Genomic DNA, 57,671 nt, shown 5'->3' with positions numbered 1-57,671 from the left:
ACACCTCCCTGCCGCACTGGCTGGGCAGCACCGACGGCGGCGCGGTCGAACTGCTCGTGCTGTTCGGGCTGCAAGGAGTGCGGGCGCATGTGCACAGCGGTTGAGCGGCCGGCTGAAGAGCGGCCCACGGGGCCGGGAGGAGACGCGGTACGCGATGGGACGCGCTGACCGGGAGACGGTCGCCCGCGGCAAGCGGCTGTACGAGGCGGCACGGTCCGTGACCGGTGACCACGAGCGGGCCGTCCAGGCCGTCCGTGCGGCCTTGAAGCCGCTGCACGACACGGTGGTGGCACAGGCCCTCGACGCCATCCCCGTGGCCCGGCTGCAGGACGTCACCGACGGGCGGCTGCGGCTGGGGGCCGTCGAGAAGAGCGGCCTCGACACGGTCCGTGCCGTACTCGACGCCGGTCCCTGTCGGCTGCGGCAGATACCGGGGGTGGGACAGCGGACCGTCGACCAGATCGTCGCTGCCGCACGGCAGTTGGAGGAAGCGGCCGGGGAGACGGCCGCCGTGCACCTTGATGTGGACCGGCCCGACCCGCGCACGAGTGCCCTGGTCGTGGCCCTCCACGTGCTGGTGGAGGCGGGTCCCGAGGCGCGGCGCGCGGTCGACGCAGCCACCATTCTCGTCCGTCGGCTCGAACCCCTGCTGGTGGACGCCCGCCCCGCCGCCGGGCGGATCGGACTGCTGCTGGCCGGGCGGGCCAGGAAGACCCGTGCCGTGGAAGCCGTCGCGGCGATCCGGTCCCTCACCGAAGAGGCGGAGCGGGCAGGCACGCCAGGACTGCTCGCCCAGACTTCGGTGGATCTGCTGCGCGGACCGGCGGGCGACCTGGCGGCCTGGACCGACTTCGCACTGCGCTCCGCCGAGTACTACGGGCTGCTCGGGGAGATCGGCGGACACGCTCCCGACACCGCGGCCGCCGAGGGATTTCTGCCCGACGACATCGCCGAGCGGGTGCGGGGCCTGCGTCTTGACGACACCCACCGCCGGGTGTCCCTGCGCGGGTACCAGGCGTTCGGGGCGCGGTTCGCCCTCGCGCGGCGCCGGGTGATCCTCGGTGACGAGATGGGCCTCGGCAAAACCATCCAGGCCATCGCCGCCCTGGCCCACCTGGCAGCCGACGGGCGCACCCACTTCCTGGTGGTGTGCCCGGCGAGCGTCCTGGTCAACTGGGTGCGCGAGATCGAGGCCCGCAGCACCCTGCGGGTTTCCCCGCTGCACGGCCCGGGCCGGCGGGACGCCTTCGCCGACTGGCGGGAGCGGGGCGGGGTCGCGGTGACCACCTTCGACTCCCTGCGCGGATTCCCGGCACCGGACGCGGACGTGCACCCGGCCGCACCAGGTGCCGGACTGGCGATGCTGGTGGTCGACGAGGCGCACTCGGTGAAGAATCCGCAGGCCCTGCGGTCGCAGACGGTCGCCCGGTGGGCCGCCCGCTGTGAGCACGTCCTGCTCATGACGGGTACGCCGATGGAGAACCGGGTCGCCGAGTTCCGCAACCTGGTCCGGATGCTCGACCCCGGTGTGGCGGACCGGCTCGACGACGGTGCCGGGCTGGCCGGCTCGGTGGCGTTCCGCAAGGCGGTCGCTCCCGTCTACCTGCGCCGCAACCAGTCGGACGTCCTGACCGAACTGCCCAGCCTCCAGCACACGGACGAGTGGGAGGAACTGAGCTCCGGCGACGAGGAGGCCTACCGTGAGGCCGTGGCCGAGGGCAACTTCATGGCGATGCGCAGGGCCGCCTACGCGCGCCCTGCGACGTCCGCCAAGCTCGGCCGCCTGAGGGAGATCGTGCGGGAGGCCGGGGAGAACGGGCTCAAATGCGTCGTCTTCTCCAACTTCCGGGACGTTCTGGGTGTGGTCGACACCGCCCTCCGCGCCGCCGGTACCGGTCCGTACGGCCCGGTTTTCGGGCCGCTCACCGGTGCTGTGCCGCCTGCCCGGCGGCAACTGCTCGTCGACGAGTTCACGGCCGTGCCCGGCCCGGCGGTGCTGCTGGCGCAGATCCAGGCGGCGGGGGTCGGCCTCAACCTGCAGGCAGCCTCCGTGGTGGCCCTCTGCGAGCCCCAGATCAAGCCGACCATCGAGCACCAGGCCGTCGCGCGGGCCCACCGCATGGGTCAGGTCAGGCCGGTCCGCGTGCACCGGCTGCTGGCCACGGGAGGAGTGGACGAGCGGATGGTGCGGATGCTGGAGAAGAAGAGCCGGCTCTTCGACGCCTACGCCCGGCGCAGCGCGGTGGCCGAGGCGACGCCGGAGGCCGTGGACGTGTCGGACACCGACCTGGCCCGCCGGATCGTCGAGGAGGAACAGGCGCGGCTGGGACTGGGCGAGGGAGGCCCCGCGCAGACGTCCTGAGCAGGGCGCCGTCAGGCGACGACTGAGCCGCGGCCGGGCGGACGGCTCCTACCCCCCGCGCCCCGAGAGCGAGGGTGCCCTCCTGCGGACCCGAGCGCGCGCTCAGCCCGTCCCGCGCACGACCTCCCCCGTGCCGGACGACTGCGGTGCGACGGTTTCCCGCAGCGTTGTTCGGTCCATGACGAGTGTCTGGGATCTTGGTTCCGCTGCTCGATCGCTCCATGTGCCGTGCCAGGAGGCCGCCTTGCTCATGTTCCTGAAGTCCCTCAACATGCTGCTGATGTTCGTGCTGGAACTCGCGGTGTACGTCGCGGTCGTGCTCTGGGGGGTCGCCGTCGGCGACCGGTGGCCGGTCGAGGTGGCGCTGGGGGTGGGCGCGCCGGTGGTGATGATGACGGCGTGGGCACTGTTCGGGGCACCCCGCGCGGCACACCCGGCGCGCGGGGGTCGGCGGGTCGTCCTGGAGGTGCTGTGGTTCGGCGCCGGCGCCGCCGCCCTGGCCGCTTCCGGCAGACCGCGCCGGGCGGTCGCCTTCGGCTGTGTCTACCTGGTCAACGCGGTGCTCAGACGGCTGTGGAAGCAGTGACGACGCCCGGCGCGCCCCCGACCCGCGCACCGGCCCCCGCGCCCACCGCGCTTACGATGCGCGAGGCCCGCAACGTCACCTGCACCACCCTTGCGAACCGCCCCGAGCCACCTCGCACCACTCCGAGCCACCTCGCACCACTCCGAACCCCCTCGCCCCCACCTGAACAACAGGAGCACGGAACCCGTGTCGATACCGCCACCGCCGGGACCCCAAGGGCAGTACCCCCAGGGTCCGTACGCTCCGCAGTGGGGCCACCCCGTCGGGCCGTACCCCCGGCAGGCCCCCGTGAGCGGGCTCGCCATCGCCGCGTTCGTGCTCGGTGTCCTGTGCTTCGTACCGGCGGTCGGGCTCGTGCTGGGGCTGATCGCGCTGGTCCGGATCCGGAAGCGGGGCCAGCGGGGCAAGGGGTTCGCGGTGGCCGGTTGCGTGCTGTCCTCCCTGGGGCTGGCCCTGTGGGCGCTGACGCTCTCCACGGGCGCCGTCGCCGACTTCTGGGACGGCTTCCGGGACGCCGCGCGGGGCGAGGGCACCGCCTACGCGCTCGAGAAGGGCGAGTGCTTCACCACGCCCGGCGGCTCCCTGCGGGGGGTGACGTACGACGTCGACCAGGTGCCGTGCGCGCGCGAGCACGACGGCGAGGTGTTCGCCGTGTTCGACATGCCGGGCGACGGCTCGTACCCGGGGGACGGCGCGGTGACTTCGGTGGCCGACGCGCGCTGCTACGGGCTCGTGGGCGAGTACGCCATGGACGCCTGGGCCCTGCCCGACGATGTCGACGTGTACTACCTGACGCCGACCTCGCACACCTGGTCGTCGGGCGACCGGGAGATCACCTGCCTGTTCGGCAACACGGACGAGCGGGGGAACCTGACGGGTTCGCTGCGCAACGACGGGACGACGCTCGACGCGCACCAGCTCGCGTACCTGGAGGCGGCGCGGGTCCTGGACGATGCCTTGCGGTCGACGCCGGAGAGCGAGTACTTCGAGGACGACCCGATCGTGCACCAGGCCTGGGCGGGCCGGGTGGAGAAGGCGCTCACCGAGCAGATCGGGATGCTGGGCGCGCACTCCTGGCCGTCCACGAGCGAGCAGCCGGTCACCGAGCTGGAAGCGGCACGGAAGGAGTTCGCCGCAGCGGAGAAGACCCCCGACGCGGACCCGTTCTACGAGCACCTCGACAAGGGCTACGCGCTCATCGAGGCCGACACCACGGTCATGGCCCGCGAGTCCCTCGGCCTGGACACCACGCCGCCGGTGTACGAGGACTCCGGCGACGGTGGAGGAGAGAGCCCCGGCAAGGAGGTGTGACGGCGGCCATAGCGGGGAGAAAGTGCCTGCGTAAAGCCCTCGGGCGGCACAAGTCATCACTTCGAGTGATTCTCTGGCCTTTGCTTGCCCGGTCCAACCTGCGGTTGCCACGCTGTTGCTGTCTGTACAACCTGATGGGAGCGGCCAGTGACATTCGGTGAGCAGCCGGCGTATCTACGTGTCGCGGGTGATCTCCGCAAGAAGATCGCCGACGGCCTGCTGCCGCCCCATACGCGCCTCCCGTCCCAGGCACGGATCCGCGAGGAGTACGGCGTCTCGGACACCGTCGCCCTGGAGGCGCGCAAGGTGCTGATGGCCGAGGGTCTGGTCGAGGGCCGCTCCGGTTCCGGCACCTATGTGCGCGAGCGGCCCGTCCCCAGGCGCGTCGCCCGCTCCGGGTACCGGCCGGCCGGTGGCGCCACGCCCTTCAGGCAGGAGCAGGCCGACGGCGACGCGCGCGGCACCTGGGAATCGCGCAGCGAGCAGGCCGAGGCGAGCGGTGCCGTGGCCGAGCGGCTCGGGATCAAGCCCGGCGACCGGGTGATGTGCACCCGGTACGTCTTCCGGGAGGCCGGTGAGGCCGTCATGCTCTCCACCTCCTGGGAGCCGCTGGACCTGACCGGGCGCACGCCGGTGATGCTGCCCGAGGAGGGGCCCCTCGGCGGCATGGGCGTCGTCGAGCGGATGGCCGCCATCGACGTCGTCGTCGACAACGTCACCGAGGAGGTCGGCGCCCGCCCCGGCCTCGCCGAGGAGTTGCTCGCCCTGGGCGGCGTACCGGGGCACGTGGTGCTGGTCATCCAGCGCACGTTCTACGCCTCGGGGCGCGCGGTGGAGACGGCCGACGTGGTCGTCCCGGCCGACCGGTACCGGGTGGCGTACCACCTGCCCGTCAGGTAGCCCGGCGAGTACCGCCCCCGCGCGGGGACGGGGCCCGGCAAGTACCGCCCCCACGCGGGGAGTTCACGCACCCCTCCGCGGTGTGAGATGGCGCACGCCCGTCGTGCGCCTCCCGCGCGCCTTTCCTCCGCACGCACACCCGCTCGCACAGCTGCCCGGCCCGCGGCACCCTCCGCACGGCGCCGGAATCCGGCCGTTCCCGCAGGTCGCCTCCCTCGGCCCCGCCATGCCTGTGACCGGAGGCATCGGTGTGCGGGGACGGCGCGTTCTGCATCGTGCGCCCCCTGCGTTCTGGCTGGTTGCGTACCTCTTTGTGCAAAGCCGTATTCGCTCCGTGAAGGTTGGGCGTAGGCTCGGGCATATGCGGACTGCGGTTTCCTTGGCGGGCGGGGCGCGGCGCGTGCCGTGGGCGGCGGGAACGGGAAGTGGAGGGGCGCGATGAACGACAGCACGGTCACTCTTCCCTGGCTGGTCTTCCGGCAGGACGACAACGGCAATCGCTACCGCGTGGGCAGGTACGCGACCCGGGCCGAGGCCCAGCGGATCGCGGACACCCTCGACGGTCGCGGACACCAGCAGCTCTACTGGGTCGAGAGGCTCGGCACGGCCGGCACGGGCACGGCGGACTGATCCGCCCCGAGGCCGGCCGATCCCGCGCTCCCTCGGCGGCGGGCCGGGGCCGGCCGGGCAGGCCGTAGGCTCCGGCGCATGACGCAACGGATCGTGGTCGGAGCCGCCCTGGTGGACGGCGGGCGGCTGCTCGCCGCACGCCGCAGCGCGCCCGCCGAACTGGCCGGGCGGTGGGAGCTGCCCGGCGGCAAGGTCGAGGCGGGCGAGACGCCCGAGGCGGCGCTCGTGCGCGAACTGCGCGAGGAACTCGGGGTGGCGGCCGAGGCCGGTGAGCGTGTCCCGGGGCAGTGGCCCCTGAGGGCGCCGTTCGTCCTCCAGGTGTGGACCGCCCGCCTGCTCCCCGGCTCCGCCGCCCCCGAACCCCTCGAGGACCACGACGACCTGCGCTGGCTGACCCCCGCCCAGGTCTGGGACGTGCCCTGGCTCGAGCAGGACGTACCGGCCGTCGAGGAGGTGCTCGTACACCTGGGACTCGAGGCGAGGGGTGCGACGCGCGGTACCGAGGCCGGATAAAGGGTATGTGCCCATTAACCCCGCGAAAAGGGACACCGGTGGGGGTTGTCGGCCGGGGAAGTGATCGGCGTGAGCGACAACGAGGGCGACTGTGCCGAGTGGGTCTTCCCCGCGGCGCCGGACGCCGTGCGGACCGCCCGCTCCCTGGTCCGCCGCACCCTGCGCGAGTGGCGGCTCGACAGCGTCGGGGACATCGCCGCCCTGCTGGTCAGCGAGCTGGTCACCAATGCCCTGAGGCATGCCACCGGGCCCATCGGCGTCCGCCTGGTGTGCGGACCCGCCGCCGGGGTCCTGCTGGTGGAGGTGTCCGACCCGCTGCCCGACCCGCCCCGCGAGCGCGTCGCCCGCCCCGACGACGAGGACGGCCGGGGCCTGCAGCTGGTGGCGTCCGCCACACGCCGCTGGGGCACCCGCCCCGGCGAGGCGGGCAAGACGGTGTGGTTCGAACTCGCCCTGCCGCACTGACGCGACGGCCTCGTGACACAACGTTGCCACCACGCCGGCGGGTGTCCGGTATGTACCGACATCGCCCCTCGCTTCGACCGTCAACCGGTTCAGGCCAGTGGCAGTTGTGGAACTGCGTGATTCGATGCCGTGTCCGCTGGTTAGAAGACTGGAAGTGTTGTCACGGTCCGGACCGAAAACCATCGGGACCGTGCTGTGATCGTGAACACCGTGTCGTGCGGCGCCGTAGTGCTGGATACTGCGGGCAGCCGCCTCCGGTGACCGGTGCCGGATGCGGTGAGCTGGAGGGGACGGTTCGCGTGAGCGAGATACCAGCGAGGGCCGAGGAGCCGACGGAGTCCACGGAGTCCGAGGACCCGTCGGCAGACGCGCCGCTCGGTGACGCGGTGTGGCAGAGCAGCCCGCCCGGCTCCATCTACGACTACATCAAGGTCGCCTCCTTCTCCATCGGCCCCGACGGGCTCGTCGACCAGTGGAGCCTGCGGGCGGAGCAACTGCTCGGCATCCGGGCGGAAGACGCCGTGGGCACCGACCCCGTCGAGGCCTTCATCGATCCCGACCTGCGCGAGCGCGGCCAGCGCAAGATGACCGAGATCCTCGACGGCCGGGAGTGGACCGGCGTGGTCCCCTTCCGGACGCCGGGCGACTTCCGGACGCCGGGCGACTTCCGGACGCCGGACGACGGCACCGAGCCCGGGACGCGTGCGAACGGACGGCGCGGACAGCGCGGGCTGGCCGAGGTGTACGTCATGCCGACGCGCACCGAGGACGGGGAGAAGGCCGCCGTCTGCATCGTCGTCGACGTCCGCGTCCTGCGCAGCATCGAGACCGATCTGGCCGCCTCGCAGGCCATATTCGGCCAGTCTCCGTTCGGGTTCCTGCTGATCGACCCCGACCTGACGGTGCGCCGCGCCAACCAGCGGTTCGCCTCCATCTTCGGCGGCACCCCCGACGACCACCGCGGCAAGGGCGTCCACGACTACCTGCCGCGCGCCGAGGCCGACCGGGTCTCCGCCACCCTGCGCCGGGTGCTGGAGACCGGCGACTCGATCACGGACATGCACGTCACAGGCTTCGTGCCGGGCTCGGAGGAACGCCGCCACTGGTCCGTCAACCTCTACCGCGTGCACAGCGGTTCCGGCCGACCCATCGGCGTCGCCTGGCTCGGCACCGACATCACCGCCCGCCGCCAGGCCGCCCGCGAGGCCGCCAACGCCCGGCGCAACCTCGCCCTCCTCAACGAGGCCGGCGCCCGCATCGGCAACTCCCTCGACCTGGAGACCACCGCCCGCGAACTCCTCGACGTCGTCGTCCCCGGCTTCTGCGACCTGGCCACCGTCGACCTCTACCAGGGCCTGCTGGCCGGCGACGAGACCCCGCCCGGCCTCGCCGACGGCAGCGCGGAACTGCGCCGCGTCGCCTTCTCCAGCGCCGTCTCCGAGGTCCCCTTCCACGGCACCGGCGAGCGGGTCAAGCTCGGCGCCGTCCACCACTACCCGTTCAACTCGCCCTGCGCGGACGCCCTGCGCACCGCCCGGCCGCGCGCCGTCCCCGCCGAGGACGGCGGACTCGTGCAGTCGACGCTCGCCGTGCCGATGGTCGCCCACGACATGGTCGTCGGACTCGTCCAGTTCGCCCGCACCAAGGGCAGTGAGCCGTTCGGCGACCGCGACCGCGACCTCGCCGTGGAACTGGCCGCGCGCGCCGCCGTCTGCATCGACAACGCCCGCCTCTACCGCCGCGAACACGAACGCGCGCTGATCCTGCAACGCTCCCTGCTCCCGCCGGGCGACCCGGAGGCCTCCGGCCTCGACATCGCCTGCCGCTACCTGCCCGGCGAAGCGGCCACCGGCCGGGCCAGCGAGGTCGGCGGCGACTGGTTCGACGTCATCGAACTCCCCGGGCACCGCACCGCGCTGGTCGTCGGCGACGTCATGGGCCGCGGCCTGCGCGCCGCCGTCGCGATGGGCGAACTGCGCACCGCCGTACGCACCCTGGCCCAGCTCGACCTCGAACCGGCCGAGGTGCTCGCCCAGCTGGACGAGATCGCCCGCGGCCTCGGCGCCCCCTCGGGCCTCCAGCAGGCCACCCGGGCCGCCCGCCGCCCCCGCGAGGCCGACCTGTCCGAGGTCTACCTGGCGACCTGCGTGTACGCCGTCTACGACTCGGTGACCAGGCGCTGCACCTTCGCCAACGCGGGCCACCTGCCGCCCGTCCTGGTCGAGGTCGGCGAGTCCGCGCTGATGCTGGACGTACCGCCGGGGCTGCCGCTCGGCGTCGGCGGGGAGCCCTTCGAGGAGGTGGAGGTCGAACTGCCCGAGGGCGCCCTGCTCGCCCTCTACACCGACGGACTGGTCGAGAGCCGCGACCACCCCCTCGACGAGGGCCTCCAGGCTTTCGTGGGCGCCCTCACGGACCCCACCCAGCCCCTGGAGGACGTCTGCGACCAGGTCCTCAACACCCTCGACAGCCACCACGGCGAGGACGACATCGCCTTGCTGATGGCCCGCGTCCAGGGCCTGCCCAGCGACTCGGTCGGCGACTGGACCCTGCCGCGCGAGCCGCGCAGCGTCGGCCGGGCCCGCGAGTACGCCCGGGCCCAGCTGCTCGCCTGGGACATGGAGCCGCTGGTCGACACCACGGAACTGCTCGTCAGCGAACTCGTCACCAACGCGCTCAGGTACGGCGAGGGCGAGATCAGGCTCCGCCTCCTCCTCGACCGCACCCTGGTCTGCGAGGTCTGGGACTCCGGCCTGGTCCAGCCCCGCCGGCGCCGCGCCCGCGACACCGACGAGGGCGGGCGCGGCCTGCAACTGGTCGGCCTGCTCAGCGCGGCCTGGGGCTCACGCCGTACGCCGCGCGGCAAGACGGTCTGGTTCGAACTACCCCTGCCGGGCGCCGACACCCAGCTCACCGACCCTGCGGAGGCCCTGCTGAGCCTGTTCTGACCCGGCCCGGAGTCGTGCGGGTCCGGGCCCGCCGGGTGCGGCGCACATGGCCGTACCCGGCCAGCAGCAGGGCCGCCCCGGCCGCGACCAGGGGCGGCACCAGATCGGCGGAGATCATCGCCACGCACCCCTGACCGCAACCGGAACACCGGTTCGAGTCGTCCCCGGTGGCAACACGCTCGGAGCGTATGCACGAAATCCGGCCACCGCGACCGGGACCGGGCCACAGGGAGGGGACACCGTGGAGAGCACGGAGCCGAGAAGCACCGCGTCGAAAGCTGATCCGACGGCAGGTCCGGCAGCCGCCGACGGCGATCAGGCCCCGCAGGGTCCGCCCGCACCCGACGACGAAAGCCGCTCGGGTGGCGCGGTCGGGAACACAGAAAAGAAGAAGCGGCTCCGCCGCACCCGCCGCATCACCCTCGCCGTGCTCCTCGTCCTGTTCCTCCCCCTCCTCACCGCCGAGACCGCCCTGCGGATCAACTACATGGGCGACCCCGCCGACGGCACCACCACCAGGAACCGCGACGCGATCTGGCTCGGCCACGCCTGGGTCGACGGCCGCAAGAAGGACGCCGACCTCACCGCGCTGGCCCGCAGCCTGAAGACCACCGGCATCCGCGACCTGTACGTCCACACCGGCCCGATGGAACACGACGGCACGCTGCCGAAGTCGCTGTATCCGAGGGCCCGGTGGCTGGTGGACGCCGTGCACCGGGAGATGCCCGGCGTGCGCGTCCAGGCCTTCCTCGGCGACGTCCTCGCCACCGAGAGCCCGGACGGCATGCGCCTGGAGAAGGCCGCCACCCGTGCCGCCGTCGTCGACTCGGCCCGCCAGGTCCTGGACGTGGGCTACGACGGGGTCCACCTGGACCTGGAGCCGCTGCACTCCGGCGACCGGAACTACCTCTCCCTCCTGGACGACGTGCGCGCCGTCACCCGCGCCCGCGACGCGCAGCTCTCCGTCGCCGCCCACCAGATCGATCCGCTGCCGGGCTTCCACTCCTTCTGGGGCACGGTCGCCGGACACCCCAAGTGGTGGTCCCAGGAGTTCTTCGGCCAGGTCGCCCGCCGCGTCGACCAAATCGCGGTCATGTCGTACGACACCATGCAGCCCCTGGAGAGCCTGTACGGCGGTTACGTCGCCCAGCAGACCTCACTGGCCCTGGAGGTCACTCCGCCGACCACCCACCTCCTGATGGGCCTGCCCTTCTACCACGAGAACCGTTTCGGCCACTGGAACCACGCGGAGACCGTCGCCGCCGCCGTCCGCGGAGTCCGCCTCGGCCTGTCCCGCACGGACGCCGGCCGGGAGCGGTTCGGCGTCGCCGCGTACATCGACTTCGCGGCGACGGCGGAGGACTGGGCGTCGTACCGCGAGGGCTGGGTCCGCTAGGACGTCCTGCGCCGGATCTTCGACCCCAGCCACACCAACGGGTCGTACTTGCGGTCCACGGCCCGTTCCTTCAGGGGGATCAGCGCGTTGTCCGTGATCTTGATGCCCTCGGGGCACACCTCCGTGCAGCACTTGGTGATGTTGCAGTAGCCGAGGCCGTGCTCGTCCTGGGCCGTGCGTGACCGGTCCAGGCCGGTGTCACCGGCGGCGTCCAGCGGGTGCATGTCCAGCTCGGCGACGCGCATGAGGAAGCGCGGGCCCGCAAAGGCGGGCTTGTTCTCCTCGTGGTCGCGGACCACGTGGCAGGTGTCCTGGCACAGGAAGCACTCGATGCACTTGCGGAACTCCTGCGAGCGGTCCACGTCCTCCTGCATCATCCGGTACTCGCCCGGGCCGAGGCCGGCGGGCGGGACGAAGGCCGGGACCTCGCGGGCCTTGGTGTAGTTGAAGCCGACGTCCGTCACCAGGTCGCGGATCACCGGGAAGGCCCGCAGGGGCGTGACGGTGATCGTCTCCTCGGGGGTGAAGACGGACATGCGGGTCATGCACAGCAGTCGCGGCCGCCCGTTGATCTCCGCCGAGCACGAACCGCACTTGCCCGCCTTGCAGTTCCAGCGCACCGCGAGGTCGGGGGCCTGGGTGGCCTGGAGGCGGTGGATGATGTCGAGGACCACCTCGCCCTCGTTCACCTCGACCGTGAAGTCCTGGAGGCCGCCGCCCTCCACGTCACCGCGCCACACCTTGAAGCGGGCCTCGTAGCCGCTCATTCGGACAGGCCCTCCAGTTCCTCGTCGGCGAGGTACTTCACCAGCTCCTCCTTGTCGAAGAGGGCGAGCAGGTCGGGCCGGATCGGCTCGGTGCTCCGCCGCTCCAGGGCGATCCGGCCGCGCTCCGGGTCCGTCGCCGCGAGTTCGCCCGCCGGGTCGGCCAGCGAGCACAGCAGGTTGGCCGGGCGCCAGCGCCGGTCCATCGACGGGTGGTCCTCGCGGGTGTGCCCGCCGCGCGACTCGGTGCGCTCCAGCGCCGCCCGCGCCACGCACTCGCTGACCAGCAGCATGTTGCGCAGGTCCAGGGCGAGGTGCCAGCCCGGGTTGAACTGGCGGTGCCCCTCCACGCCGGCCCGGCGGGCGCGCACCCGCAGCTCCGCCAGCTTCTCCAGGGCCTGCTTCATCTCCGCCTCGCGGCGGATGATGCCCACCAGGTCGTTCATCGTCTGCTGCAGTTCCTGGTGGAGGGTGTACGGGTTCTCCGGCGGACCGGCGTCGGGCTCCTGTGCCTCGGCCGAGAACGGCCGCAGCGCCTCCGCGGCGGCGGCGTCCACCTGGGCGTCGTCGACCCGGGCGCGCGTGCCCTCGTCCGCCTGCCCCGCCGCGTACTCGGCCGCGTACCGTCCCGCCCGGCGCCCGAACACCAGCAGGTCGGACAGCGAGTTGCCGCCCAGCCGGTTGGAGCCGTGCATGCCGCCGGCCACCTCACCGGCCGCGTACAGCCCCGGCACCCCGCGCGCGGCGGCGGTGTCGGAGTCGACGGCGATGCCGCCCATGACGTAGTGGCAGGTGGGCCCGACCTCCATCGCCTCCGCCGTGATGTCCACGTCCGCCAGCTCCTTGAACTGGTGGTACATGGAGGGCAGCCGGCGGCGGATCACGTCGGCGGACATCCGGGTCGACACGTCGAGGAAGACCCCGCCGTGCGGTGAGCCCCGGCCCTCCTTCACCTCCGCGTTGATGGCACGGGCGACCTCGTCGCGGGGGAGCAGCTCGGGCGGACGCCGGTTGTGGTCCGGGTCGTCGTACCAGCGGTCGCCCTCCTCCTCCGACTCGGCGTACTTGTCCTTGAAGACGTCGGGGATGTAGTCGAACATGAACCGCTCGCCCTCGGAGTTCCGCAGCACCCCGCCGTCGCCGCGCACCGACTCGGTGACGAGGATGCCCTTCACCGAGGGCGGCCAGACCATGCCCGTCGGGTGGAACTGCACGAACTCCATGTTCAGCAGCGGCGCCCCGGCCAGCAGCGCCAGGGCGTGGCCGTCGCCGGTGTACTCCCACGAGTTGGACGTCACCTTGAAGGACTTGCCGATGCCGCCGGTGGCGATCACCACCGAGGGCGCCTGAAGGACGAAGAAGCGGCCGCTCTCGCGCTCGTAGCCGAAGACGCCGGAGACCTTGCGGCCCTCCTTGAGCACCCGGGTGACCGTGCACTCCTGGAAGACCTTCAGCCGGGACTCGTGGTCCCCGGTCTCGCGGAAGTCCTCCTGCTGGAGCGAGACGATCTTCTGCTGGAGGGTGCGGATCAGCTCCAGGCCCGTGCGGTCGCCCACGTGCGCGAGGCGCGGGTACTCGTGGCCGCCGAAGTTGCGCTGCGAGATGCGGCCGTCCTTCGTACGGTCGAACAGCGCGCCCCAGGTCTCCAGTTCCCACACCCGCTGCGGGGCCTCCTGGGCGTGCAGCTCGGCCATCCGCCACTGGTTGAGGAACTTGCCGCCGCGCATGGTGTCGCGGAAGTGGACCTGCCAGTTGTCGCCGGAGTTGACGTTGCCCATGGAGGCGGCGATGCCGCCCTCCGCCATCACCGTGTGCGCCTTGCCGAACAGGGACTTGCAGATCACGGCCGTACGGGCGCCGCGTTCGCGGGCCTCGACGGCGGCGCGCAGTCCGGCGCCGCCCGCGCCCACCACGACGACGTCCCATTCCTGCCGGTCGACCACGGACATCAGAAGGCCTCATTCATCGGGACTCGTCGGAACTCGTCGGGACTCAGTCGGAAGTCATCAGAACAAGCGCGGATCGTCGAAGACACCGGACGCGACCAGGTACACGTAGAAGTCGGCCAGCGCCACGCTCACCAGCGACGCCCACGCGAGCTGCATGTGCCGGGCGTTGAGCCTGCCGACCAGCTGCCACATCCGGTAGCGCACGGGGTGCCGCGAGAAGTGCTTGAGCTTGCCGCCGACGATGTGCCGGCACGAGTGGCAGGACAGGGTGTACGCCCAGATCAGCACGATGTTGGCGAGGAACACCAGGGTGCCGAGCCCCATGTGGCCCCACGCGTAGTGCTCGTCGCGGAAGGCGAGCACGGTGTCGTAGGTGAGGATGCCCGCGACCAGGAGCGCCGCGTAGAAGAAGTACCGGTGGACGTTCTGCAGGATCAGCGGGAAGCGGGTCTCGCCGGTGTACTTCTTGTGCGGCTCGGCCACCGCGCAGGCCGGCGGGGACGCCCAGAAGCCCCGGTAGTAGGCCTTGCGGTAGTAGTAGCAGGTCAGGCGGAAGCCGAGCGGGAAGATCAGGATGATGATCGCGGGGGAGATGCCCCACCAGGTGCCGAAGAGTTCCCAGTTGGGCCCGGAGCGCATCGGCTCGCAGTTCTCCGCCAGGCAGGGGGAGTAGAAGGGCGAGACGTACGGGGCCGCGTAGTAGTCGGCGTTCGCGAAGGCCCGCCAGGTCGAGTAGACGACGAAGGCCAGCAGGCCCGCCGCGGTGGCGGCCGGTGCCAGCCACCAGCGGTCGGTGCGCAGGTGCGGGGCGCGGATGGCGGCGCGCGTCGGGGTGTGGACGCCGCCGCCCGGGGGACGGTCTTCGGTGGCTGGAGGTTCGGTACCAGTTGCCACTGGGCGACTCCGGTCGGTCGGGTCGGTTTCAGGGGGCGCGGCGGTCGCGGGCGCCGAGGCCCTCGTCGTCCGAGTCCGTCCACAGCGAGCCGTCGTACGGCGTGTCGGGGATCGGGACGAGGTCCGGACGTTTGGGCGCGTCCGGTGCGGCAGCCGCCGCCCGCAGCAGCGCGAGGCTCTCGCGCAGATGGTCGGCGTCGGTGCGGACCCGGCGGACCTCCAGGTCACCGCTGCCCAGCTGCTGTTCCAGCCGGGTCACGGTCCGGGACAGCTCGTCGAGGCTGCGCTGCACGGATGACAGATCGTCGTGCACGGACAAGACGTGACCTCACTTCCGTCGGACACGGCAGGGGGCGGCCGAGCTTGGGAGCGACGCTCATGCGCCTGAGAGTGTCGCGCGTCACACCGGTCGCTGGGAAGGGATGTGCAGCGATTGGCCGGGGCGTGTCGGTGCATCGGGGGTGGCGTTGAGCCGCACGGGTGAGCTTACGCACCGTCGTCGCCGTGTCTCCCAGCGTCGCCGAACCGTTTCCCCTTCAGTGGCCGCATCCCCGTCCGGATACAAATGATCAACTTGAATACCGCAAATAACGCGTATCGCTCGTATGCCGCTCCAAGCGAGCACCATGCCCGCGGCCTTCCGGAGGTAGCACAGATGTCCCACGTCGGCGTCGGACCGCGCGCGGTCATGCGCTCGGTCGCCTTCCTCACCGCGGGTGTCCTCGCGGTCCCCGCGCTGGCCGGCTGCACCTCCGAGAACCCGTCGAGCAAGCCGCTCGCCGAACAGGACGTCGCCGCCGCGGCCCGCGCCCGGGTCTCCGACGGCGGCACCCTGCGCTGGGCCGTGGACTCCGTACCGGACACGCTGAACACCTTCCAGTCGGACGCCGACGCCACCACGACCCGCGTCGCGCAGGCCGTGCTGCCCTCGATGTACCGGACGGACGAGACCGGCAGCCCGGTGCGCAACCCCGACTACCTGGAGTCGGCCGAGGTCGTCGACACCGAGCCCAAGCAGGTCGTCGTCTACAAGCTGAACCAGCAGGCCGTCTGGAGCGACGGCCGGGAGATCGGTGCCGCGGACTTCGCCGCCCAGTGGCGCGCCCTGTCCGGGAAGGACAGCGCCTACTGGACCGCCCGCAACGCCGGCTACGACCGCATCGAGAAGATCGAACGCGGAGCCAACGACCTCGAGGTCAAGGTCACCTTCAGCCGGCCCTACGCCGACTGGAAGGCCCTGTTCTCGCCCCTGTACCCGAAGGACGTCATGGGCACGCCGGACGCCTTCAACGACGGCGCGCGGCGGACGCTCAAGGTCACCGCGGGACCCTTCGCGGTCAAGAAGGTCGACACCAAGGGCGACCAGGTCGTCCTCACCGGCAATCCGCGCTGGTGGGGCGAGCCGGCGAAGCTGGACGAGATCGTGCTGCGCGCCGTACCCCGCGACGAGCGCGTCTCCGAGCTGGTCGCCGGCAAGCTCGACCTCGCGGAGATCGACCCGGAGACCGCCGACGAGGTCACCCTGGCCGCTGCCCCGCGGGACCCGGCCACCGGCACCCCGCTCATGGGCCCGGAGGGCTCCCCGGCCGCGGGCCCGCAGGGCAGGTCCGCCGCCGAGGCGCTGCGCTCCTGGGCCGTCGCCAACGGCTCCGACGAGGAGGCCGCCGAGAAGGAGGTCCTCGCCCGCGAGGAGCGCCGCGAGGCGGAGGCGAAGGCCGGACGCCGGCAGAAGGCGCTCAGCGGCTTCGAGGTCCGCAAGTCGCTGGAACCCGCCTACACCCAGCTCGCCCTCAACGGCTCCGACGGCCCCCTCGCCGACGAGCGCGTCCGCAGGGCCGTGGCCCGCGCCCTGGACCGAGGGAAGCTAGCCGAGGCGGTGCTGAAGCCGCTCGGCCTGCCCGCCGAGCCCGTGGGCAGCCACCTCGCCCTGTCCGGCCAGCCCGCCTACGCCGACGGCAGCGGCGCACTGGGCGAGCAGAACGCCAAGGAGGCCCGGGCCCTGCTCGCGGACGCCGGATGGGTGCCCGGCGGCCCGGTGAAGAAGGCCGACGAGGGGGAGAAGGCGGCCGGCGCCGAGAAGGACAAGAAGGAGAAGGACAAGAACGGCAAGGACGACGAGGACGGGAAGAAGTCCGACGACGGCACGTACATCGTCGGTGAGGACAACAAGAACGACGACGGTGACGACGCCAAGGACGGCGCCGACCAGGAGAGTGGCGAGAAGCACAGCAGCGGCAAGAACACCGCGCAGGGCGGCGCGCCCGGCGCCTACGCCCCCAAGGGCACCGCGGCCCCGGCCGGCTCGGCGGCGGCCCCGCTCGCCAAGGACGGCAAGGCGCTCACCCTGCGCTTCGTGCTCCCCTCGGGCCCCGGCTCCGGGACCCTGCGCACCGTGGCCGACCGCATCGCGGGCATGCTGAAGGAGATCGGCATCGGCACCGAGATCACCAAGGTGCCGGACGAGAGCTACTTCAAGGACCACATCGCCGCCGGCGAGTACGACCTGGCGCTCTACTCCTGGCCCGCCTCCGCCTTCCCGGCCACCGACGCCCGCCCCATCTACGCCAAGCCCGTCCCGGCCGCCGACGGCTCCCTGAACGTCGCGCAGAACTACACCCGGGTCGGCACCGACCAGGTCGACCAGCTCTTCGACCGGGCCATGGCCACCCTGGACCAGAAGGAGGCCCGGGACCTGCTGCGCAAGGCCGACTCGCGGATCTGGGCGGCGGCCGGCTCCGTCCCGCTCTACCAGCGCCCCCAGCTGACGGCGGCCCGCAAGAACCTGGCCAACGCGGGAGCCTTCGGCTTCGAGACGCCGGTCTACGAGGACATGGGCTTCCTCAAGAAGGGCGCCCAGGGCTCCCGGCCGTCCCGCTCGTCCACGTCCTCGCCCTCGTCCTGAACCCTCCCGGCAAGCCGCAGTCTCCGGAGCCCCGTACCATTGGGTGAGGCCGTGGCATGTACCGCCCGGCAGGCCCGCGTGACACGGACGTCCGCGAGGGCCGTCCTCACACCCTCCGGGAGTACGCCTCATATGACCGCGTCCACAACGCGTCACGACATCCGCAACGTCGCCATCGTTGCCCACGTCGACCACGGCAAGACCACGATCGTCGACGGAATGCTCAAGCAGGCCGGTGCCTTCGCGGCGCACCAGCTCGACTCCGTCGACGACCGCATGATGGACTCGAACGACCTGGAGCGTGAGAAGGGCATCACGATCCTCGCCAAGAACACGGCGGTGAAGTACCACCCGAAGGATGGCGGCGACGTCATCACCATCAACATCATCGACACCCCCGGTCACGCCGACTTCGGCGGCGAGGTCGAGCGCGGTCTGTCGATGGTCGACGGCGTCGTGCTGCTCGTGGACGCCTCCGAGGGCCCGCTGCCGCAGACCCGCTTCGTGCTGCGCAAGGCACTGAGCCAGCGGCTGCCGATCATCCTGTGCATCAACAAGACGGACCGCCCGGACGCCCGCATCGACGAGGTGGTCAACGAGACCTACGACCTCTTCCTCGACCTGGACGCCGACGAGGAGCAGATCGAGTTCCCGATCGTCTACGCGTGTGGCCGGGACGGCGTCGCCTCCCTCACCAAGCCCGAGGACGGCACGGTCCCCACCGACTCCACCAGCCTGGAGCCGTTCTTCTCGACGATCCTGGACTACATCCCGGCCCCGACCTACGACGAGGCCGCCCCGCTCCAGGCGCACGTGACCAACCTGGACGCCGACAACTTCCTCGGCCGTATCGCGCTGCTGCGCGTGCACCAGGGCGAGCTGAAGAAGGGCCAGACGGTCGCCTGGATGAAGCGCGACGGGTCCGTGCAGAACGTGCGGATCTCCGAGCTGATGATGACCGAGGCGCTCACCCGCAAGCCCGCGGAGAAGGCCGGCCCCGGTGACATCTGCGCGGTCGCCGGCATCCCGGACATCATGATCGGTGAGACCCTGGCCGACTCGGAGAACCCGGTCCCGCTGCCGCTGATCACGGTGGACGAGCCCGCGATCTCCATGACGATCGGCACCAACACCTCCCCGCTGGTCGGCCGCGGCGCCACCGGCAAGGGCGCCGACAACAAGGCGGTCGTCAAGGACCGCAAGGTCACCGCCCGCCAGGTCAAGGACCGGCTGGACCGCGAGCTGATCGGCAACGTCTCGCTGCGCGTCCTGGACACCGAGCGTCCCGACGCCTGGGAGGTGCAGGGCCGCGGTGAGCTGGCGCTGGCCATCCTGGTCGAGCAGATGCGCCGCGAGGGCTTCGAGCTGACGATCGGCAAGCCGCAGGTCGTCACCAAGGACGTCGAGGGCAAGACGTACGAGCCCGTCGAGCGCATGACCATCGACGTGCCCGAGGAGCACATGGGCGCGGTCACGCAGCTCATGGGCGTGCGCAAGGGCCGGATGGACAACATGTCCAACCACGGCTCCGGCTGGGTCCGCATGGAGTTCGTGGTCCCCTCCCGCGGCCTGATCGGCTTCCGCACGGAGTTCCTCACCCAGACCCGCGGCACCGGCATCGCCCACTCCATCCACGAGGGCCACGAGCCCTGGTTCGGCACCCTGACGACCCGTAACAACGGCTCGCTGGTCGCCGACCGCTCCGGCGCCGTCACCGCGTTCGCGATGACGAACCTCCAGGAGCGCGGCGTGCTCTTCACGGACCCCGGCACCGAGGTGTACGAGGGCATGATCGTCGGCGAGAACTCCCGCGCCGACGACATGGACGTGAACATCACCAAGGAGAAGAAGCTCACCAACATGCGGTCGTCCTCGGCCGACTCGTTCGAGGCGATCGTCCCGCCGCGCAAGCTCTCGCTCGAGCAGTCGCTGGAGTTCTGCCGGGACGACGAGTGCGTCGAGGTGACCCCGGAGGCCGTTCGCATCCGCAAGGTGAACCTGGACGCCCGCGAGCGCGCCCGCGCCGCGAGCCGCGCCAAGCACGGCTGACCCACCTGCCGCCCTGGCGGCACACAGCGGAGCCCGGGTGCCCCCATCGTGGGGGCACCCGGGCTTTTTTCAACCGGTTTTTCGAGCGCCGGCCGCCCCCTCGTGACCGTCCGGGCACCCCCGTGTGTCCGAAACGCGGAGATCGACGCCCGATAGCCATGTAACACGTCCGTTTCGCGGTCTTCTCGTCCCGAACGGTTTGTCCAGATTTTGGAAGATCTACCCCGCAGCTGTGACTGAATTGAGATTTAAAGACGGTGGTCGGTTCTTCTGCTCATGGCAGATAGTTAGCCGCGTAACGCTCGGGTCAATGGGTCAAGCGCTGTGGGGACAGTGCCCGACTCACGAGCACCAGGGGGTGACTGAGCTTCCGTCAGGGGTGTCGGAAGCCAGACGAATACCCCCCTCCTGTCGGTGAACACGTGGAGTCATGAGGAGGAGTCCCATGCGCGGTGTCACGAACACCAGGTGGGTCACACGGTCCGTCGCCCGCAACTGTGCCCCGGCGGACGGCGATCGACTCTGAGGAGCGGGCCGGCCGCTGAAGTCCGGGCATCCGGCTACGCGCGTCCGGCTGCGGGTTTCCGGTGTCCTCCGGAACGTCCCGACGCTTCTTCATGATCCGTTCCGCGATGGCGCACACCCTGCGCCCGCCGCCGGTTCGGCACACCCACACCTGTGAAATGGGCGAATTGTGACAAGTCCAATCGACATTGAGGACGGCGGAACGGCAGCCGTCGCCGACGATGCTCCGGAGCCCGTCAAGACGGGGGAGGAGAAGACTCACGAAGGCCGGTCACCCGGGCAGTTGATGTGGCTCCGCTTCAAACGCGACCGGACCGGGGTCGTCTCCGCCTGCATCGTGATCGTCTTCTTCGTCGTCTCCGCACTGGCCCCGCTCATCGCGAAGGCGTACGGGAAGAATCCCTACACGCTGTACGCCCAGGAGCCCGACCACCCCTTCCTCCTGGACGACTTCGCGATGCCCACCGGTTCCTTCGGCGGCATGTCGGGCGACTTCTGGTTCGGCGTCGAACCCAAGCTGGGCCGCGACGTGTTCACGATGCTGCTCTACGGCATGCGCACCTCCCTGTACATGGCCGTGGTCGTCACCTCGCTCTGCGTCCTCACAGGCGTGCTCATCGGCATGGTCAGCGGCTTCTTCGGCGGCCGCGTCGACTACTGGCTGGGACGGATCACCGACTTCTTCCTGGCCTTCCCGCAACAGCTGTTCTTCATCGCCTTCATGCCCGTCGTGACCGCGATGTTCGTCTCCCCGCAGGACGAGACCCCCACCTATCTCAGAGCCGTGGCCATCACCCTGGTGATGTGGTTCCTCGGCTGGATGGGACTGGCCCGTCTGGTGCGCGGCTCGGTACTGACGCTGCGGGAGCGCGAGTTCGTGGAGGCGGCCAAGGTGTCCGGGGCCTCTCCCTGGCGCATCGTGCGCAAGGAGATCCTGCCCAACATCGTCACACCGATCCTGGTGCAGGCCACCTACATCCTCCCGAGCACGATCCTGTCCATCGCCTTCCTGTCGTACATCGGCGTGGGCTTCGTCGAACCGACCCCGGACTGGGGCCGCATGTTCGCCATCGGTGCCGACGTGTACGAGCAGGACCCGATGTTCATGTTCTTCCCAGGAGTGGCGCTGGTCGTCTTCGTCCTCTCCTTCAACCTTCTCGGCGACTCCGTCCGGGACGCATTCGACCCCAAGACCGGACGGTAACCGTCCATTGGTGGGTGGGGGAGCTGCCACCCCCGTGCCGGGCTTCCGGACCGTCAGGCAGCACTCGTGGACAACTATCGACAGGCAGGTGGATCGGCATCATGAAGCCCATCAGAACCCGCACCACGCGCACCACGCGCGCCATAGCCGTGGCCATCGTGGCCGGCGCGCTGGTGCTGACCGGCTGCTCCGGCGACAGTGACGGCGGCGGCAAGGGCAAGAGCGACGCCAAGAACCAGAAGGACGCCGCCGAGCAGCAGGACCCGGTGGCCTACGGCGACGCCGCGGCGTCCAACGGTCCGGCCCAGGAGGTCCCCGGAGCGAAACCCGGCGGGTTCATCAACGTCTACATGCAGTCGGACCTGACCCACATGGACCCGGGCCAGATCTACGTCAGCGACGCCGGCCAGTTCGCCAACCTGATCCACCGCGGCCTGACGAACTTCCAGGAGGACGACGAGGGCAACCTGACCGTCGTCGGCGACATCGCCACCGACTCCGGCCAGTCCTCCGACGGCGGCAAGACCTGGACGTACAAGCTCAAGGACAACATCAAGGACGACCAGGGCAACGCCATCACCTCGGCGGACGTCCGGCACACCATCGAGCGCCAGTACTCGAAGGTGATCTTCGACGGTCCGACCTACATCCAGTCCTGGCTCTCGGGCAACGACTACCGCAAGGCACTGCCGGACGGCCCGTACAAGGGCAAGCACCTGCCGGACTCGGTGCTGGAGACGCCGGACGACAAGACGGTCGTCTTCCACTTCTCCCAGCCGCGCCCGGACCTCCCGCAGGCCCTCGCCATGGCCGGCTACGCCATCGTGCCCGAGAAGCGGGACACGAAGGAGAAGTACGACGACGCCCCCGCGTCCCTCGGCCCCTACAAGATCGCCGAGTACAAGCCCGGCAAGTCGATGAAGCTGGTCAAGAACGACCAGTGGGACGCGAAGACGGACTCGGTGCGCCACCAGTACGTCGACGGCTACAACTTCACCAGCACCATCGACCAGGCCAGCCAGACCAAGCGGCTGATCGCCGACCAGGGCGAGGCCAAGAACGCCATCCAGTTCACGGACCCGGTCGACCCGGCCCAGATGTCGACGGTCATCAGCGACCCGGCGACGAAGAAACGTACCATCGCGGGTTACCAGGTCTACGTCTGGCAGATGAGCTTCAACCTGGACCGCATGAAGGACAAGAAGGTCCGCGACGCGATCACCTACGCGATCCCGAACCAGTCCATGGTCCAGGCGGACGGCGGCCGTTACGGCGGCGAGGTCGCCGGCGGCCTGCTCGCCCCGACCCTGCCGAACTTCGACCCGAAGTACGACCCGTTCGGCAAGCTGAAGAAGCCCAACGGCGACCCGGAGAAGGCCAAGCAGCTGCTGAAGGAGGCGGGTGTCAAGGAGGGCACGAAGCTCACCTACGCCTACTCCAACACCCCGCGCGGTCAGGCCCAGATGGTCATCATCAAGGACGCCCTGGCGAAGATCGGCTTCGACGTCCAGGCCAAGGAGATCGACCGGGCCAGCTTCTACGAGCAGGTCGGCAAGCTGGACAACCCGTACGACCTCTACATGACCGGCTGGGGCCAGGACTGGCCCAACGCCTCCACGGTCATCACCCCGGTCTACGACGGTGAACTGGTCGCCGACGGCGCGTCCAACTACTCGCACATCGACGACGCGCAGGTCAACGCGCTGATCAAGAAGGCGATGACGCAGCAGCCCGAGGAGGCGGCCAAGACCTGGGAGAAGGCCCACCACCGCATCGTGGAGGACATCAACCCGGCGGCCCCGGTCTACTACTCCAAGCAGATCCAGCTCTACGGATCGAACATCGGCGGTGCCCGGTACAGCAACGAGTCGAGCTACATCGACATCAACGACCTGTACCTGAAGCAGCCGTAGCCCGCCGGCCCGGCTGACCGCGGGGTGCGCGCCGAGCGAGCGCGACGGCGCGCACCCCCGCGGAGGTCTTCCTCACCTGCCGCCGCGTTCCCGAAGAGAGCATCCACCTGCCATGCTTCAGTTCCTCGTTCGCAGGTTGATCGGCGCATGCGTGATCATCTTCCTGATCGGCGCCTTCACCTTCTTCCTGTTCTATACGATCCCCCAGGACTTCGCCGAGCTGTCCTGCGGCAGAAACTGCACCCCACAGAACATCGCGGTGATCCGCGAGAACCTCGGCCTCGACAAGCCCATCACCGCCCAGTTCTGGGAATTCATGTCGGGCATCGTGAGCGGTCGGGACTTCAGTCAGGGGCACTGCTCCGCGCCGTGCCTGGGGATGTCCTTCGACACCGGCGAGTTCGTCTGGGACTCGATCCTGGACCGCTTCCCGCTCACGCTCTCCCTGACGGTGGGCGGCCTGGTCATCTTCCTGTTCCTGGGCCTCGGCTCGGGCCTGCTGGCCGCCTGGAAGCGCGGCACCATCGTGGACAAGGCCGTCAGCGGTGCCTCGATCGTCCTCAGCTCGTTCCAGATCTACTTCCTCGGCCCGATCGTCCTCGGCATCTTCGTGTACCAGTCGGGGATCCTGGACAACCCGAAGTACGAGCCGTTCACGGAGAACCCGATCGCCTGGATGGTCGGCATGATCATCCCCTGGTGCGTGATGGCCACCATCTTCACCGCCCAGTACACCCGTATGGCGCGGTCGACCATGATCGAACAGCTCCAGGAGGAGCACGTCCGCACCGCACGGGCCAAGGGCATGAAGCAGCGCTACGTCTTCTTCCGCTACGCCTGGCGCGGATCGCTGATCCCGATCGTCACCATTCTCGGCATGGACCTCAGCGCCCTGCTGTCCGGGGCGGTGGTGACGGAGTTCACCTTCGACCTCGCCGGCATCGGCCGTCTCGCGGTCGACTCGTCGCTGACCAAGGACCTGCCGGTGACGATGGGCGTCATGCTGTTCGGGGCCTTCTTCATCCTGCTCCTGAACATCCTGGTGGACCTCGCCTACGCATACATCGACCCGCGCGTGCGGCTCAGCTAGGAGAACTCCGTGAGTACTTCGACCAAGACCGAAGGCGCGACGGCCCCGACCGGGCCGGAGTCCTTCTTCTCGGTCCGCGACCTCCGGGTGCGGTTCTCCACCGAGGACGGCATCGTCAAGGCGGTCGACGGCCTGTCCTTCGACGTCGAGCGCGGCCGGACCCTGGGCATCGTGGGGGAGTCGGGTTCCGGCAAGTCCGTCACGAACCTCACCGTGCTCGGCCTGCACAACCCCAAGACGACCACGGTCGACGGCGAGATCGTCCTCGACGGCAAGGAACTCGTCACGGCGACCGAGAAGGAGCTGGAGAAGCTCCGCGGCAACAAGGTCGCCATGATCTTCCAGGACCCCCTGACCGCGCTGTCGCCGTACTACACGGTGGGCCGGCAGATCGCCGAGCCGTACATGAAGCACACCGGCGCCTCCAAGAAGGAGGCGCGGGCACGGGCGATCGAGATGCTGACCAAGGTCGGCATCCCGCAGCCGAAGTCCCGCGTGGACGACTACCCGCACCAGTTCTCCGGCGGCATGCGCCAGCGCGCGATGATCGCCATGGCCCTGGTCTGCGACCCCGACCTGCTGATCGCCGACGAGCCGACCACCGCCCTGGACGTGACCGTCCAGGCGCAGATCCTGGACCTGCTCAAGGACCTCCAGCAGGAGTTCGGCTCGGCCATCGTCTTCATCACCCACGACCTCGGCGTCATCTCCGACATGGCGGACGACCTGCTCGTGATGTACGCGGGACGGGCCGTGGAGCGCGGCAGCGCCGCCGAGGTGCTGCGCAGCCCGCGGCACCCCTACACCTGGGGCCTGCTCAGCTCGATGCCACGCCTCGGCGGCAGTCTCGACCAGCCGCTCAACCCGATCCCGGGATCGCCGCCCAGCATGCTCAACCCGCCGTCCGGCTGTCCCTTCCACCCGCGCTGCGCGTTCACCGGCGAGGTGGGCGGCGACCGGTGCGCCACCGAGCGTCCGCCGCTCGGCGAGGGACGCGCCGCGGCCTGCCATCTGACGGCGGAGCAGAAGCAGACCATCTTCATCGACAAGATCCAGCCCCGGCTGCGCTAGGGAGACCGTGACATGAGCGACGAACTCACCCTTCCCGCACAGCAGGGCCCCGCCTCCGCGTCGTCCGAGGTGCTGCTGAAGGTCGAGGGTCTGACCAAGCACTTCCCCGTCTACGGCGGCTTCCCGATCAAACGCAAGGTCGGCGCCGTCCAGGCCGTGGACGACGTCGACCTGACCGTCGGCACCGGTGAGAGCGTCGGCCTGGTGGGCGAGTCGGGCTGCGGCAAGTCCACCACGGGCCGGCTCATCACCCGGCTCCTGGAACCGACCGGCGGGAAGATCGAGTACGCGGGCCGGGACATCACCCACGCCTCACGCAGGCAGTTGGCGCCCGTCCGGTCCGAGATCCAGATGATCTTCCAGGACCCGTACTCCTCGCTGAACCCCCGGCAGACCGTCGGCACGATCATCAAGTCGCCCATGGAGGTCAACGGGATCGACCCGAAGGGCGGCCGGGACAGGAAGGTCCGCGAGCTGCTCGAACTCGTGGGTCTCAACCCCGAGCACTTCAACCGCTTCCCGCACGAGTTCTCCGGCGGCCAGCGCCAGCGCATCGGCGTGGCCCGCGCCCTGGCCCTCAACCCGAAGCTCATCGTGGCCGACGAGCCGGTCTCCGCGCTCGACGTGTCGATCCAGGCGCAGGTGGTGAACCTGCTGCAGGAAGTGCAGCAGGAACTCGGCATCGCCTTCCTCTTCATCGCCCACGACCTGGCCGTCGTACGGCACTTCTCGCAGCGCGTCGCGGTCATGTACCTCGGCAAGGTGGTCGAGGTCGGCGACCGGGTCTCCATCTACAGCAGGCCCCGGCACCCCTACACCCACGCCCTGCTGTCGGCGGTGCCCGAGGTGTCAACGGTCGACGAGCCGGAGGACCGCGAGCGCATCCGCCTCGCCGGCGACGTCCCCTCACCGATCATGCCGCCCTCCGGCTGCCGCTTCCGCACCCGCTGCTGGAAGGCGCAGGACAAGTGCGCGAGCGAGGTGCCTCCCCTGGTCCGCCTCGAAGGCAACCGCGAGGGGCACCTGACCGCCTGCCACTTCCCGGAGGAGCCGACGACCGCGGCCCGCGACGAGGACATCGTCCTGGACCCGGCGCTGACCGCGCTGGAGGACGTGGACAAGGACTGAACCCCGCCACGGCGGCAAAGACCGAGGGCCCGCGCCTGGGGAGGCGCGGGCCCTCGGTTTCCCTGGAAGCGGACGAGTCCGGGCTCGGGTCAATGGGCCTTGGACGGTCCCTTCCGCAGGCGGTGCCGACAGAAAAGGGGTGTTGTCAGGCGGCCGCCTCGGGGCTCTTGGTGAGACGGGGAGAGGGTACGTCATCCGTCTCGGGGTAGTGACACGCGGTCAGGTGCCCGGCCTTGTTGCCCTCCACCTGGACCAGCGGCGGCGTCTCGGACGCGCACTTCTCCGTCGCCTTCCAGCAGCGGGTGCGGAAGCGGCAGCCCGAGGGCGGGTTGATCGGCGAGGGGACGTCGCCGACGAGCCGGATGCGCTCGCGGGGCGTGTCCTCCACCGTGGCCTCGGGCACGGCGGAGAGCAGGGCGCGGGTGTACGGGTGACGCGGGTTGTCGTACAGGTCGTCTCGGTCGGCGATCTCCATGATCTTGCCGAGGTACATGACCGCGACGCGCTGCGAGAAGTGCCGCACGATCGCCAGGTCGTGGGCGATGAAGACGAACGCGATGCCCAGCTCCCGCTGCACCTTCTGGAGCAGGTTGACGACCTGTGCCTGGATGGACACGTCGAGCGCGGAGACCGGCTCGTCGGCCACGATGAGCTTCGGGTCGAGGGCCAGGGCGCGGGCCACGCCGATGCGCTGGCGCTGGCCGCCGGAGAACTCGTGCGGGAAGCGGTTGAAGTGCTCGGGGTTGAGACCCACGATCTCCAGCAGCTCGCGCACGCGGTTCTCCCGGCCGCCGGCCGGGTTGATGCCGTTGATCTCCATCGGACCCGCGATGATCTTGCCGACCGTCTGGCGCGGGTTGAGGGAGGCGTACGGGTCCTGGAAGATCATCTGGATCTCGGACCGGATCGGCGCGAGCGCCCGGCGCCCCGCGTGCGTGATGTCCTGGCCGTTGTAGACGACCTTGCCGCCCGTGGGCTCCAGCAGGCGCGTGATCAGCCGGCCGGTCGTCGACTTGCCGCACCCGGACTCGCCGACCAGACCCAGGCTCTCGCCCGCGCCCACCGTGAAGTCGAGGCCGTCCACGGCCCGGACCGCACCGACCGTGCGCGGGATCGGGAAGCCGCCCTTGATCGGAAAGTGCTTGGTCAGGCCGCTGACGTCCAGGAGCGTTTCCGCGTTGCTCATGATGGTGAAGTCCTGTCTCTTGTACGTCAGTTGTGCCGCAGTGCGACGGAGTCGGCGAACAGCTCCCTGCGCTGCTCCTTGGGCAGGTGGCAGGCGGACCCGCGGCCCTCGAGCACCGCGAGCACCGGCTGCTGGGAGGAGCACAGCCCGCCCTCGACCTTCTCGGCGAAGGCACACCGCGGGTGGAACCGGCAGCCGGTGGGCGGGTTGAGCAGCGAGGGGGGCGAGCCCGGAATCGGCTCCAGCGGCACGTCGACCGGTCCGTCCAGGCTCGGCATGGAGCTCATCAGGCCCAGCGTGTAGGGGTGCTGCGGGTCGCGCAGCACCTCCTCCTTGGTGCCGCGCTCCACGCACCGGCCGCCGTACATCACCAGCACGTCGTCCGCGATGTCGGCGATGACACCGAGGTCGTGGGTGATGAAGACGATGGCCGTGCCGAACTCCTGCTGGAGGTCCTTGAGCAGGTCCATGATCTGCGCCTGGACCGTCACGTCCAGGGCCGTGGTCGGCTCGTCCGCGATGAGCAGCTCGGGGTCGCAGACCAGGGCCATGGCGATCATCGCGCGCTGGCGCATGCCGCCGGAGAACTGGTGCGGGTAGTCGTCCACCCGGACCTCCGGCTGCGGGATGCCCACCCGGCGCAGCATCTCGATCGCCCGCGCCCGCGCTTCCTTCTTGGAGGCGCCGGTGTGCTTGCGGTACGTCTCGCTGATCTGCTTGCCGATGGTGTGGTACGGCGACAGCGAGGCCAGCGCGTCCTGGAAGATCATGGCCATCTTGTTGCCGCGCAGCCGCTCCAGCTCCCGCTCGGTGGCGGTGAGCAGGTCCTTGTCGTCGAGGACGATCTCGCCCTCGATCGCGGTGCGGTCCCGGTCGTGCAGGCCCAGGATCGTCAGGTTGGTGACCGACTTGCCCGAGCCCGATTCGCCGACGATGCCGAGCGTCTTGCCCTTGGCGAGGTCGAAGGAGAGCCCGTCGACGGCCTTGACGATGCCGTCCTCGGTGGAGAAGTGGACCTTCAGGTCCCTGACGGAGAGGAAGGGCTGCTGTTCGGTGCTCGTCACGGGGACGCTCCAGGAGGTGATGCGGGGGGTAGCCGGGTGGGGCGGTGGGAGAGGCGACTGTGGCGGGCGGGGGTCAGGCGAGCCGGATCCGCGGGTCGATGAGGGCGTAGACCGCGTCGACGATGATGTTGAAGAAGACGATCGCTGCGGCCGCCAGCATGGTGACTCCGAGCTGCATCGGCAGGTCGCTCTGGTCCACGGCCTGGATCGCGAGCCGGCCGATGCCCTGCAGCGAGAAGACCGACTCGGTGATGATGGCGCCACCGATCAGGACACCGAGGTCGATGCCGAAGATGGTGACGATCGGCCCCATGGCACCGCGCCAGGCGAACCGGAAGAAGACGTTCGTGCCGGACAGGCCCTTGGCCCGAGCGGTCCGGACGTAGTCCTCGCTGAGCTGCTCCACCAGTTGCGAGCGCGTCATACGGGTGTAGTTGGCCGTGAAGATGATGGAGAGCACCAGCCATGGCAACAGCAGACCGGAGAACCAGGCGGCCGGGTTCTCGGTGAGCGGGGTGTACGACGGCTGGCTGAGCAGGTCGAGCTGCGCGACCAGGAAGTACATCGCGATGTAGCCGACGAAGTAGATCTGGAGCGAGGAGCCGAGCAGCGACACCGAACTGGCGAACTTGTCCAGGAACTTGCCCTGCTTGACGGCGGCGAGCATGCCCGCTCCCACACCGACGATCAGGAAGACGACGGCCGCGCCGAAGGCGAGCGACAGCGTCAACGGCAGCCGGTCCATGAGCGTGCCGAAGACCGGCTCGTTGTTGGCGAACGAGTAGCCGAGGCACGGCGCGTCGCAGTAGCCGTAGCCGCCGTAGTCCCGGCCGGCGAAGAAGCCCACGAGCCAGTGCCAGTACTGCATGACGATCGACTCGTCGATGCCCAGGTTCTTCCGGATCTGCTCCAGATTCTCCGGCGTGCAGTTCTTGCCGCAGGACATCATGGCGGGGTCACGCGGTACGGCGTAGAAGAGCCAGAAGGTGACGGCGCTGATGATCAGAAGGATGACCATCGCACCGAAGACTCGGCGGACTAGGAAGCGGAACATGGGGCGTGACTTTCCGGACGGGGCGCCGTCGCCGGGGTGAAGGGGGGGTGGGCCCGAAGGGGGCGACCATACGGGTGGTGGCCGCCCCCTCGGTTTCGGGTGCGCTTACTTCTTGAGGTACAGCTTGCAGAGCGCGATGCAGGTGTTGCCGTTGTCGTAGACGACGTTGCCGACCTTGGATCCGTACATCCAGTTGCGGATGGAGTGGTAGTCGGGCACCACGGCGGCCAGCTCCATGATCTGGCGGTCGACCGCACCCCAGGCCTTGTTGGCCTCTTCCGGGTCCGAGATCTCGGCGGCCGCGTTGATCGCCTTGTTGACGGACGTGTCGTTCAGCTGGGCGTAGTTGCTGCGGCCGTTGCCGATGTTCTCGCCGCTCCAGCAGGGGTAGAAGACCGAGTAGCCGTTCGGCCAGTCCGGGCTCCAGCCGGCGGCGAACAGGTCGTAACCGTTGTCGATCTTGCCGATCTGGGTGTAGAAGGTCGACTTGTCGACCTGCTTGTTGACGACCTTGAAGCCGGCCGCCTCCAGGGCGTTCTTGATCGCCACGGCGGACTTCACCGAGTTGTCCGACTGCTGGTAGGCGATGACCAGCTTCTGGCCGATCTTGCCGGCCTCCTTCAGCAGGGCCTTGGCCTTCTCCGGGTCGCCACCGGGCTTCTTGGTGACGCCGTACAGGTCGAACTTCTCGTAGCCGGGGGTCACCGGGCTGAGGATCGTGGTGGCCAGCTCGCTGGTGGAGGCACCACCGCGGATCGTCTGCAGCTGCTGGTGCGGCCACGCCCAGTTGATGGCCTGGCGGACCTTGACGTCCTTGATGCGGGTGGTGTTGATCGGCCAGTAGTAGGTGACCGTGTCGACCGCGGTGAGGACGCGCTTCTTCAGCTCGGCGTTGGTGAGCACCTGCGCGATGCGCTGCGGGGCGACCTCGTTGAAGATCGACATCGCGTACTGGTCGTTGCCCTTGTCCGCGAGGTAGCGGTCCGTGGAGGCCAGCAGCTCGTAGCCGTACTGGAAGTGGTACTTGTCCGGGTAGGCGTTGCGGATCGGGTCCGTCTTCGCGTCCCAGTGCTCGTTGCGCGTGTAGGTCAGCGACTTGCCGACGCTGCGGGCCTCGACCTTGTAGGGGCCGCAGGAGAACGGACGCTTGTCGTACTTCTCCTTGGTGTCGTGCTTCTTCGGCACCAGGGAGTAACCGCGCATCGCGAGGGTGAAGTTGAAGTCGGCGCGGGCCTCGTTGAGGCGGAAGGTGACGGTCTTGCCGCTGATCTCGATCGAGTCGAGCGACTTGCCGTCGTACGGGCCCTTGTACTTGTCGCCGCCCTCGAGGAACTGCTGGACGTACCGCGGTCCCTCGGTGATGAAGTCGGCGAAGAGGCGCTCGAAGGTGTGCCGGACGTCGTCCATGGAGAGGTCGGAGCCGTCCTCCCACTTCACGCCGTCCTTGATGGTGAAGGACCAGGTCTTGCCGCCGTCCTTCATCGTGCCGGCGTCGGTGGCGACGTCACCGACCAGCGTGCAGCCGCCCTTGTCGTCGAGCTTGTAGCCCGTCAGACCGCGCATGATCGGCACGGTGATGGCGCCCTCGGTCGACACGTAGATCTGTGCCGGGTCCATGTGGTCCATGTCGAACTGGTCGAGCGAGTAGACCGTCCCGCCCTTGACCGCGTCCTTGACCTCCGGGGCCGGACCGGTCGAGTCGGCCTTCGTGCCGACCAGGATCTCCGTGGTCTTGCTGCCGCTCACCTTCGGGGCGTCGCTCCTGGAGCCGCCCTTGTCGTCGCTGCCGCCGCAGGCGGTCAGGACCGAGGACGAGGCCGCGACGACACCGGTCGCTATGAGGAAGTTTCTACGGGAGAAAGCCATGGTGAACCTACCAAGGGTGGTCAAACGGGACGGATGTGCCCGGCCGGACTCCTGTGTACGGACCGGAGGGTGGAACGGATCAGCGCTTGGACTTCGGGTCGAGTGCGTCGCGCACCGAGTCGCCGAGCAGGTTGAAGGCGAGGACGAAGAGCACCATCGACACGCCCGGGAAGAGCATGAAGGTGATGTCCTCGGTGTAGAACTGGGCACCGCGCTGGATCATGACACCCCAGTCCGGGGTCGGGTCGATGATGCCGACGCCGAGGAAGGCGAGACCCGCTTCCGCGGTCACGTAGGCCGGGAGCATGAGCGTGGACTGGATGAGAATGGGCGTCCAGAGGTTGGGCAGCAGTTCCTTGAAGACGATCCGCCACGGTGAGGCACCCGTGACCTTGGCCGCCTCCACGAACTCGCGTTCACGCAGACCGAGCACCTGTCCCCGCAGCAGGCGGGCCAGGGAGGCCCAGCCGAAGACCGCCAGCACGAGGATGAGCGAGACGGCCCGCAGCGAGGTCGGGATGTTCTCGTCGTCGGCGACGAAGAGGCCGTAGACGACCGGCATGAAGGCGATGAAGAAGAGCGTCGAGGGGAACGAGAGCAGGATGTCGATGACCCGGCCGACGAAGTAGTCCGTCCGGCCGCCGAGGTAGCCCGCCGTGATGCCGATGACCACGCCGACGACCGTGGTGAGCAGCGTGGCCGCCAGGGCGATTCCCAGCGAGGTGCGGATGCCGTAGAGCAGGAAGGTGAAGACGTCACGGCCGAGTTGCGGCTCGATGCCGAACCAGAACTCCGAGCTCATGCCGCCGTTGGGGCCGGCCGGATACGCGAAGGCGTCGAGCAGTTCGGGTCGCTGGCTGGCGTAGGTGGTGTACGGGTCCTTGCCGTACAGCTTGGCTATGAGCGGTGCCGCGAGTGCGATCACGAAGAAGAAGAGCACAACGCAGGCGCACACGACGCCGGTGCGGTCGCGCTTGAAGCGCTTCCAGGCCAGGCGGCCCGGGGAGCGGCCCTCGCTGCCCTTGGGGGTGGCGGGCGTGGGTGACTTGTCGACGGTCTCGTCGGTCACCTCGAGCGGGGCGGCCGCTGATGGAGTTGGGGGGGTCATGGTGCTCCTGGCCCAAGGGAGGGTCTGATGACTCCGCAGGGCGTCCCCCTACGGGCTACGCCGGACTTTTTCAACGCAATTCGTTCAAGGTCAATAAAATCTGACCCGAGTTGACCTTGTCTTTAATTTCTTTACCTCTTCTTGGTCGATCCGTAGCTACGCGTGTAGCGCGTCGTGATCGATCCGTGCCTTACATCGGGCCAACTGGACCAATCAGGCAAGGTGTTCGTTATGTGGACGCCAGGTCGTCGAAATGCGTACACCCGAGGGTCGCAATGTAACGACTTTGCATCGCATTGTGGTGATCCATTGCGTGGTCGGCCGGAGAAATCCCGGCTCTGTCCTGCTCGGCCGTGAGTGCGGCTCGTGCTCCGGCCGGTGCCGCCCGTGCGTGATCCATGCAGAACCCGAACGTCCGGTCCGCACAGTGAGGGGTGCTGCCGACACCAGACCGACGAAGACCTTCAGGGGACCGCGTGAACGTACAGATCCTGGGTTGTATCGAGCTTCGCGCCACAGATGGTGAAAACATTTCCGTCAGCCCGACCGTCAGTCGCCTTCTGGCCACGCTGGCCTGGTCCGCGAACTCCTTCGTCACCGACGAGGACACGATCGGCCGGGTCTGGGAGAGCAGGGTCCCGGCCCGCCCCCGCGACGCCCTCTACACATTGGCGACCCGGCTGCGCAAGGCGCTGCAGGCGGTCGGTGCGCCCGGCACCACGTGCGACGTGGTCCGGCGGCCGGGCGGGTACACCCTGGTGGCGGCGGAGGAGACCGTCGACGTCCTCCGCTTCCGTGCCCTCGTCCGGCAGGCCAGGAACGCGCAGCGCCGGGGAGAGGAGGAGGCCGCCCTGGAGCTCTACGAGAAGGCGCTGGCCCTGTGCCACGGCCAGCCGCTGTCCGATGTGCGGACGGCATGGGCGGAGGCCGCGCGCGTGACGTTCGGCCAGGAGCTGCGGGCCGCGAGGGTCAACAGCGCGGAACTGGCGCTCGGCCTCGGGCGCTGCGACGACTACGTGCCGTTGCTCCACGAGCTGGTCGAGGCCCACCCCCTGGACGAACGGATCGCCAGTCTGCTGATGCTGGCGCTGTACCGCAGCGGGCGCCAGGACGAGGCGCTGCACTGTTTCCGTTCGACCCGCTCACGGTTCGTCGCGGAACTCGGCGTCGAGCCCGGGGGCAGGCTGCGCATGCTGCACGAGCGGATCCTGCGCAGGGACGAGGTCATTCACGGCGGCCGCCCGGTGTGGGCGGCCATGGCGTCATAGCGGTCGGGCCGCGGCGGGCTCGACCGTGAGGTCGTCGAAGTGATCGGCGAGGTAGCGTGCGAAGCGCTCCTCCGTGTCGTCCGGCAGGGGAGGGCGCGTGCCCCAAGTGCGGGGGCTCCGGTCCGGCGGGGCGTCGGGGCCTCGGCGTCCGGTGGCCGTCCGGTAGGGGGACGGGATGCCGATCTCGTCGAACAAGGTCTCCGCCTCGTTGCGGTACTCGACGACGGGCCGGGTGTCGCCGACAGCCTCGCAGACGCTCGCGAGGGCGGTCACCGCACGTGCCAGCACCAGGCGCTGACCCGAGTTCCGCGCCTGGTCGACCGCTTCCCGTGCCGCCTTCAGCGCGGCGTCGGTTTCACCGGTCTCCCGGAGGGCCACGGCGCCGAGGGTCCGGATGCGGGGCAGCGTGAGGGGACTGCCGTTCACCGCGAGCCCGCCGGCCGTCTCCAGAACCGCCGTCGCCTCTCCGTACTGTCCCTCCGCACAGTGCAGGGCCCCGCGCACCAGCAGGATCTCGATCAGGCCGGTCCGGTGCCCGGTCTCCTCGGCAATGGCCCGGGCGTCATCGAGGTGTGCGGCCGCCTCCGGCGTCCGGCCCGTACGCAGCTTCACGGAGGCGAGACCCACCAGGGAATCGACCTGGCAGTTGCGGTTGCCGACGCGCCGGGCAAGCCCGAGCGCGTCCTCATAGGCGAGGAGGGCACGGGCGTCCTGGCCCGCGTCGTCGCGCACCCGGCCGAGGGTCTCCAGCATCACCGCCTCCGCGTAGAGCGATTCGGAGTCGCGGGAGACCTCGAGGCCCTTCCACAACGTGGCGGCGGCTTCCCGGAACCTCGCCTGCTTCTGCTGCACCAGCGCGTGGTTCACCAGGGTCATCGAGTGGATGTGCCCCTGCGTGCCGCTGTTGAGCGCGAGCGCTCCGGTCACCGCTTCCTCCGCCTCGGCGAGCCGTCCCAGCGCGAGCTGCAGGGACGCCGTGTTGGTCAGCATGATCTTCTCGGCCTCCGTCATGCCGAGGGAGCGGTAGAGGGTGAGGGCGCGGTCGTAGAAGGGCAGTGCCTCGCGCGGCTCACCGAGCAGCTTCAGCGTCACCCCCCTGCCCTGCGCGCTCCGCGCCTCACCCGACAGCCACCCGGCGTCGCGGGCCGCGACCTGCGCACTCTCGTAGGCGCCGAGGGCCCCTCTGAAGTCCCCGCTCCGCCACAGGGCATGGCCGGACGACAGGTGGACGACCGCCTGGCCCCTGCGGTCACCGCCGCGTTCGGCCGCCTTGTGGGCGAGCGCGGCCAGCCGCAGCCAGTCGGAAAGGGGACGGCGGTGATGGAACAGGTCCTGCAACGCGTCGACGATCTGCCAGGCGAAGCGGGAGGGCCCGTGCTCGGCCGCGTACGCGATCGCCGCCGCGATGCCCTCCCACTCCTCGTCGAACCAGGCGAAGGCCTCCTCCGGGGTGCGGAAGGTCCGCGGGGCGGACCCGCCGACGGGCTCCGGAAGGGGCTGCGGGCAGTAGAGGCGGCACGTCGCGGCGACGCGGGAGACGCTCTGCAGGTAGTGGTCGAGGAGGCGGTCGACGGCCCGTGCCCGCTCGGTCTCGGTGTCCTCCGCGAGCACCCGTTCCCCGGCGTACTCGTGCACGAGGTCGTGCCAGGCCGTACGGCCGTCCTCGTCGTCGCGCAGCAGGTGCACCCGCTGGGCGAGTCTCAGCAGGTCGGCCGTCCGTTCCTCGTCCAGCCCCGCGCCCGCCGCGGTCGCGGCCACCGAGCGACCGGTGCCCGGAAGCAGCCCCAGGGAGCGGAAGACCCACCTCGCCTCGTCGGGCAGCGCCCCGTACGACAGGTCGAGCGCGGCCCGCACGGCGACGCTCTCCTCCCCCTCCACGTGCAGGCGGGCAAGACGGCCGCGCTCCGCGAGGCTGGTGACGTAGGCCCGGACGCTCCCGGCCCGGGTGCCGATCCAAGAGCCGGCGACGCACAGGGCCAGGGGCAGGTGATCGCAGAGTTCCACCAGGTGGGCCGCGGCCTGGGGGTCGGCCGCGACGACCTCGGCGCCGATCGCGGCGCCGAACAGTTCCAGTGCCTCCTCGCGGGACAGCACGTCGCAGGTCACCGGGCGGGCCCCGTCCAGGACGAGTCCGTTCAGTTTCCGCCGACTCGTCACCACGGCGAGCGACCCGTCGGTGGCCGGAAGGAGCCGGCGTACGGACGAGGCATCGGCCGCGTCGTCGAGCAGGACGAGGACCCGACGGCCCGCCAGAAGCGTGCGGTAGAGGGAGGTCTGCGCGTCCAGGCCCAGCGGGATGTCGCGTGGCGCGCATCCCAGGCCCTGCAACAGCAGGGGCAGCGCCTCCTCCAGGGACATGGGTTCGGCGTTGTCGAAGCCCCGCATGTCCAGGAAGAGCTGCCCGTCGGGATAGTCGTCGGCTATCCGGTGGGCCCAGTGCAGGGCCAGCGCGGTCTTTCCGGCACCCGCGGGCCCCACGATCACGGCCGGAGCACCGTCGTCCCGCCGGCAGGCGTCGAGCAGGCGCAACTCCGTGTTCCGGCCGACGAAGCGGTGGGGAGCCCGGGGCAGTTGGCGGGGCACCCACCGGGGCCGGGAGGGCTCGGCCGGAGCCGACCCGTCCGTCCGGGGGGCAGCGTCTCCGGCGAGCAGCTTCCGGTGGAGTTCCGTGAGTTCGTCCGAGGGGTCGACACCGAGTTCCCGCACCATGCGGTTGCGCAGGTCGGTGTAGACGACCAGGGCGTCCGGCGACCGGCCGTCCCGGGCCAGGGCACGCATCAGCAGCGCGTGCGGGCGTTCGCGCAGGGGATGCTTCGACGTGAGCCGGACCAGGTCGGCGACGGCGGAGCGCGGCCGGCCCAGTTCCAGTTCCGCCTCCGCCCTGCCCTCCTCGGCGGCGATGTGCAGTTCGGTCAGGCGCCGGCGCTCCGCTTCCATGGTGGGCAGATCGGGGAGCGGGTCGCCGCGCCACAGCGCGAGGGCGTCGTCGTGGTAGCGGTACGCCTCCGCCCACTCCTTGTGCGTCAGCGCCCGCAAACCGTCCCTGATCAGCGACTCGAAGACGAACGCGTCGACGTCGGCGGGAGCGGCGCGCAGCACGTACCCGGGCTTCCGGGTGGCCAGAAGAGCGGCTCCCTCCGGACCGAAGGCGTGCCGGACCTCGGAGACCAGGGCGCGGATCCGTGCGGCCGACGCGCTGGGCATCCGTTCGTTCCACAGGCCCTGTGCCAGCCGGTCCACGGAGACGACGCGATCGGCGTGCAGCAACAGGACCGCGCAGAGGGCGCGCTGACGTCCCGTGAGGACGACGCCGGCTCCGTCGACCTGGATGTCAAGGGGGCCGAGCAGACGAAACCGAGGCGAACGATTACGCATCGGGGAACGGTAAACCAGTACCGTTCCGTCAGGCCATGGACTCCGCTCAGTAACGGCTCCGCCACTTGAGGGCGGACCGCGTCGTGCGCCGTACGCGCTCACCATGGCGTTTCCACCACAGACGCATCCACAGTCCGTGCAGCCCGACCAGGATGAGGACGGTGACCACCGCGTCGAGCCGGCCCCACCAGTCGGAGCCGTCCGTCAGGTGCACGAGGGACCGGTGCAGCAGACGCCAGGTGACCTCGGTGACCACCTGCAGACCGATGGCCAGGCAGGCCACGCTGCCCACGACCACGGCGACGGCGTAGGCCTTCACGAAGCGCCGCTCGCGGGACGGCAGTGACCGCAGCGGGTGCGGGGCCCGGCGGCCGAAGGGCCGGGCGGCCACATGCCGCAAGTAGCGGGTCGTGTCGGTGAACAGGTTCCGGCAGCCCGTCAGGTCCTGGACGACGAAGTACAGGTCCGTGCGCATGAACACGAGACACTGGTTCGCCAGTGCGAGGAACAGGGTCACCACGATCACGGGGAGCAGGACCCAGTCCGCTCCCCAGGCGCGGGCCAGCAGGCAGCCGCCCCAGATCACCGCGTCGAGGACGATGCCGGACAGGTAGACCGTCAGCCGCTCGCGCCGGCCCTTGAGCCAGATGCCCGACACCTCGGTCTGTGCCACCAGGAACTGCAGGCGGGTACCGAGCCGGATCCGCCCGCGCACACCCGCCGCGCGGGCCGTCAGCAGGTGCGCGGCCTCGTGCAGGGCGATGAGGCACCAGCCGATCGCACACTGCACCAGCACCGTGAAGGTGCCGTACTCCGTCCACAGGAAGCTGTCCCACGAGGGGAAGGTGCCGGGACGCGTCACCGCGACCGCGAGCGCCGTGACCGGTATCAGGAGCAGGACGGCGTGCAGCACCGGGTTCATGAGCCAGCGCACATGGTGCGTCCGCACCCGGGGGAGCGAGACCGCGGCCGGCGCGACGGGGAACCGCCGCTCGCCGATGGACGCCACCAGCCCGGCGGACGCGAGCCGCTCCACGAAAGCCCGGACATCGACGTCGCGGCCGGTGCTCGCGCGCAGGCTGCTCCTGGTCTCCTCCACCGTCTTGCCGGCGGACAGCAGCCGGACCGCGTCCATGCCGATCGCGGGCAGGGCGATGATCTCGTCGGTGCCCTGCCGCCCGATGATCCACTCGTCCCGGTCGGGGCGGAACTCCAGCTCGTGAAAGGCGACTTCGAGTCCCCGAGGACTGGTCAACGGCTGCACAACGGGCACTCCGGCCGGGCGGGATGCCGCACGTGGACGAGATGGTCGGGGGCGATCAGATTGATGCCGCGCACAAAGCCGGGAGCCGTCCGGGCCGTACCGGTGACCAGCGAGACGACCTCGTTGGCGATCAGCTGACCGGAGATTCCGGCGGCCGGCGCCATCGCTCCCGTGCCCCCCAGATCCGGATGCCAGCCGGGCTTGAGCTTGGCCTCCTCACCCGCGCCGACGCAATCGAAGCAGGGGCCCTCGGGGCCGTAGACACCGACCGTCACCAGGGGACCGTTGTAGCCGGCGGTCACCCAGGGAACTCCCAGCTCGGCACAGACCCTGTTGGTCATCTTGTTGATGACGTCGTTGCGCGGCTCGTCCGCGCACAGCACGAAGACGTCGGACAGAGCGACGAGTTCGCGCAACGCGCCCTCGGTGTCCACCCGCCGCACCTCGTGGGTGTACGTCCCCGAGGAGTTGACCGCGCCGAGGCGTTCCGCGGCCACCTGCGCCTTGGGCCGGCCCACGTCAGCCTCGGTGTACAGAGCCTGCCTGGTCAGGTTGGACACTTCCACGCGGTCCGGATCCACCAGGTGGAGGGTGCCGATGCCGACCGCGGCGAGTGCCCAGGCGGCGTGGCTGCCGGTGCCCCCCACGCCCAGAACCGTCACACGGGAGCGTGTGACGCGCCGCTGAGTCTCCCAGGGGTCGGTCTCCGGACGCAGGTCGATGCGCCGGAAATAGTCGTGGTTGCGGCTGTACCGCTCGATCTCGGCGTCCGTGAACCCCTCGGGACGGCCGGCCGTCGCGTCTTCCACGTAGCCGGTGTCGATCAGTTCCCGCACCAGCCGCCGGGCACCGTCCGGGCCGAGTCGCGGATGCCGCTCGGCCAACGACGTTTCGATGTCCTGAAGCGGGGTCGCGCCGTCCATCATGGTCAGGGCGTCCCATGCCCACCCATGGTGGTCGGTGATTTCCGCTGCGATTCCGTAGACCTCGCCGCCGAGGCGGACCGTTCCGTCGTCGAACCGGTGCGGGACGTGTTCCCGTTTTACTCGTGGACGTCTCACGACTTGCCTCCCGGAGTACTTCTCGGACGGAACGATCCGCCGGTGATTCGGCGCTTACCTGGCGATGGCCTTGCTGTCGATGGTCTCGATCTTGTCCAGCAGGCGGATCTCGATCAGCTCGGTCTGCCCCTCCAGGTCCGTCGTGACGGAGGTCGACTTCTCGTCGTTCTGCGTGACGTGCTGGGTGTCCTGCATGTTCGCCGTTCCTCTCTTCTCGGGACATCAGGCGCATGCCTGACTGCCGACCAGAGTCCTCCGGCGAACTTTCCGTCGTCTTTCAGTGGCCTTTCCGAGGGGTGATCCACCCCGGATGGCGGGACTGGATGTGCGAAGAGTCAACTATCCATCGATATTGACTGAAATGGGGCAACAGGAGAACCAGGGCACGAGGAGGCACTCCATGCGCGGAGCCACGCACGCCAAATGGGCCGCTTGCGCGGCGGTGGTAGTCCTCGCGGCGACGGCCTGTGGCGGCGGGGGCGGGGACGGCGGCAGCGGCGGTGACGGCAGCGGAGTGCTCAGCTCCTCCTGGGGCGACCCCCAGAACCCGCTGGAGCCGGCCAACACCAACGAGGTGCAGGGCGGCAAGGTCCTCGACATGATCTTCCGGGGGCTGAAGAAGTACGACCCCGAGACCGGCGAGGCCAAGGACATGCTCGCCGAGAAGATCGACACCTCCGACTCGCAGAACTTCACCGTCACCGTCAAGGACGGCTGGACCTTCAGCAACGGCGAGAAGGTCACCGCCCAGTCCTTCGTGGACGCCTGGAACTACGGCGCGAGCCTGAAGAACAACCAGCGCAACGCCTACTTCTTCGCGTACATCGACGGCTACGACAAGGTGCACCCCGAAAGCGGCGAGCAGAGCGCCGACACGCTCTCCGGGCTGAAGGTGACCGGCCCGCGCACCTTCACCATCAAGCTCAACCAGAAGTTCTCCAGCTTCCCCGACACCCTCGGCTACAACGCCTTCGCGCCGCTGCCCAAGGCGTTCTTCGACGACCACGACGCCTGGCTGAAGAAGCCGGTCGGCAACGGTCCGTACGAGGTCGACAACTACACCCGCGGCTCGCAGATGTCCCTGCGCAAGTGGGCGGACTACCCCGGCCCGGACAAGGCGCAGAACGGCGGCGTGGACCTCAAGGTCTACACCGACAACAACACCGCCTACACCGACCTGATCGCGGGCAACCTCGACCTCGTCGACGACGTCCCGGCCTCCCAGCTCAAGAACGTCAAGAACGACCTCGGCGACCGGTACATCAACACCCCCGCCGGCATCATCCAGACCCTCGCCTTCCCCTTCTACGACAACGACTGGAACAAGTCCGGCTCCGAGAAGGTCCGCAAGGGCCTGTCCATGGCCATCGACCGCAAGCAGATCACCGACACGATCTTCCAGCAGACCCGCACCCCGGCCACCGACTGGACCTCACCGGTCCTCGGCAAGGACGGCGGCTACAAGCCGGGCCTGTGCGGCGACGGGTGCGAGTACAACCCCGAGGAAGCCAAGAAGCTGGTCAAGGAGGGCGGCGGGCTGCCCGGCGGCCAGGTCAAGATCACGTACAACGCCGACACCGGCTCCCACAAGCAGTGGGTCGACGCGGTCTGCAACTCCATCAACAACGCCCTGGACAACGACCGCGCCTGCGCCGGCAACCCGGTCGGCACCTTCGCCGACTTCCGCAACCAGATCACCGGCAAGAAGATGAGCGGCCCCTTCCGCGCCGGCTGGCAGATGGACTACCCGCTCATCCAGAACTTCCTCCAGCCGCTCTACTACACCAACGCCTCCTCCAACGACGGCAAGTGGTCCAACAAGGAGTTCGACGGGCTCGTCGACAAGGCCAACGGCCAGACCGACACCGCCGAGGCCGTCAAGACCTTCCAGCAGGCCGAGGAGGTCCTCAGGGACAACATGGCCGCCATCCCGCTCTGGTACCAGAACGGCAGCGCCGGCTACTCGGACCGGCTCTCCAACGTGAAGCTCAACCCGTTCAGCGTCCCGGTCTACAACGAGATCAAGGTCGGCTGAGGGGGCGCCATGGGACGCTACGTCGTCCGGCGGCTGCTCCAGATGATCCCGGTCTTCATCGGGGCCACGCTGCTGATCTTCCTGATGGTCAACGTGATGGGCGACCCCATCGCGGGCCTGTGCGGCGACCGGGAGTGCGACCCGGCGACGGCGGCGCAGCTGCGGCACGAGTTCGGCCTCGACCAGCCCGTGTGGCGGCAGTACGCCACCTACATGGGCAACGTCTTCACCGGCGACTTCGGCACCGCCTTCAACGGCCAGCCGGTCACCGAGCTGATGGGGACGGCGTTCCCGGTCACCATCCGGCTCACCATCGTGGCGATCCTCTTCGAGATCGTCGTCGGCATCATCCTCGGCGTCGTCACCGGCCTGCGCCGCGGCCGCCCCGTCGACACCGGGGTGCTGCTGCTGACCCTCGTCGTCATCTCCGTCCCCACCTTCGTCACCGGCCTGCTGCTCCAGCTGCTGCTCGGCGTCAAGTGGGGCTGGATCGACCCGGCCGTCTCCTCCGAGGCGCTCTTCGGCGAGCTGATCGTCCCCGGCCTGGTGCTCGCCTCGGTCTCGCTGGCCTACGTGACCCGGCTGACCCGTACCTCCATCGCGGAGAACCGGCGCTCCGACTACGTCCGCACCGCCATCGCCAAGGGCCTGCCCCGCCACCGGGTCATCACCCGGCACCTGCTGCGCAACTCCCTCATCCCTGTCGTCACCTTCATCGGCACCGACATCGGCGCCCTGATGGGCGGCGCCATCGTCACCGAGCGGATCTTCAACATCCACGGCGTCGGCTACCAGCTCTACCAGGGGATCCTGCGCCAGAACACCCAGACCGTCGTCGGCTTCGTCACCGTCCTGGTCCTCGTCTTCCTCGTCGCCAACCTCGTCGTCGACCTCCTGTACGCCGTACTCGACCCGAGGATCCGCTATGCCTGAACAGGAGCCCTACGAGCCCGAACGCGCCGTCGCCGGCACCGGAATGGGCGGCACGATGGACCTCGGCACCAGCGAGGCGGTCACGCTGGAGCAGCCGCCGGGGCCGGACGGGGCGGACCCGCGGGAAAAGCCCCGCAGCCTGTGGTCCGACGCCTGGCACGACCTGCGCCGCAACCCCGTCTTCATCATCTCCGCGCTGGTGATCCTCTTCCTGATCGTCATCTCCCTGTGGCCGTCCCTGATCGCCTCCGGCAGCCCGCTCAAGTGCGACCTGGCCAAGGCCCAGGAGGGCTCCCAGTCCGGCCACCCCTTCGGGTTCAACGGCCAGGGCTGCGACGTCTACACCCGTACCGTCTACGGCGCCCGCACCTCGGTCGCGGTCGGCATCCTCGCCACGCTCGGCGTCGCCGTCCTCGGCAGCGTCCTCGGCGGCCTCGCCGGGTTCTTCGGCGGCGCGGGGGACGCGGTCCTGTCCCGCATCACCGACATCTTCTTCGCGATCCCGGTCGTCCTGGGCGGTCTCGTCCTGCTCTCCGTCATCACCAGCAACACCGTCTGGCCGGTCATCGGCTTCATCGTGCTGCTCGGCTGGCCGCAGATCTCCCGCATCGCCCGCGGCTCCGTCATCACCGCCAAGCAGAACGACTACGTGCAGGCGGCGCGGGCGCTGGGCGCCTCCAACTCCCGGCTCCTGCTGCGGCACATCGCGCCCAACGCCATCGCCCCGGTCATCGTCGTGGCGACCATCGCGCTCGGCACCTACATCTCCCTGGAGGCGACCCTGTCCTTCCTCGGCGTCGGCCTCAAACCGCCCAGCGTCTCCTGGGGCATCGACATCTCCGCCGCCGCCCCCTACGTACGCAACGCCCCGCACGCCCTGCTCTGGCCCTCCGGAGCCCTCGCCATCACCGTCCTCGCGTTCATCATGCTCGGCGACGCGGTGCGCGACGCCCTCGACCCGAAGCTGAGGTGAGCCGTCGCATGCTGCTCGAAGTGCGCGACCTGCACGTGGAGTTCCACACCCGCGACGGGGTGGCCAGGGCCGTCAACGGTGTCAGCTACGGCGTGGACGCGGGCGAGACCCTCGCGGTGCTCGGCGAGTCCGGCTCCGGCAAGTCCGTCACCGCGCAGACCGTCATGGGCATCCTCGACGTCCCGCCGGGCCGGATCACCGCGGGGGAGATCCTCTTCGAGGGCCGGGACCTGCTGAAACTGAAGGAGGAGGAACGCCGGAAGGTCCGCGGCGCCGAGATGGCGATGATCTTCCAGGACGCGCTGTCGTCGCTGAACCCCGTGCTGACGGTCGGCGCCCAGCTCGCCGAGATGTTCACCGTGCACCGCGGCATGTCCCGCAAGGACGCCCACGCCGAGGCCGTCGAGCTGATGGACCGGGTCCGCATCCCGGGCGCCAAGGAGCGGGTGCGGCAGTACCCGCACCAGTTCTCCGGCGGCATGCGCCAGCGCATCATGATCGCGATGGCGATGGCCCTGGAACCCAAGCTGATCATCGCCGACGAGCCGACCACCGCCCTCGACGTCACCGTCCAGGCCCAGGTCATGGACCTGCTCGCGGAGCTCCAACGGGAGCTGCACATGGGCCTGATCCTCATCACCCACGACCTCGGCGTCGTCGCCGACGTCGCCGACAAGATCGCCGTCATGTACGCGGGCCGGATCGTGGAGACCGCCCCGGTCCACGACATCTACAAGGCCCCGGCCCACCCGTACACCCGCGGCCTGCTGGAGTCCATCCCGCGCCTGGACCAGAAGGGCCGGGAGCTCTACGCCATCAAGGGCCTGCCGCCCAACCTCACCCGCATCCCGCCCGGCTGCGCCTTCCACCCCCGCTGCCCGATGGCCCAGGACGTCTGCCGCACCGACGTACCGCCCCTGTACGACGTCACGGAGTCCGACGCCGAGCGGGGCAGCGCCTGCCACTTCTGGAGGGAGTGCCTGCATGGCTGAGACCACGGAGCCCATCCTCGAAGTCCGCGGCCTGGTCAAGCACTACCCGCTGACCTCCGGCATCCTCTTCAAGAAGCAGGTCGGCGCGGTCAAGGCGGTCGACGGCGTCGACTTCCACCTCGACCGCGGCGAGACCCTGGGCATCGTCGGCGAGTCCGGCTGCGGCAAGTCCACGGTCGCCAAGATGCTGGTCAACCTGGAGCGGCCGACGGCGGGGGAGATCCGCTACAAGGGCGAGGACATCACGCGCCTGTCGGGCAGGGCCCTGAAGTCCGTACGCCGGAACATCCAGATGGTCTTCCAGGACCCCTACACCTCCCTCAACCCCCGCATGACGGTGGGCGACATCATCGGCGAGGCCTACGACATCCACCCCGAGGTGGCCCCGAAGGGCGACCGGCGGAAGCGGGTCCAGGACCTTCTGGACGTGGTCGGCCTGAACCCGGAGTACATCAACCGCTACCCGCACCAGTTCTCCGGCGGCCAGCGCCAGCGCATCGGCATCGCGCGGGGCCTGGCGCTGCGCCCGGAGATCATCGTCGCCGACGAGCCGGTCTCGGCCCTCGACGTCTCCGTCCAGGCCCAGGTGATCAACCTGATGGGCCGGCTCCAGGACGAGTTCGACCTCTCCTACATCTTCATCGCCCACGACCTGTCGATCGTCCGGCACATCTCGGACCGGGTCGGCGTGATGTACCTGGGCCGCATCGTGGAGACCGGCCGCGACGCGGAGATCTACGCCCACCCCACGCACCCCTACACCCAGGCGCTGCTGTCCGCCGTGCCGGTGCCCGACCCGGAGGCCCGGGAACACCGGGAGCGGATCATCCTGGCCGGTGACGTCCCGTCCCCGACCAACATCCCCTCGGGGTGCCGCTTCCGCACCCGCTGCTGGAAGGCGCGGGAGCGGTGCGCGCTGGAGGTGCCGGCCCTGGCCGTCCCCGCCGAGTTCCGCTCGGTCTCCGGGCCCGCGGCCCACGACTCGGCGTGCCACTTCGCGGAGGAGAAGCAGGTGGTGCCGCAGGAGGAGCCGGGCCCGCACGGTTCCCACCGGGAGGACAGCGAGGGCGGCTGACGGCAGGCACGGCAGCGGGCCGGGGTGACATGGTCCCCGGCCCGCTTACGGCACCCGCACGGCCGTACGCCGATCAGCGTCGCGTGCCCGTGTGTCGGGGCGGCGTCGGTCAAGTTACCCGCATGTCAATGACGTCGGCGTACGGGTGACGCGGCAGGCGTCACGACGGTGCGGGCAGCGACCGCTTGAGGAAGTCCACCTGGAGCAGCAGCAGGTTCTCGGCGACGGACTCCTGCGGGGTCATGTGCGTGACGCCGGACAGCGGCAGCACCTCGTGCGGCCGGCCGTCCGCCAGCAGGGCCGAGGACAGGCGCAGCGAGTGGGCGACCACCACGTTGTCGTCCGCCAGCCCGTGGATGACCATCATGGGCCGGTGCGGCTCGGCGGCGTCGACCAGCCCGGCGTCGTCGATCAGCGAGTTGCGGCGGTAGACCTCCGGCTGCTCGCCGGGGTGGCCGAGGTACCGCTCCTGGTAGTGGGTGTCGTAGAGCCTGAGGTCGGTGACCGGGGCGCCCACGACCGCGGCGTGGAAGACGTCCGGCCGGCGCAGCGCCGCGAGGGCGGCCAGGTAGCCGCCGAAGGACCAGCCCCGGACGGCGACGCGGTTCAGGTCCAGCGGGAAGTCGGCGGCGAGCGCCTGGAGGGCGTCCACCTGGTCCTGGAGCACGACGGCGGCCAGGTCGTCCTTGACGGCCTTCTCCCAGGCGGGTGACCGCCCCGGAGTGCCCCGCCCGTCGGCGACGACCACCGCGAACCCCTGGTCGGCGAACCACTGGGAGGTGAGATGGGCGTTGTGCGCGGCCACGACGCGCTGGCCGTGCGGGCCACCGTAGGGGTCGAGGAGGACGGGGAGGGGGGTGTCACCGTGGTAGTCCGTTGGCATAAGCACGGCGCACGGGACACGCCGTGCGCCCCCTTGGGTGAGGGTCACGCGCGGGGACAAACCGGGGTCTTCCGCATACGAGGTGACGGTCGCCGCCGCCTTCCCGTCCCGCAGTACCTGCACCCGGGCGCCCGGCCGGTCGAGGGTGGCGGAGACGAGTACGGTCACGCCCCCCGCGCGCACCGCCGAGTGCACGCCGGGCTCCTGCGACAGGCGCTCCATACCGAGTTCGTTCACCCGGTAAACGTGCACCTCGCCGATCTCCGCCTCGGCCGCCTCCTCGCCCGCCGAGGCGGAGACCAGCACGTCGTCGGCGCCGACGTCCAGCACCGCCCGCAGATGCAACTGGGCTCCGGTGAGCGGCCGTTCACCGACCGCCAGCACCCGCGCACCACCCTCGTCGGCAATGCGCACGAGCTGCCCCGAGGGGCTCCAGCAGGGCACGCCGGGGAAGAGTTCCAGCCAAGTTGGATCTTCGTCGGCGTGCACCATCCGGGTCGTCCCGGACTCGGTGTCCACCGCCAGGAAGAGCTGGCTGCGCTGGTCGCGCGCCTGTACGAGAAGCAGCGGTGCACCCGCCGCTGACCAGTGCACTCGCGCCAGATACGGATACCGCGCCCGGTCCCAGAGGACCTCCGTGCGCCCCCCGTCGAGACCGACGACGAACAGCCGTACGTCCGCGTTGGGGGTACCCGCCGCCGGATACGGCACGTGTTGTGGATCACGTCCGGGGTGGGCCGGGTCGGAGATCCACCAGCGCTGGACCGGCGTGTCGTCCACCCGTGCCACCAGCAGCCGGTCCGACTCCGGGCTCCACCAGAAGCCCCGGCTGCGGGACATCTCCTCGGCCGCGACGAACTCGGCGAGCCCGTACGTGACGCCCTCGCCGTCCGCCTCGGCCAGCGCCCTGTCCCCGTCCCCCTCGGTGCCCACGACGCGCAGGGCGCCCCGGGCGACGTAGGCGATGTGCCGGCCGTCGGGGGAGGGGCGCGGGTCGATCACCGGTCCGGGGACGGGCAGTTCGCGCGCGGTGCCGACCCGCAGCTCGGCCGCGAAAAGCCGCCCGGACAGCGCGAACGAGGCCAGCTCTACCGCAGAGTCGGTGGCGTAGCCGACGATCCCGGCGCCGCCCTCGCGGCTGCGCTCACGCCGTGCCCGTTCCTCGGGCGACAGGCGCTCCTGGGCGCCGCCCAGGAGGGCGCGGGGGTCTGCGACCACGCGCTCCCCGCCCTTCTCGACGTCGAGGATCCACAGCGAATTGGCCCGGTCCGTACCGGTACCGGAGCGCAGGAAGGCGACCCGTGAACCATCGGGTGCCACGGTGAACGAACGCGGCGCGCCGAGCGTGAACCGCTGGGTGCGGGCGTGCCGTTTGGGGAAGGAGTCGGACTCGGTCGTCATGCCTTGACCATATTGGCCATGCGCCCCCTTGTGCGGCCGTGCGCCGAGAGATGCGCGCGCACGGATAGTTATGATCACTAGCGCACAGTGGGTATCAACCAGGTGCCCGCTGCGTGGATTTATCTGCCCCGAGCTCCGACTGCGACCGACCCCCCATGTCCCTGGGCCCATTGGAGGTGAGCCGCCGTGGCACTCTCGATTTCGGCGGTTGTGCTGCTGGCGATCATCGTCTTCCTGCTGGTCAAGAAGTCAGGTTTGAAGGCGGGGCATGCGGTGGTGTGCATGCTCCTCGGCTTCTACCTGGCCTCGTCGACCGTCGCTCCCACGATCAGTGAGCTGACGACGAACCTCGCGGGGATGATCGGAAGCATCAACTTCTGACCGTGCCGGCCACGAAGCAGACCCAGGCCTCCGGCGTCAGCGCGAGCCGGGGGCCGGTGTCCGGCAGGTTCTTCGAGTCGCGGACGTGGACGGTGCCGGGGTCGAGGGCGACCTCGACACAGGAGTCCGTTTCCGCACCGCTGCTGTAGCTGCTCTTGGACCACACCAGTCCTGTGGACGAGGACGTGCGGATCATGTCTCCCCCAGCAGTTGCTCGATGAAGGCAGCCGACTCACGCGGGGTGAGGGCCTGCGCCCGGATGATGCCATACCGCAGTTCGAGGATACGGACCTGCCTGAGGTCGGTCACCGGGCGGCCGTTGGCAACGCCAGGGGAGCGGCCGACCGCCGTGCCGTCCTCGAACTTCAGGACCTCGATGCCACCGTCCGCCCCGGCGTGCTCCTCCCGGTCCATCGGCATGACCTGGATCTCGACGTTCGGCAGCTGTCCGAGCATCAGCAGGTGTTCCAGCTGCCGCCGTACCACCTCGGTTCCCCCGAGCCGCCGCCGGAGCGTCCACTCGTCCTGCACGAAACCGAGTTCGGGCGCCGGGTCGCGCTCGAAGACGGCTTTGCGAGCCGTACGCGCAGCCACGCCCCGCTCGATCTCGTCCTCCGCATAACGAGGTCGTCGCATGCGGAACAGTGCTCGGGCGTACTCGGGCGTCTGCAGGAGGCCGTGCACGTTCACCGGGTCGTAGAGCTGCAGTTCCACCGCCCGCGCCTCCATCTGAGCAAGATCCCGCACCTTCTTCGGATACCGGACCCGCTTCACGTCCTCCTTCATCGCCGCGACGATCCCACCGGCGTCCAGCACCTCGTCGGCCCTGTCCAGGTACTCGGGCCGCGGGATCCGCCTGCCGCCCTCGACCTTGTAGACGAGGTCCTCCCCGTACCCGATCGCCACCGCGAAGTCGGGAGCCCGCATCCCCGCCGCCTCCCGGCGCAGCCGGAGCTGCCGGCCCACCGTGGCGATCACGGCCAGGGCCCAGTCGTCGTCCGGGTCCACCTCCCACCCCGGCTCGTCGACCTGGTCCGTCCCGGCGTCCACCGACATGTCACGTCCCTCCTTGGTCCCGCCTCGCACGGCCGTGCCCTACCCGGAACAACGCCGACGACAGTGCCGACGGCACTGGACAAGCCCTGGACAGTTCCGTACGGCCCGTGCGGGCGTGAGGACGGCGTCCGGGCCTCATAGGGTGGGGGCATGACGGATCTCCCCGGCCGGCGTCTGCTGCTGGTGCACGCGCACCCGGACGACGAGTCGATCAACAACGGCGTCACCATGGCCCGGTACGCGGCCGAGGGCGCGCACGTGACGCTGGTGACCTGCACCCTCGGTGAGCGGGGCGAGGTCATCCCGCCCGAGCTCGCCCACCTGTCCGGGGCCGCCCTGGGCGGGCACCGCAGGGGTGAGCTGGCGGACGCGATGCGCGCGCTCGGCGTCGAGGACTTCCGGCTGCTCGGCGGGCCGGGGCGGTTCGCCGACTCCGGGATGATGGGGCTGTCCGACAACGACGACCCCGGCTGCCTGTGGCAGGCGGACGTCGACGCGGCCGCGGCCCTGCTCGTCGACGTGATCCGCGAGGTGCGCCCCCAGGTGCTCGTCACCTACGACCCGGACGGCGGCTACGGCCACCCCGACCACATCCAGGCCCACCGCATCGCCATGCGGGCGGTGGAGCTGGCGGCCGAGGCCGGGTGCCCCGTCGCCAAGGTCTACTGGAACCGCGTGCCGCGCTCCCACGTCGAGGACGCCTTCGCCCGGCTACGGGACGCGCTGCCCGGTCTGCCGTTCGAGAAGGCGGCCGGCGTCGAGGACGTACCGGGCGTCGTCGGCGACGAGCTGATCACCACCGAGATCCCCGGCGAGGGCACCGCGTACGCCGCCGCCAAGGCCGCCGCGATGCGCGCGCACGCCACCCAGATCACGGTCGCCGAACCGTACTTCGTCCTCTCCAACGACCTGGCCCAGCCCCTCCTCGCCAACGAGTACTACGAACTGGTGCGGGGTGAGCGGGGCGACGGCGACGGACGCGAGAGCGACCTGTTCGCCGGGATCGCCGGGACGGCCGGGACCGCCGGGACCGCCGGGACCGGGGAGGCCTCGTGAGTGACCGCAACGCGCCGGCGGGCTCCGCACTCGCCCAGCCGCCGCGCCCGCCCTCGCCCGGACGGGCCGTCCTTTACGTGGGCCTCTTCGTGCTCGGTGCCGTCCTCGGGGTGGCGGGCGCCCTGCTGCAGCCGGCCTGGTTCCCGGGCGGGCTGCTGCTCGCCCTGGCCGCCGAGGCGGGCCTGTGCCTCGGGGCGGGCCGTGCCGTGGGGCGCCGGGGCGGGGCCGTCGCACCCGCCCTCGGCTGGGCGCTCGCCACGGTGCTGCTCACCACCAGCCGACCGGAGGGCGACTTCCTCTTCGCCGCCGGAATCGGTTCCTACCTCTTCCTGCTCGGTGGGATCGCCGTTGCTGTGATCTGCGCCACCCTCGCGCCGGTGAGGCAACCGGACGGCGACCGAGTCCGACTTCGCAAGTGACGTACTGCTTCGCCGTGCCGCGGGCGTGGGAGTCCCGTGTGGGTTTCCCCGGCGGTCACGGGATACGCGCCAGAAGTGGCCAGTATGGTGGTGCGCGCCGCCGAGCCGCCCGCTGAAGGTGTGACGGGCGGCGGAGCCAACCGGGAGAACCTGCCTTGAGTCGTGAAACTGACAGTTCGTCCTCCGGGCCCCACGGGCGCGGCGGAGCCGCATACCCCTCGGGCACCCCGCCCTACGGGACACCCACGGCTTCCGACGCCGGTGCGGACGCGGGCCGTTCGGCCACGCGACCGGAGGAGCGCAAGACCGAGACGACGCTGACGACCCGGATCCGGATCAACATCCCCGGGTCGCGGCCCATTCCGCCGGTCGTCGTGCGCAAGCCCGTCGCGGACGGCGGGGACGCCGCCGACGACACGGAGGCGACGAGGACGGGCGAGCGGCCCGCGCCGGCGTCGAGCGCCGTCGCCGCGCCCACGGGCGCCCCCGAGGCTCCCGCAGAGCCGGCTCAGTCCGCGCAGCCCGCCGAGGAGAAGCCGACCAGCGACTGGTTCGCGCCCCGCAAGTCGGGTCAGGGCAAAGGCGCTCAGGGCGGCGGTGCCACCAACGGCGCGGGTCTGCCCGGCGGTTCTTCGGCGGCCGCCGGGGGCCCGGGCGCAACCGGTGCGCCGGGCACCCGCGGTGCGGGGCCCGCGGGCGCGGGTGCTTCCGGTGCCGGTGCGCGACCGGGCGGCGGGAGTGGCCGTCCCGGTGGTGTCGTCGGCTCCATGACCGCACCCGGCGGCTCCCGGCCGGCGGGCGGCGGCGCCCGCTCCGGGGCGACCGGCGGGCCCGTGGCGCCCGGCCACGGCGGTGGCACCGGCTCCTTCGACGTGACCGAGGCGCTGGCGGCCGGCCCGCTGGGCGGCAACGGCTCCCGGCCGGGCACCGACGCCGGTACCGAACCGCGCCGCGACGACCTGTCGCAGGGCCCCGGCGCCCCCGGTGGGCAGCGGAACGGCCTGAACGGGCAGTCCCCGTTCGGCGGCGACACCCAGGGCCCCGCGGGCCCGACGAGCGGCCCGGCCACCGGCGACAGCCGGCTGACGCCGCCCCCGGTCGGAGACCTCGACGGCCTCGGAATGTCCGGTGGGCCAGGAGCGCCGGCCGGGCAGCGCGGGCCCGCACCGAACGGCCTGCGCGGCCCGGGCGGGCTCGGCGTTCCCGGCGGCCCCAGTGGCCCCAGTGGCCCCGGCGGACCGGCGGGCTCCGGCCCCGACGCCGCCCGCCCCGGCCCCGGCGGCGGGCTCAGCGACGACACCGCGATCCTCACCCCGCAGCGGCCGGCTCCCCCCGGCATGGGCAACCCGGACAACGTCTCCGGCAACACCGTCACCAGCGGCATCCCCGTCGTACCGGGCGAGCGCAACACGCCGTTCCAGGGCGCGTCCGGCGACGGACCGCTGCCGCACACGCCGCCCAAGCTGCCCGAGCCGGTCTCCGCGCCTCCGGCGAGTTCCGCCAAGCCCGCCAAGAAGAAGGGGCGCAGGAAGCTCCCGCTGCTCGTCGGCGGCCTGGTCGTCGTCGCCGGTGTCGCCTACGGCGCCGGTCTGCTGATGAACCGCTCCGACGTGCCCAAGGGCACCACCGTGCTCGGCGTCGACATCGGCGGCGGCACCCGCGACGACGCCGTCGAGAAGCTGGACAAGGCTCTCGGCGCCCGCGCCGCCAAGCCGCTCAAGCTCACCGTGGGCGGCGACTCCGTCTCCCTGAAGCCCGACCAGGCGGGTCTCCAGCTCGACACGCAGGCCACGGCCAGCGACGCGGCGACGAGCGACTACAACCCGGTGTCCGTGATCGGCTCGCTCTTCGGCCAGAAGCGGGTCGTCGAACCGGCCATGCCCGTCGACGAGGAGAAGCTGCACGCCGCCCTGGAGGACGCCGCCGGCGGGGCCGGGTCGGTGACCGAGGGCACGATCAAGTTCGAGTCCGGCAAGGCCGTCCCCGTGTACGGCAAGGCCGGCAAGGGCATAGACGTCGCCAAGTCGACCGAGGCCGTGCAGGCCGCGTACCGCGCCCAGGTGGAGACGGGTACCGCCACCGCGGTGAACGTGCCGACGACCACCAAGCAGCCCACGGTCGCCAAGGCCGAGGTCGACCGGATCATGAAGGAGTTCGCGGAGCCGGCCATGTCGGCCCGTGTGACCGTGCAGACGGACCCGGCGCACTCCATTCAGATGAGTCCCGAAAAATCGCTGTGGAAGTTCCTCAGGGTCACCGCCGTCGACGGCAAGCTGGTCGACAAGCCCGACCTGAACGCCCTCAAGGAGCTCTACGGCCAGACCTTCGAGGGCGTGCTCATCACCCGTGCCAACGGTGACAAGACGCCCGTCACCCCACAGGACGTCTACGGCGCCATGCGCCAGGCCCTGAAGAGCAAGACCGACCGGGTGGCGGTCATCGACACCGACCCGAGCTGACGCAGGCCCGAGCGGCTCCACGAGAGGGGCGCCCGGCACTCGCCGGGCGCCCCTCCTCGTCGTACGACACCCGTACGCTCGTACGACGGGTGCCGCATGACATCTGTCATCCGGCACCCGGGACCGCCGACACTGCCGGACGCCCGCCCGCCGCCGCCACGATGGGGGCATGACGAGGACAACGGTGGTCGGGTTCGACCAGGTGACCAAGAGCTACGGCGACGTCCGGGCCGTCGACGGGCTGACGCTCGCCCTGCACCCCGGGGAGACCGTGGCCCTGCTGGGCCCGAACGGGGCGGGCAAGTCGACCACGCTCGACCTGCTGCTCGGCCTCCGGCGCCCCGACGACGGCACCGTTCGCGTCCTCGGCACCGAACCGCGCGAGGCCATCGTCGCCGGACGAGTGGGCGCCATGCTGCAGAGCGGCGGCCTGATGGACGAGGTCACGGTCGCCGAACTCGTCCGGCTGGCCTGCGCGCTGCACCCCAGGGCCTACCCGGCCGCCGACGTGCTCGCCCGCGCCGGACTCACGAAGATCGCCGACCGCAGGGTCGACAAGCTCTCCGGAGGACAGGCCCAGCGCGTTCGCTTCGCCCTCGCAACGGCCGGCGACAGCAACCTGATCGTCCTGGACGAGCCCACCACCGGCATGGACGTCACCGCCCGCCAGGCCTTCTGGGCCACCATGCGCGAACAGGCCGACCAGGGCCGCACGGTGCTGTTCGCCACCCACTACCTGGAGGAGGCCGACGCCATCGCCGACCGGGTGCTCGTCCTGCACCGGGGCCGGCTGCTGGCCGACGGAACCGCCGCCGAGATCAAGGCCAGGGCCGGAGCCCGCCGGATCTCCTTCGACCTGGACGGCACGATCGACGAGGCGGCGCTGCGCGCCCTGCCGCACCTGACCTCCCTCGACGTTTCCGGGCAGACCGTCCGCGTCCGGTCCTCCGACGCCGACGCCACCGTGCACGCCCTGTACGGGCTCGGCCTGTACCCCCGCAACCTCGAAGTCGCCGGCCTCGGACTCGAGCAGGCCTTCGTCGCCCTCACCGCCGCCGAGGAGGCCAAGCAGCCGTGAACAGCCTGATCAGGCTCGAACTCACCCGAGCCCTGCGCAACCGCAAATTCCTCTTCTTCTCGGTGATCTATCCCTCGGCCCTGTTCCTGCTGATCGCGGGCAGCGCCGACGGCACCACCGAGGTCGACGGCACCGGACTGACCCTGCCGACCTTCTTCATGGTCTCCATGGCCTCCTTCGGCGCCCTGACCGCCGTACTGATGGGCAACAGCGAACGCATCGCCAAGGAGCGCGAGAGCGGCTGGGTACGGCAGCTGCGGCTGACCACCCTCCCCGGCCGCGGCTACGTCCTCGCCAAGACCGCGAGCGCCGCCGTCGTCAGCCTGCCCTCCATCGTCGTCGTCTTCGTCGTCGCCGCGGCCGTGAAGGACGTACGCCTGGACGCCTGGCAGTGGCTCGCCCTCACCGGCGTGATCTGGGCCGGCAGCCTGGTCTTCGCGGCGCTCGGCGTCGCCATCGGGTACCTGGCGACCGGGGACGCGGTCCGCCCGATCACGATGATCGTGTACTTCGGGCTCTCCATGCTCGGAGGCCTGTGGATGCCCACGACCACCTTCCCGCAGTGGCTGCGGGACATCGCCGAGTGGCTGCCGACGCACGCGTACGCTGCCCTCGGGCAGTCGATCGAACAGAGTCACGCCCCGCACGCACAGGACCTCGCCGTCCTCGCCGTCTACTTCGTGCTCTTCGCGGGCGGCGCGGCCTGGCTGTACCGGAAGGACACGCTGAAGGCGTGAGTGGCGTCGGCATCGGGCAGCGCCCGGAGAACCGCAGGCAGAAGGCCGTCAAGGTCATGTGGACCGCCATCTGGCTGGCCTACCTGGGCGCCCCCGTCAACGACCTGCTGCACGGCGGTCACGCCGCGGGCGTCCAGGTCCTCGGCTGGCTCGGCCTGGTCGTCTTCGTGGTCTGGTACATGCTGCTGCTCTTCCGCACCGGACGCGGCGACCGGACCGAGGTCGTCCTCGGCTCCCTCGCCGTCCTCGCGGCCCAGTCCACGGTCCTCGCCCTCACCCTGGGCCGCGAGTGGCTGGTCCTCTTCGTGTACGTCTCGATCGCCTCCGGTGCCGCCCTGCCCCTGCGCCTGGCCCGCTGGACGATCCCGGGCGCCTCGGCGCTGCTCACGGTGCTGGCGCTGGTGATGCCGGGCGGGACCTCCTTCATCGCCCCCCTGCTGCTCCCCGCGCTCCTGGGCGGCTTCGCCATGACCGGCGTGCGCGAGCTGATCCGCACCACGATCGCCCTGCGCGAGGCCCGCGCCACCGTCGCCCAGCTCGCCGCCAACGAGGAACGGCTGCGCCTCGCCCGCGACCTGCACGACCTGCTCGGCCACTCGCTCTCCCTGATCACCCTGAAGAGCGAGCTGGCGGGCCGCATGCTTCCCGCCCACCCCGACAAGGCCGCCCAGCAGGTCGCCGACATCGAACAGGTCAGCCGCCAGGCCCTCGTGGACGTCCGCGAGGCCGTCACCGGCTACCGCCGCGCCCGCCTGGCCGCCGAACTCGCGGGCGCGAAAGTCGCGTTGACAGCGGCCGGGGTGGTCGCCGAACTGCCCGGCGAACCGGACCCGACCGGCCTGGCCGAGGAGTCCGAGGCGGCCCTGGCCTGGGCGCTGCGCGAGGCCGTCACCAACGTCGTACGGCACAGCGGCGCCCGGCGCTGCGTGGTGGAACTGCTGGAGCGCCAGACGCTGGACGGGGCGGTGCTGGAACTTTCGGTGGAGGACAACGGCTCCGGCGGACCCGCCCCCGCGAACACCCCCGGCAACGGCCTCACCGGCCTCGCCGAGCGCCTGGAGAAGGTGGGCGGCGCGCTGGAGGCGGGTGGGTCCCGCCGGGGATTCCGGCTGGTCGCCCGCGTCCCTGCCGGTGTCGCCACCGACGTAGGATCCGGGGCATGAGCCGCACGATCAAGGTCCTGCTGGCGGAGGACCAGGCGATGGTCCGCGAGGCACTGGCCGCCCTGCTCGGCCTGGAGGAGGACATCGAGGTCGTCGCCCAGGTCGCCCGCGGCGACGAGGTGCTGGACGCCGCCCGCACCCACGGCGTGGACGTGGCCCTGCTGGACATCGAGATGCCCGGCGCGACCGGCATCGAGGCGGCGGCCCAGCTCCACCGTGAACTCCCGGCCGTGAAGCTGGTCGTCCTCACCACCTTCGGCCGCCCGGGCTACCTGCGCAGCGCCATGGAGTCCGGCGCCGACGCCTTCCTGGTCAAGGACGCCCCGGCCGCCCAACTCGCCGCAGCGGTACGCAAGGTGCTGGCGGGGGAGCGGGTCATCGACCCGACCCTGGCGGCGGCGGCCCTCGCCGAGGGCGCCAACCCGCTCACCGACCGCGAACGCGAGATCCTCCGCGCCGCCGCCGACGGCTCCACCAACGCGGAACTCGCCACGACCCTCCACCTCTCCCAGGGCACGGTCCGCAACTACCTCTCCACGGCCATCCAGAAACTGGCGGTCAGGAACAGGGCGGAGGCAGTCCAGGTAGCCAGGAACAAGGGGTGGCTGTAGCGCCCCGAAGGGGCGCGGGGAACTGCGCGACCAGCCACACCCATGCGGCGGTCGCACGACGACAAGAGTTCTACGGCGTGCTGGCGAGAACCTCAGTTGAGCATGGCCCGAGCCGCCCGAGCCTCCCTGCGCACATCCTCCGCAGCCGCGTCGTCCACCGCCCCCACCACCTCCGCATACGCCTCCAACTCCCCGGCCCCCGCCACGAACTCCCCCCGCTGCACCAGCAACCGCGCCCGCTCGTACCGCAACCGCGCCGCATGCGCCGGCAACAGCAGCGCCAGCTCGATCGCCCACAGCCCCACCGCCGACTGCTCCGGCCGCCCCGCCGCCCACGCCCGGATGTTGTTCAGCACCCGCGTCACCACCTCCAACGGCGCCGCAGGCTCCAGCATCGACGGCCGCAGCTCCGCCCCCGTCGCCCCGGCGACCAGCACCTCCGCGTCCTTCCCGCTGAGCAGCCGCCCCCCGTCGAACGGATCGACGAGCACGCGCTCAGCCGCCGTTTCCCCGGACGCCGTCCCGAACCCGACCACGAAGTGCCCCGGCAGCGCGACCCCGTACACCGGCGCC

The 57,671-nt window shown here is 70.5% G+C and carries 48 protein-coding genes (2 of these 48 cut by a window edge); 31 read left to right on the top strand and 17 right to left on the bottom strand.

The features are described 5' to 3' along the window. From ABS735_RS31305 to ABS735_RS31260, 10 genes are all read left to right on the top strand, one after another. Positions 1-104 carry the 3' end of a helix-turn-helix domain-containing protein gene (locus tag ABS735_RS31305; RefSeq protein ID WP_373902630.1) on the top strand. It extends 481 nt beyond the left edge of the window, so the window shows 104 of its 585 coding nt (coding positions 482-585); its start codon lies off the left edge, out of view; the stop codon is at positions 102-104. A gap of 50 nt (positions 105-154) precedes the next feature. Continuing rightward, complete coding sequence (locus ABS735_RS31300) at positions 155-2,362, top strand: DEAD/DEAH box helicase (protein ID WP_373902629.1); 2,208 nt, start codon at positions 155-157, stop codon at positions 2,360-2,362. Between the two features lie 250 nt (positions 2,363-2,612). Continuing rightward, positions 2,613-2,948, top strand: a complete 336-nt coding sequence (locus tag ABS735_RS31295) for a YrdB family protein (protein WP_373902776.1) — start codon at positions 2,613-2,615, stop codon at positions 2,946-2,948. A 186-nt stretch (positions 2,949-3,134) separates the two neighbouring features. After that, positions 3,135-4,259 carry a DUF4190 domain-containing protein gene (locus ABS735_RS31290; protein ID WP_373902628.1) on the top strand — a complete coding sequence of 375 codons (1,125 nt, stop codon included), beginning with the start codon at positions 3,135-3,137 and terminating at the stop codon, positions 4,257-4,259. A gap of 147 nt (positions 4,260-4,406) precedes the next feature. After that, a complete protein-coding gene (locus ABS735_RS31285) occupies positions 4,407-5,159 on the top strand; it encodes a GntR family transcriptional regulator (RefSeq protein ID WP_373902627.1) in 753 nt (250 codons plus the stop codon). A gap of 438 nt (positions 5,160-5,597) precedes the next feature. Then, on the top strand, positions 5,598-5,789 hold the full coding sequence (locus ABS735_RS31280) for an SPOR domain-containing protein (protein WP_373902626.1): 192 nt from the start codon (positions 5,598-5,600) through the stop codon (positions 5,787-5,789). A 78-nt stretch (positions 5,790-5,867) separates the two neighbouring features. Next, positions 5,868-6,302, top strand: coding sequence for a (deoxy)nucleoside triphosphate pyrophosphohydrolase (locus tag ABS735_RS31275; protein WP_373902625.1), 435 nt, complete (start codon positions 5,868-5,870; stop codon positions 6,300-6,302). A gap of 60 nt (positions 6,303-6,362) precedes the next feature. Continuing rightward, positions 6,363-6,767, top strand: a complete 405-nt coding sequence (locus ABS735_RS31270) for an ATP-binding protein (protein WP_373902775.1) — start codon at positions 6,363-6,365, stop codon at positions 6,765-6,767. Positions 6,768-7,066: 299 nt separating this feature from the next. After that, on the top strand, positions 7,067-9,715 hold the full coding sequence (locus ABS735_RS31265; protein ID WP_373902624.1) for a SpoIIE family protein phosphatase: 2,649 nt from the start codon (positions 7,067-7,069) through the stop codon (positions 9,713-9,715). A 241-nt stretch (positions 9,716-9,956) separates the two neighbouring features. Further along, on the top strand, positions 9,957-11,111 hold the full coding sequence (locus ABS735_RS31260) for a glycoside hydrolase family 18 protein (protein ID WP_373902623.1): 1,155 nt from the start codon (positions 9,957-9,959) through the stop codon (positions 11,109-11,111). Here ABS735_RS31260 and ABS735_RS31255 read toward each other — a convergent pair. From ABS735_RS31255 to ABS735_RS31240, 4 genes are read right to left on the bottom strand one after another with little or no spacing between them, the layout of a single operon-like run. After that, positions 11,108-11,878 (bottom strand): succinate dehydrogenase/fumarate reductase iron-sulfur subunit, encoded by a 771-nt coding sequence (locus ABS735_RS31255; RefSeq protein WP_373902622.1) that lies wholly within the window; start codon positions 11,876-11,878, stop codon positions 11,108-11,110. The two genes, ABS735_RS31260 and ABS735_RS31255, sit on opposite strands and share 4 nt — an antisense overlap. Continuing rightward, a complete protein-coding gene (locus ABS735_RS31250; protein ID WP_373902621.1) occupies positions 11,875-13,824 on the bottom strand; it encodes a fumarate reductase/succinate dehydrogenase flavoprotein subunit in 1,950 nt (649 codons plus the stop codon). The genes ABS735_RS31255 and ABS735_RS31250 overlap by 4 nt, the downstream gene beginning before the upstream one ends. Positions 13,825-13,881: 57 nt before the next feature. Beyond that, the gene (locus tag ABS735_RS31245; RefSeq protein WP_373902620.1) at positions 13,882-14,718 is read right to left on the bottom strand and encodes a hypothetical protein; all 837 of its coding nucleotides are present in this window, start codon (positions 14,716-14,718) and stop codon (positions 13,882-13,884) included. A 28-nt stretch (positions 14,719-14,746) separates the two neighbouring features. Beyond that, positions 14,747-15,037, bottom strand: a complete 291-nt coding sequence (locus ABS735_RS31240) for a hypothetical protein (RefSeq protein ID WP_373902619.1) — start codon at positions 15,035-15,037, stop codon at positions 14,747-14,749. 336 nt (positions 15,038-15,373) lie between these two features. Here ABS735_RS31240 and ABS735_RS31235 point away from each other — a divergent pair, with 336 nt between their 5' ends. From ABS735_RS31235 to ABS735_RS31205, 7 genes are all read left to right on the top strand, one after another. Continuing rightward, entirely contained in the window at positions 15,374-17,620 is a 2,247-nt protein-coding gene (locus ABS735_RS31235; protein ID WP_373902618.1) for an ABC transporter family substrate-binding protein, read from the top strand. A 132-nt stretch (positions 17,621-17,752) separates the two neighbouring features. Beyond that, entirely contained in the window at positions 17,753-19,669 is a 1,917-nt protein-coding gene (gene typA, locus ABS735_RS31230; protein ID WP_373902617.1) for a translational GTPase TypA, read from the top strand. 694 nt (positions 19,670-20,363) lie between these two features. Then, positions 20,364-21,398 (top strand): ABC transporter permease, encoded by a 1,035-nt coding sequence (locus ABS735_RS31225; protein WP_373902616.1) that lies wholly within the window; start codon positions 20,364-20,366, stop codon positions 21,396-21,398. Positions 21,399-21,499: 101 nt separating this feature from the next. Further along, a complete protein-coding gene (locus ABS735_RS31220; RefSeq protein ID WP_373902615.1) occupies positions 21,500-23,311 on the top strand; it encodes an ABC transporter substrate-binding protein in 1,812 nt (603 codons plus the stop codon). Positions 23,312-23,423: 112 nt separating this feature from the next. Further along, a complete protein-coding gene (locus tag ABS735_RS31215) occupies positions 23,424-24,401 on the top strand; it encodes an ABC transporter permease (RefSeq protein WP_373902614.1) in 978 nt (325 codons plus the stop codon). A gap of 9 nt (positions 24,402-24,410) precedes the next feature. After that, positions 24,411-25,472, top strand: coding sequence for an ABC transporter ATP-binding protein (locus tag ABS735_RS31210; RefSeq protein ID WP_373902613.1), 1,062 nt, complete (start codon positions 24,411-24,413; stop codon positions 25,470-25,472). Between the two features lie 12 nt (positions 25,473-25,484). Further along, a complete protein-coding gene (locus ABS735_RS31205; RefSeq protein ID WP_373902612.1) occupies positions 25,485-26,600 on the top strand; it encodes an ABC transporter ATP-binding protein in 1,116 nt (371 codons plus the stop codon). A gap of 145 nt (positions 26,601-26,745) precedes the next feature. Here ABS735_RS31205 and ABS735_RS31200 read toward each other — a convergent pair whose 3' ends face one another. From ABS735_RS31200 to ABS735_RS31180, 5 genes are all read right to left on the bottom strand, one after another. Beyond that, positions 26,746-27,786, bottom strand: coding sequence for an ABC transporter ATP-binding protein (locus ABS735_RS31200; RefSeq protein ID WP_373902611.1), 1,041 nt, complete (start codon positions 27,784-27,786; stop codon positions 26,746-26,748). Between the two features lie 26 nt (positions 27,787-27,812). Continuing rightward, positions 27,813-28,850: an ABC transporter ATP-binding protein gene (locus tag ABS735_RS31195; RefSeq protein WP_373902610.1), complete on the bottom strand. Its 1,038-nt coding sequence runs from the start codon at positions 28,848-28,850 to the stop codon at positions 27,813-27,815. Between the two features lie 73 nt (positions 28,851-28,923). Beyond that, a complete protein-coding gene (locus ABS735_RS31190) occupies positions 28,924-29,904 on the bottom strand; it encodes an ABC transporter permease (RefSeq protein ID WP_373902609.1) in 981 nt (326 codons plus the stop codon). Between the two features lie 105 nt (positions 29,905-30,009). After that, a complete protein-coding gene (locus ABS735_RS31185; protein ID WP_373902608.1) occupies positions 30,010-31,770 on the bottom strand; it encodes an ABC transporter substrate-binding protein in 1,761 nt (586 codons plus the stop codon). A gap of 79 nt (positions 31,771-31,849) precedes the next feature. After that, complete coding sequence (locus ABS735_RS31180; protein ID WP_373902607.1) at positions 31,850-32,878, bottom strand: ABC transporter permease; 1,029 nt, start codon at positions 32,876-32,878, stop codon at positions 31,850-31,852. 476 nt (positions 32,879-33,354) lie between these two features. Here ABS735_RS31180 and ABS735_RS31175 point away from each other — a divergent pair, with 476 nt between their 5' ends. Then, on the top strand, positions 33,355-34,146 hold the full coding sequence (locus ABS735_RS31175) for an AfsR/SARP family transcriptional regulator (protein ID WP_373902606.1): 792 nt from the start codon (positions 33,355-33,357) through the stop codon (positions 34,144-34,146). On the opposite strand, the gene ABS735_RS31170 is transcribed toward ABS735_RS31175, so the two are convergent. Genes ABS735_RS31170 through ABS735_RS31155 form a run of 4 tightly spaced genes read right to left on the bottom strand, consistent with a single transcriptional unit; the run spans position 34,141 to position 40,041 of the window. After that, positions 34,141-37,521, bottom strand: coding sequence for an AfsR/SARP family transcriptional regulator (locus ABS735_RS31170; RefSeq protein WP_373902605.1), 3,381 nt, complete (start codon positions 37,519-37,521; stop codon positions 34,141-34,143). The genes ABS735_RS31175 and ABS735_RS31170 overlap by 6 nt on opposite strands. 46 nt (positions 37,522-37,567) lie before the next feature. Continuing rightward, positions 37,568-38,785 (bottom strand): hypothetical protein, encoded by a 1,218-nt coding sequence (locus tag ABS735_RS31165; protein WP_373902604.1) that lies wholly within the window; start codon positions 38,783-38,785, stop codon positions 37,568-37,570. Beyond that, complete coding sequence (locus ABS735_RS31160; protein ID WP_373902603.1) at positions 38,773-39,846, bottom strand: HesA/MoeB/ThiF family protein; 1,074 nt, start codon at positions 39,844-39,846, stop codon at positions 38,773-38,775. Before ABS735_RS31160 ends, ABS735_RS31165 begins: the two co-directional genes overlap by 13 nt. 54 nt (positions 39,847-39,900) lie before the next feature. Further along, entirely contained in the window at positions 39,901-40,041 is a 141-nt protein-coding gene (locus ABS735_RS31155) for a hypothetical protein (protein ID WP_373902602.1), read from the bottom strand. Between the two features lie 205 nt (positions 40,042-40,246). On the opposite strand from ABS735_RS31155, the gene ABS735_RS31150 reads away from it, so the two are divergent. From ABS735_RS31150 to ABS735_RS31130, 5 genes are read left to right on the top strand one after another with little or no spacing between them, the layout of a single operon-like run. Then, positions 40,247-41,881, top strand: a complete 1,635-nt coding sequence (locus tag ABS735_RS31150) for a peptide ABC transporter substrate-binding protein (protein ID WP_373902601.1) — start codon at positions 40,247-40,249, stop codon at positions 41,879-41,881. Between the two features lie 9 nt (positions 41,882-41,890). Next, positions 41,891-42,814 carry an ABC transporter permease gene (locus tag ABS735_RS31145; RefSeq protein WP_164383348.1) on the top strand — a complete coding sequence of 308 codons (924 nt, stop codon included), beginning with the start codon at positions 41,891-41,893 and terminating at the stop codon, positions 42,812-42,814. Further along, entirely contained in the window at positions 42,807-43,787 is a 981-nt protein-coding gene (locus tag ABS735_RS31140) for an ABC transporter permease (protein WP_373902600.1), read from the top strand. Before ABS735_RS31145 ends, ABS735_RS31140 begins: the two co-directional genes overlap by 8 nt. 8 nt (positions 43,788-43,795) lie before the next feature. Next, on the top strand, positions 43,796-44,779 hold the full coding sequence (locus ABS735_RS31135; protein ID WP_373902599.1) for an ABC transporter ATP-binding protein: 984 nt from the start codon (positions 43,796-43,798) through the stop codon (positions 44,777-44,779). After that, positions 44,772-45,854 (top strand): ABC transporter ATP-binding protein, encoded by a 1,083-nt coding sequence (locus tag ABS735_RS31130; protein WP_373902598.1) that lies wholly within the window; start codon positions 44,772-44,774, stop codon positions 45,852-45,854. The genes ABS735_RS31135 and ABS735_RS31130 overlap by 8 nt, the downstream gene beginning before the upstream one ends. A 160-nt stretch (positions 45,855-46,014) precedes the next feature. Here ABS735_RS31130 and ABS735_RS31125 read toward each other — a convergent pair whose 3' ends face one another. Further along, complete coding sequence (locus ABS735_RS31125) at positions 46,015-48,138, bottom strand: S9 family peptidase (protein WP_373902597.1); 2,124 nt, start codon at positions 48,136-48,138, stop codon at positions 46,015-46,017. 186 nt (positions 48,139-48,324) lie between these two features. Between ABS735_RS31125 and ABS735_RS31120 the strand changes: the two genes are divergently transcribed. Next, positions 48,325-48,519, top strand: a complete 195-nt coding sequence (locus ABS735_RS31120) for a hypothetical protein (protein WP_121749054.1) — start codon at positions 48,325-48,327, stop codon at positions 48,517-48,519. On the opposite strand, the gene ABS735_RS31115 is transcribed toward ABS735_RS31120, so the two are convergent. Beyond that, on the bottom strand, positions 48,509-48,715 hold the full coding sequence (locus tag ABS735_RS31115; RefSeq protein ID WP_373902596.1) for a DUF397 domain-containing protein: 207 nt from the start codon (positions 48,713-48,715) through the stop codon (positions 48,509-48,511). The two genes, ABS735_RS31120 and ABS735_RS31115, sit on opposite strands and share 11 nt — an antisense overlap. After that, entirely contained in the window at positions 48,712-49,575 is an 864-nt protein-coding gene (locus ABS735_RS31110) for a helix-turn-helix domain-containing protein (RefSeq protein ID WP_373902595.1), read from the bottom strand. Before ABS735_RS31110 ends, ABS735_RS31115 begins: the two co-directional genes overlap by 4 nt. Before the next feature lie 150 nt (positions 49,576-49,725). Here ABS735_RS31110 and mshB point away from each other — a divergent pair, with 150 nt between their 5' ends. The 7 genes from mshB to ABS735_RS31075 all read left to right on the top strand — a co-directional run bounded on the left by mshB (position 49,726) and on the right by ABS735_RS31075 (position 57,098). Beyond that, positions 49,726-50,631, top strand: coding sequence for an N-acetyl-1-D-myo-inositol-2-amino-2-deoxy-alpha-D-glucopyranoside deacetylase (mshB, locus tag ABS735_RS31105; protein ID WP_373902594.1), 906 nt, complete (start codon positions 49,726-49,728; stop codon positions 50,629-50,631). Beyond that, on the top strand, positions 50,628-51,050 hold the full coding sequence (locus ABS735_RS31100) for a DUF6113 family protein (protein ID WP_373902593.1): 423 nt from the start codon (positions 50,628-50,630) through the stop codon (positions 51,048-51,050). Before mshB ends, ABS735_RS31100 begins: the two co-directional genes overlap by 4 nt. A gap of 155 nt (positions 51,051-51,205) precedes the next feature. Continuing rightward, positions 51,206-53,509, top strand: a complete 2,304-nt coding sequence (locus ABS735_RS31095) for a YML083C domain-containing protein (protein WP_373902592.1) — start codon at positions 51,206-51,208, stop codon at positions 53,507-53,509. Positions 53,510-53,678: 169 nt separating this feature from the next. Further along, a complete protein-coding gene (locus ABS735_RS31090; protein ID WP_373902591.1) occupies positions 53,679-54,587 on the top strand; it encodes an ABC transporter ATP-binding protein in 909 nt (302 codons plus the stop codon). Next, on the top strand, positions 54,584-55,324 hold the full coding sequence (locus ABS735_RS31085; protein WP_373902590.1) for an ABC transporter permease: 741 nt from the start codon (positions 54,584-54,586) through the stop codon (positions 55,322-55,324). The genes ABS735_RS31090 and ABS735_RS31085 overlap by 4 nt, the downstream gene beginning before the upstream one ends. Next, positions 55,321-56,487, top strand: coding sequence for a sensor histidine kinase (locus ABS735_RS31080; protein WP_373902589.1), 1,167 nt, complete (start codon positions 55,321-55,323; stop codon positions 56,485-56,487). The genes ABS735_RS31085 and ABS735_RS31080 overlap by 4 nt, the downstream gene beginning before the upstream one ends. Further along, a complete protein-coding gene (locus ABS735_RS31075; RefSeq protein ID WP_373902588.1) occupies positions 56,484-57,098 on the top strand; it encodes a response regulator transcription factor in 615 nt (204 codons plus the stop codon). Before ABS735_RS31080 ends, ABS735_RS31075 begins: the two co-directional genes overlap by 4 nt. Before the next feature lie 92 nt (positions 57,099-57,190). Here ABS735_RS31075 and ABS735_RS31070 read toward each other — a convergent pair whose 3' ends face one another. Then, positions 57,191-57,671, bottom strand: partial view of a transglutaminase-like domain-containing protein gene (locus tag ABS735_RS31070; protein WP_373902587.1) — the 3' portion only. Its footprint extends 395 nt past the window's final position; 481 of the gene's 876 nt are visible here — the last part of the coding sequence; its start codon lies off the right edge, out of view — the gene reads right to left on this strand; its stop codon occupies positions 57,191-57,193.

This window comes from Streptomyces sp. MMCC 100 (assembly GCF_041538145.2).
Lineage (GTDB): Bacteria > Actinomycetota > Actinomycetes > Streptomycetales > Streptomycetaceae > Streptomyces.
The sequence above is the reverse complement of the archived record's forward strand: the minus strand, read 5'-3'. Positions and strand labels throughout refer to the sequence as shown.

What these genes read in the sequence shown, in the direction of transcription:
- ABS735_RS31300 (WP_373902629.1), top strand. Translation starts at nt 155, where the DNA reads ATGGGACGCGCTGACCGGGAGACGGTCGCCCGCGGCAAGCGGCTGTAC.
- ABS735_RS31295 (WP_373902776.1), top strand. Translation starts at nt 2,613, where the DNA reads ATGTTCCTGAAGTCCCTCAACATGCTGCTGATGTTCGTGCTGGAACTC.
- ABS735_RS31280 (WP_373902626.1), top strand. Translation starts at nt 5,598, where the DNA reads ATGAACGACAGCACGGTCACTCTTCCCTGGCTGGTCTTCCGGCAGGAC.
- ABS735_RS31275 (WP_373902625.1), top strand. Translation starts at nt 5,868, where the DNA reads ATGACGCAACGGATCGTGGTCGGAGCCGCCCTGGTGGACGGCGGGCGG.
- ABS735_RS31255 (WP_373902622.1), bottom strand. Translation starts at nt 11,878, where the DNA reads ATGAGCGGCTACGAGGCCCGCTTCAAGGTGTGGCGCGGTGACGTGGAG.
- ABS735_RS31250 (WP_373902621.1), bottom strand. Translation starts at nt 13,824, where the DNA reads ATGTCCGTGGTCGACCGGCAGGAATGGGACGTCGTCGTGGTGGGCGCG.
- ABS735_RS31235 (WP_373902618.1), top strand. Translation starts at nt 15,374, where the DNA reads ATGTCCCACGTCGGCGTCGGACCGCGCGCGGTCATGCGCTCGGTCGCC.
- typA (WP_373902617.1), top strand. Translation starts at nt 17,753, where the DNA reads ATGACCGCGTCCACAACGCGTCACGACATCCGCAACGTCGCCATCGTT.
- ABS735_RS31220 (WP_373902615.1), top strand. Translation starts at nt 21,500, where the DNA reads ATGAAGCCCATCAGAACCCGCACCACGCGCACCACGCGCGCCATAGCC.
- ABS735_RS31215 (WP_373902614.1), top strand. Translation starts at nt 23,424, where the DNA reads ATGCTTCAGTTCCTCGTTCGCAGGTTGATCGGCGCATGCGTGATCATC.
- ABS735_RS31205 (WP_373902612.1), top strand. Translation starts at nt 25,485, where the DNA reads ATGAGCGACGAACTCACCCTTCCCGCACAGCAGGGCCCCGCCTCCGCG.
- ABS735_RS31200 (WP_373902611.1), bottom strand. Translation starts at nt 27,786, where the DNA reads ATGAGCAACGCGGAAACGCTCCTGGACGTCAGCGGCCTGACCAAGCAC.
- ABS735_RS31190 (WP_373902609.1), bottom strand. Translation starts at nt 29,904, where the DNA reads ATGTTCCGCTTCCTAGTCCGCCGAGTCTTCGGTGCGATGGTCATCCTT.
- ABS735_RS31185 (WP_373902608.1), bottom strand. Translation starts at nt 31,770, where the DNA reads ATGGCTTTCTCCCGTAGAAACTTCCTCATAGCGACCGGTGTCGTCGCG.
- ABS735_RS31180 (WP_373902607.1), bottom strand. Translation starts at nt 32,878, where the DNA reads ATGACCCCCCCAACTCCATCAGCGGCCGCCCCGCTCGAGGTGACCGAC.
- ABS735_RS31170 (WP_373902605.1), bottom strand. Translation starts at nt 37,521, where the DNA reads ATGCGTAATCGTTCGCCTCGGTTTCGTCTGCTCGGCCCCCTTGACATC.
- ABS735_RS31155 (WP_373902602.1), bottom strand. Translation starts at nt 40,041, where the DNA reads ATGCAGGACACCCAGCACGTCACGCAGAACGACGAGAAGTCGACCTCC.
- ABS735_RS31150 (WP_373902601.1), top strand. Translation starts at nt 40,247, where the DNA reads ATGCGCGGAGCCACGCACGCCAAATGGGCCGCTTGCGCGGCGGTGGTA.
- ABS735_RS31145 (WP_164383348.1), top strand. Translation starts at nt 41,891, where the DNA reads ATGGGACGCTACGTCGTCCGGCGGCTGCTCCAGATGATCCCGGTCTTC.
- ABS735_RS31140 (WP_373902600.1), top strand. Translation starts at nt 42,807, where the DNA reads ATGCCTGAACAGGAGCCCTACGAGCCCGAACGCGCCGTCGCCGGCACC.
- ABS735_RS31135 (WP_373902599.1), top strand. Translation starts at nt 43,796, where the DNA reads ATGCTGCTCGAAGTGCGCGACCTGCACGTGGAGTTCCACACCCGCGAC.
- ABS735_RS31130 (WP_373902598.1), top strand. Translation starts at nt 44,772, where the DNA reads ATGGCTGAGACCACGGAGCCCATCCTCGAAGTCCGCGGCCTGGTCAAG.
- ABS735_RS31125 (WP_373902597.1), bottom strand. Translation starts at nt 48,138, where the DNA reads ATGACGACCGAGTCCGACTCCTTCCCCAAACGGCACGCCCGCACCCAG.
- ABS735_RS31115 (WP_373902596.1), bottom strand. Translation starts at nt 48,715, where the DNA reads ATGATCCGCACGTCCTCGTCCACAGGACTGGTGTGGTCCAAGAGCAGC.
- ABS735_RS31110 (WP_373902595.1), bottom strand. Translation starts at nt 49,575, where the DNA reads ATGTCGGTGGACGCCGGGACGGACCAGGTCGACGAGCCGGGGTGGGAG.
- mshB (WP_373902594.1), top strand. Translation starts at nt 49,726, where the DNA reads ATGACGGATCTCCCCGGCCGGCGTCTGCTGCTGGTGCACGCGCACCCG.
- ABS735_RS31090 (WP_373902591.1), top strand. Translation starts at nt 53,679, where the DNA reads ATGACGAGGACAACGGTGGTCGGGTTCGACCAGGTGACCAAGAGCTAC.
- ABS735_RS31075 (WP_373902588.1), top strand. Translation starts at nt 56,484, where the DNA reads ATGAGCCGCACGATCAAGGTCCTGCTGGCGGAGGACCAGGCGATGGTC.